We start from the raw sequence: 43,352 nt of genomic DNA on the forward strand, positions 1-43,352 counted from the left end.
CGCTAATTTTTTGAGGTGTCAGCCCCACTTCCTCAAGAATTTCACCGCGCTCAGCGTGCTTGATGAACTCGGCGGGCAGACCCAGCTCGTTCAGTGCTGTGTCGATACCAGCTGCGCGCATTTCCTGGCGAATCCGGGAACCTACGCCACCGGCCCGGACGCCGTCTTCAAGGGAAACCACGATGCGGTGCTCCCCTGCCAGCTCAATAAGGCTGGCAGGTACAGGCATGACCCAGCGGGGATCTACCACCGTTAGGCTCACCCCCTGGCTACCCAGCAGTTCGGCTACATCAAGCGCTAGGCGGGCAAAAGCACCCACGCCAATCAAAAGCACGTCGCGCTGACCGCTTTCAGCGTGAGGCTCCCCTAGCCGCCTGAGAATATCGGCCCCGTCTGCGGTCCGTTCAAGGGCGGGAATATCGGGGCCTACTGAGCCCTTGGGGTAGCGCACAACCGTAGGAGCATCGGAGATAGCCACGGCTTCTCGCAGTTCCTCACGCAGGGTCACTGCGTCACGGGGAGCTGCAAGGTGCAGGCCCGGAATAAACTGCAGAAGAGCCAAATCCCACATGCCGTGGTGGCTGGGGCCATCGGGGCCGGTCACGCCGGAACGGTCCAAGACGAGGGTTACACCAGCCTTATGCAAGGCAACGTCCATGAGGAGCTGATCAAAACCACGGTTGAGGAAGGTGGCGTAGAGGGCAATGACAGGGTGCTGGCCGCCGTAGGCCAGACCCGCGCTCATGGCAAGAGCGTGCTGTTCAGCGATTCCTACGTCAATCACGCGGCCCGGGTGGGCCATAGCCATAGGTTTGAGCCCAACAGGAATGAGCATAGCGCCGGTGATTCCGACAATGTCCTCGCGCTCATCGGCAATATCTTTGATTTCCTGAGCAAAGATACTGGTCCAGGATTTACCAGAGGACTTAGCTAGGGCTTCACCGGTATCAGGGTCAATCACCCCCACAGCGTGGAACATATCGTCTTTATCGCTTACTGCCGGGGCGTAACCGTGGCCTTTCTCGGTCATAGCGTGAACGATAACGGGGCCACCATAGTTTTTAGCTGATTCTAGGGCTTGCTCGATTTCCTGCAGATCATGGCCGTCAATCGGTCCCACGTATTTCATCCCCAGGTCTTCAAAAATGCCACCGGGCACCATGACGTCCTTAATGCCCGCTTTCATGCCGTGCAACCCACGGTAGACCATCTGTCCCAGGGGGCCGCTCTTCTGAAGTTTGGTGCGGGCAATATCGAGGGTGCGCTCGTAGCGCGAGTCCAGGCGAACCTTATCGACCTTATTCTGAAGTTCATGTTTCAGGGCAGCCAGGTGGTTAGCGAACCCACCCACGGTCGGCGCGTAGGAACGACCGTTGTCGTTAACAACAATGACGACCTTGCGGGACCTATCAGCCGCTATATTGTTGATAGCTTCCCAGGCCATGCCACCGGTTAGGGCACCATCGCCGATGAGGGCAACAGTGTAACGGTCCTTTTGGCCGGTGAGTTGGTAGGCGCGGGAAACACCGTCAGCCCATGACAGAGACGACGAAGCGTGTGAGGACTCAACGATATCGTGCTCAGACTCAGCCCGCTCAGGGTAGCCAGCGATACCGCCTTTCTGGCGCAGGGTCGAAAAATCTTGCCGACCGGTAACCAGCTTGTGGACATAAGACTGGTGCCCGGTATCAAAAATGATGGAGTCCTGCGGTGAATCGAAGACCCGGTGAATCCCAAGAGTCAGCTCAACAACACCGAGGTTGGGGCCAAGATGCCCCCCGGTCTGAGAGACATTGGCAACCAGATAATCGCGGATTTCCTGAGCCAGCTCCGTCAGCTGCTGCGAGCTCAAGGAGTTCAGGTGCCCCGGCTCCCGGATAGTTTCTAGTAATCCCACGATGTCTCCCTCACAACCTGACCGGCCGGCTGAGTCTCCTGGTAAGGAGCTACGGAGCGAGCCAGTGGTTACAGTCTCTGGTGTCTTGCAGTTAAGTAACTTTACCCGCTTGGTGGTCGTTTAGCGATTCGCACTATGAGAGCAAAAGCGCCGTTTTCATTTCAGCTAAGTTACAGGCCGCGTCATTTCACCCTAAGAGACCAGGAGGCGTATTAGTATCATTACTCAAGACCCAAATGTGTGACAGCACACATTACTTGCTATATTTGGGGTGAATCATTACGCAGTTAGCTAGCAGCTGACCCCGCACGAACGGATTTGTACACATCATGACCGCATTCATCACCTGGCTGAACGAGATCATTTGGTCTCCAGTGCTGGTATATCTGTGCCTGGCCGTAGGCGTCTACTTCACCATCAGAACCCGGCTCCTCCAGATTCGCCAGATTCCCTCTATGCTTCGAGCTACCTTCAAGGGCGAGTCTTCGCAAGATGGCGTTTCCTCCTTCCAAGCACTAGCCCTGTCGCTGGCAGGGCGTGTGGGTACAGGTAACATCGCAGGCGTGGCAACTGCTATCGCCTTTGGTGGCCCGGGTGCCGTCTTCTGGATGTGGGCGGTTGCCTTCCTGGGCTCTGCAACCTCCTTTATCGAGTCCACCCTAGGGCAGATCTACAAAGAACGCGATAAGGTCACCGGTGAATACCGCGGCGGCCCCGCCTACTACTTCGAAAAGGCCTACCGGCACACCAAGTACTCGGGGCTTTTCAAGGTCTACGCCTCTCTCTTTGCTTGCGCTACCGTGCTAGCCTGCGGCTTCTTCCTGCCCGGAGTTCAGGCTAACGGTATCGCTACCTCCATGCAGGGCGCTTTCCCCCAGGTTCACCCCTGGATGACTGCAACCGGTATCACCATTCTTCTTGCCTTTATCGTGGTGGGTGGCGTCAAGCGTATCGCGGCCTTTGCCTCAGTGGTCGTTCCTATCATGGCCGTTATTTATATCATTCTCGCAGTCATTGTTTGCTTCATTAATATTGGCATGCTGGGGGACGTCGTTAACCTCATCTTTAGCTCAGCATTCGGCCTGCATGCAACCTTCGGTGCCATTGTGGGTACTGCTGTCGAATGGGGCGTCAAACGAGGCATCTACTCCAACGAAGCAGGCCAGGGCACCGGCCCCCACGCTGCAGCTGCCGCCGAGGTTAAGCACCCCGCATCCCAGGGCTTTGTTCAGGCTATGGCCGTCTACATTGACACCCTCTTCGTCTGCTCTGCTACTGCTTTCCTGATTCTTTCAACCGGCATGTACCGGGTCTACCAGGGGGGATCAGCAGATACCCCCGTGCTTGCAGAAGGATCGGGGACGCTAGATCCAGAGGCAACTGTGGGGCCAGCCTTTGCGCAATCCGCCTTTGATACTCTCTTACCTGGAGCCGGCACCATCTTTATCGCTGTATCGCTGGGGTTCTTTGCCTTCACCACCATCATTGCTTACTACTACATGGCTGAAACCAACCTGCGTTACCTGACCAGGAACCTCAAAAATGAAACAGTTTCTAATGGTCTCCTACGCTTGTTACAGCTCCTCATTCTGGTTGCCACAGTAGTAGGTTGCGTCAATAGTGCTGGTGAGGCCTGGGCCCTAGGCGATATCGGTGTAGGGCTCATGGCTTGGCTGAACGTCGTCGGTATTCTGGTCATTCAGAAGCCTGCGCTGCAGGCCCTGCGTGACTACGAACAGCAACGCAAGCAGGGCCAGGATCCCCTGTTTGATCCGCGGGCTCTTGACATTAGAAACGCCGACTTCTGGGAGAACTACTACGATGTGAAAACCGGTGCAATCCCGGTTCAGAAGAAGTAGGCTCCAAGCCGGCTACAACCGTAGAGGCTGTTTTCCTCCCCAGGCGGGAGGAAAACAGCCTCTTTAATTTTTAAAGAGAACCAGTAGGCGGGGCATATAGCGCCTAGGAGGCTTTTATCCTTGCCAAAGCAAAACACACAGCGGCGCTCAAGAAGGCAATAAGACCTAGAAGCAGTGCGGGCATACCAAGCGAAACCAGAAAATCCCCTAGGAGAAAATGTTGCAGGGCATCGTGGTCACCCGTAGCATCACGCGAGGGTTCCCTGGCTAGCATCCCGGGCAAAATATAGGTCAGGCTTATCCAGGCCGACATCCAAGAAGCAATCCCCACTTTAGCCAGATAGCGCCCGGCACCCAGTGCTCCACCGGCTTGAGGCCTGTTGAGAAGCCGAGTACCGCTGACAAGGTACCAGGCAAGGGCCACAAGACACAGCGCAAAGAAGACCCAGCCCAGGGCTACGAATATCAGATAGGCCGATAATCCGCTAGCTACCCCACCGGTGAGCGGTACCAGCAGGAAGGCATCCACAAGCCCCGCTACTATCAAGACAAGCCCCAGCCACAGAACGACAGCCGGCCCTTCTCGTGATGCGGGACCTGCGCTCACTCTGTACTGGGAAGTATTCTGGGTCATACCGATAGGCTACAGTAGCTACCCGCAGTTTGGATATAGAGGAGGGCCTGCCCCACGATAGGTAGAGCAGGCCCTCCAGACTAACTGGCTAGAGCCAGCCTAGGTTGCGCGCTGGTTAGGATCCGCGCACCAGGTTACGCAGAACATACTGCAGAATACCGCCGTTGCGGTAGTAGTCGGCTTCACCGGGGGTATCAATGCGTACTACAGCGTCGAACTCGGTGACGGTGCCATCTTCGGCAGTAGCGGTGACTTTAAGGGTCTTGGGGGTAGTCCCCTCGTTCAGCTCGGTCAGGCCGGTGATATCGAAAGTTTCGGTACCGGTCAGGCCCAGTGAGGCGTGGGATTCACCCGCAGGGAACTGCAGGGGAACAACACCCATACCGATCAGGTTAGAACGGTGGATACGCTCGAAGGACTCAGCAATAACAGCCTTGACGCCCAGCAAGGTGGTGCCCTTAGCTGCCCAGTCGCGTGATGAACCGGTGCCGTATTCCTTACCGCCCAGTACAACCAGCGGGATACCCGCAGCCTGGTAGTTCTGTGCAGCATCGTAAACGGTAGTCTGCTCGCCGCCAGCGGTGAAGTCACGGGTGAAACCGCCCTCAACACCGTCCAGCAGCTGATTCTTGATGCGGATGTTGGCAAAGGTACCGCGAATCATGACCTCATGGTTACCACGGCGTGAGCCGTAGGAGTTGAAGTCCTTACGCTCTACCCCGTTCTCAATCAGGTAACGGCCAGCAGGGGTATCTGCCTTGAAGGAACCTGCAGGTGAGATATGGTCGGTGGTCACAGAGTCGCCCAGCTTCAAAAGAACGCGAGCGCCCTTGATGTCCTCTACGGGGGTGATCTCCATGGTCATGCCCTCAAAGTATGGGGGCTTGCGCACGTAGGTTGACTTTTGGTCCCACTCGAAAGTGGAGCCGGTGGGAGTGTCCAGGGCCTGCCAGCGCTCGTCACCGTCAAAGATGGTGCCGTATTCCTTGGTGTACATGTCGGTATCGACAGAGGCGTCGATAATCTGCTGTACTTCGGCGGGGTCAGGCCAGATGTCCTTGAGGTAGACGGGGTTGCCATCTGCGTCGGTACCCAGGGCATCGTTCTCGAAGTCGAAGTCCATGCTACCGGCCAGGGCGTAGGCGATAACCAGTGGCGGTGAAGCCAGGTAGTTCATCTTGACGTCAGGTGAGATACGACCCTCAAAGTTGCGGTTACCGGAGAGCACCGCGGTGACGGACAGGTCATTTTCCTGAATGGCCTCGGAGATTTCTGGTTCCAGCGGACCGGAGTTACCGATACAGGTAGCGCAACCGTAGCCTACAACGAAGAAGCCCAGCTTCTCCAGGTCAGGCAGGAGGCCAGCCTTCTCGTAGTAGTCAGTGACAACCTTGGAGCCCGGTGCGATAGAGGTCTTGACCCAGGGCTTAGCTGTCAGGCCCTTGGCTGCTGCGTTACGAGCCAGTACACCGGCGGCCATCATGACCGAAGGGTTCGAGGTGTTGGTGCAGGAGGTAATCGACGCAATCGACACTGCACCGTTCTTGAGCTCGAACTCGCGGCCATCGGCCATTGAAACGGCAACGGACTTAGCGTCTTCGCCAGAAGCCGCGTAGTTCTTAATATCGTTTGCGAACTGTTCCTTGGCATCGGTGAGCTGGATACGGTCCTGGGGGCGCTTGGGCCCGGCGATGGAGGGCACCACGGTGGACAGGTCCAGTTCCAGGTACTCGGAGTACTCGACCTCTGCTGAGGGATCGTGCCAGAGACCCTGTTCCTTGGTGTAGGCCTCAACCAGTGCAACCTGCTCTTGGCTGCGGCCGGTCAGGCGCAGGTATTCCAGAGTCTGCTCGTCGATGGGGAACATGGCCGCAGTTGAACCAAACTCGGGGCTCATGTTACCGATGGTGGCGCGGTTAGCCAGAGGTACCTGGCCAACACCGTCACCGTAGAACTCAACGAACTTACCAACAACACCGTGCTGACGCAGCATCTCGGTGATGGTCAGAACAACGTCGGTTGCGGTAGCACCGGCAGGAATAGAGCCGGTGAGCTTGAAGCCAACGACGCGCGGAATCAGCATGGATACGGGCTGGCCCAGCATGGCTGCCTCAGCTTCAATACCGCCAACGCCCCAACCCAGAACGCCCAGGCCGTTGACCATGGTGGTGTGGGAGTCAGTACCGACAACGGTGTCGGGGTAGGCACGCAGGACGCCACCTACTTCGCGGGCCATAATGGTGCGTGCCAGGTACTCGATGTTGACCTGGTGCACGATACCCATGCCCGGGGGAACGACCTTAAAGTCATCAAAAGCGGTCTGGCCCCAGCGCAGGAACTTGTAGCGTTCGCCGTTGCGCTGGTACTCGATATCCATGTTGCGGGTAATGGCATCAGCGGTACCGAAGTTATCGATCTGAACGGAGTGGTCGATGACCAGTTCAGCAGGTGCCAGGGGGTTGATTTTGGAGGGATCTCCGCCCAGTTCCTTGACAGCCTCACGCATGGTAGCTAGGTCAACGACACAGGGTACGCCGGTGAAGTCCTGCATGATAACGCGGGCAGGGGTGAACTGGATTTCGGTGTCCGGTTCGGCGCTGGGATCCCAGTTTGCAAGAGCCTTGATGTGGCCCTCGGTGATGTTGGCGCCGTCTTCGGTGCGCAAAAGGTTTTCTAGGAGAACCTTAAGAGAGTAGGGCAGTTTTTGCGAGCCTTCTACTGCCTTTAGACGGAAAATTTCATAGTCGGTTCCGTTGACGTTCAAAACGCCCTTTGAACCGAAGCTGTCCACAGTGCTCATATGTGGGACTCCTCTCGACACTGTCTTATGATCGGCTCCCCGCTTCCGGTACCACCGCGTCCGTGCAGTGGGTGTGTGATGCTCAGTGTGAGCCGGAAGGCGTAAAGCCACTGCATCTTAGTGTACCCCGTATCACGTTGTTCACATATTTTGAAGACAAAGCGTTAGTAAATGTTTCGTGAGGGGCAAGCCAGTTGCAGATTATATGGGCCATTTACACCCCATGCTGACTGCCCAGCAGACAGGTCACCCCTAAACCTTGCATCTGGGTGAGAAAGAAACTACCCGTGGGGGTCTCTCCCCCAGTAAAATCAGACCTATGCCAGATCTCCACACCCCTTCAACCCGCATTAATACAATTGCCCGCTGGGCAACGATTATCTGCGGAAGCGCGCTAGCTCTGACTGGCGGAGCTGCCTTCGGCGGCTTACCTATACCCACAGAAGCTGCGGATGCTCTGCTGATTTTTTTAGCGCTCTGCATCTTGGCTGAAGCCATATCGTTCATCACATTTGCTGTGACAGAGGCAATCAGACCACAGGACCCTGTGGAGGTTCTAGAGCGTCGGCACAAGGTTAACCCGGTACCCGGCGCAAAACTTCCCTTGCTCTTTATTACTCTTACCCTGGCCCTAGCTGTTTTCTATACAGCCCACGTCTTTATGTGGAACCCGCTGGTGGCTCGGCCCGGCCTAGAACTGGATGAGATATACCGCCAGCTGAAAGAAGCAGGTGAGTTCTCCCAGCGGGTTGTGGTGTTCCAGGGCCTTGTATCGGCCATACCCCTGGCCGTTTTGGTCCCCCTGCACATGCGTCTGCGTAAGAATATTGCGTATTCGCCAGCTCGTGCTGTTGGTCTGTGCTCTGCCGCTGCCACGCTGAGCCTGACCAACCTGTGGTTTGGCTGGGGCTGGTACATGGCAATGGGCATAGCCGACACCTTCGGTATTGGCGGAGGTGACTACGCCCCCACCAGAATCTTTATGCCTCTGGCCCTGATGGTCCTTTTCCTATCCGCACTGTACTTTACATTCAAGCCCATACGGAGCCACCGGCCACAGCAGTGGGAAGAAGAAACAGCCCTATAAAAGCCCCTGACCACAACCTAGGCGGTAAGATAGAGGGCACCCTGCCCAGTCACTGATACCAAGAGGTTTGAATGGCACGCCGCACCGCAACAGTGCATGATGACTACCCCACCGACATCACCGAAAACATTGTCGACATCGATGTCACCAGCGAAATGGAAACCAGCTTCCTGGAGTACTCCTACTCAGTCATCTACTCCCGCGCGCTTCCCGATGCCCGCGACGGCCTCAAGCCCGTCCAGCGCCGGATCCTCTACATGATGCAACAGATGGGCCTGCGCCCCGACAAGGGCCACGTCAAGTCAGCCCGCGTCATTGGCGAAGTCATGGGTAAACTCCACCCCCACGGCGACAGCGCAATCTACGATGCCATGGTGCGCCTGGCCCAACCCTTCGCTATGCGCCTACCCGTAGTCGATGGCCACGGCAACTTCGGCTCCCTGGACGATGGCCCGGCGGCCTCCCGCTACACCGAAGTACGCATGGCCCCCGCCGCACTGGCTATGACCGCCGACCTCGATGAAGACGTCGTAGATTTTGTACCCAACTACGACAACCAGTTCATGCAGCCCTCCGTCCTACCGGCGGCCTACCCCAACCTGCTAGTTAATGGGTCCTCCGGTATTGCCGTGGGTATGGCCACCAACATGGCCCCGCACAACCTCCGCGAAGTCATTGCCGCGGCTCGGCACCTGCTCGAACACCCCGATGCCAGCCTCAAAGACATCATGAAGTTTGTTCCCGGGCCCGATCTGCCCAGCGGTGGCACGATCGTGGGAACCAGCGGTATCAAGGATGCCTATGAAAAAGGGCGGGGTATCTTCAAGACCCGCGCCAAGGTATCCATTGAACGGGTCACCGCCCGCAAACAGGGCATCGTCATTACCGAGCTCCCCTACCTGGTTGGTCCCGAAAAGGTCATCGAAAAAATCAAGGACGGGGTTAACTCTAAAAAGATTCAGGGCATCTCTGACGTTGTTGACCTGACTGACCGCAAAAACGGCCTGCGCATGGTCGTTGAAATCAAGAACGGCTTTAACCCCCAGGCTGTTCTAGCCGCACTCTACAAGCACACCCCGCTTGAAGACTCTTTTGGCATTAACAATGTTGCCCTGGTTGACGGCCAGCCGCAGACTCTGGGGCTCATGGACCTACTTCACGTCTATGTAAATCACCGCATCGATGTGGTCCGCCGCCGCACCGGCCACCGCCTGGGCAAACGCCAGGACCGCCTGCACCTGGTGGAGGGTCTGCTGGTTGCCATTTTGGATATCGACGAAGTCATTCAGATTATTCGCACTTCGGACGAAACCGCTCAGGCTCGTACCCGGTTGATGGATATTTTCGACCTGACAGAGATTCAGGCCAACCACATCCTGGAGCTGCGCCTGCGCCAGCTCACCAAGTACTCCCGTCTTGAGCTTGAAAAAGAGCGTGAAGAGCTACTGGCTGAGATTGCCCAGCTCCAGGAAATCTTGGCCTCCGATACCAAGCTCCGCGCTCTGGTCTCCGACGAACTCCAAGCTGTAGCCGATGAGTACGGTACCGACCGCCGCACCAAGATTGTGAGCAAGGACGAGCTGGCCGATGCTGTTGCGGCTCTTGCCGCCAGCGCTTCTAAGGCCAAGAAAGAGGCCGCGCTGTCCCTGGAAATTGCCGATGACCCCTGCTGGGTTATTCTCTCTACCTCCGGCCAGCTGGGCCGTACTCGAGGTGTCAAAGGCCAGCGCCAAGCGCTTGTTGACCCCGGCAAGCGCCTCAAACACGATGCTTTCCTATCGGTGGTCCCCACCAGCGCCCGGGGTGAAATCGGTGCGGTGACCTCTCGCGGTCGCCTGGTGCGTGTACCGGTCATTGATATCCCGGTTCTGGAAGAAAGTTCTGGCGCTCCCCAGCTTGCCAGCGGTGTTAAGGCCGCCGAGGCTATTTCTCTGGCACGGGGTGAAAAGCTCATCGGCATGGTTCCCCTCAACGCTGTTGTAGCTCTTGCCACCGAACGCGGTGTCATCAAACGGGTCAACCCCGATTACCCGCTTAACGCCACGGAGTTTGAGATTATCAAGCTCAAGCCCAAGGATACGGTTGTGGCAGCCGCTGTATGCGACTCCAACGATAGTGTGCTGACTTTTGTTACCGAACAGGCCAAGCTTCTGACCTTTGATGCGGGCAAGGTCCGCCCCCAGGGCCGTACCGGTGGTGGTATGGCCGGTATGAAGGTTGCAGATGACGATAAGCTCATTGCCTTAGGTGTTACCACCCCCACGGGTACCGCGCACGTTGTCACTATTACCAATGGCAGGGATGAGGGCGCTACGGCCAAGGTTACGGAGCTCACCGAGTTCCCGCAGAAGGGCCGTGCTACAGCGGGTGTACGGGCCCACCGATTCCTCAAGGGTGAAGATGCTCTTGCCCTCGCCTGGGTAGGTCTTGGCCCTGCCAAGGCGGTCTCTAACGCCGGTGTTGCGCGCACCCTGCCCACAGAGTTCGGGCCCCGAGATGGCTCCGGTGTCCTACTGACCCAGGGGATTGATGCGATTGGCCCTGACTACCAGGCTGTCACGGAACAGAAGCTTCCGGCTCAGCCTGCCGTCAGCCAATCGGTTGAGCAAGAGCCAGTGGAGGTAGCTGAGGACCCCGGTAGGCCCACGGCTACCCCCCTTATCGACCCGCTCTTCTAGAAGAAGCAAAACTTAGCATCTGGCCGGGCCTATCTCATACCAGGTAGGCCCAAAGGTATTGAGTGGCTCAGGAGCAGTTGCTAGAATCCGTGGGAGAGAAGCGGGCAGTAGCCTCCTAGACCCACTTCAGCTGGCAGGCCCAATGATTGTGCTCCTTAAACTTCAGTGACTCTAGCGCAAGCTCACCAGGGTGTCACAGGCCTCTATGTCCTCTGCCCTGTGCGAGACCAGCACCACAGCGGGGAGCTTGGTTTTGCCTTCGAGAGCTTGTCCTGGGTTGCGTTTTGTCCCCCTGGCTACCTCATTGATCAGGGCCACGGCAGCGGGGGCATCCAGGTGAGCGGTGGGCTCATCCATCAAGAGCAGAGGAGAGTCCACCAGCAGGGTACGGGCAATAGCGATACGCTGACGCTGTCCACCCGACATGTAGGAGCCACCGGCACCCACCGGGGTGTTCAAACCAGCAGGTAGCAAACGCACGAAGTCGCCTAACCCAACACGGTCCAGCACCTCGTACATTTCTTCTTCGGTGGGGCGTTCATCGGCTGCCCGCGCAATCGCCAGGTTATTAGCAATGGTCGATTCAAAGATATAAGCTGACTGCGGGCACCAGGCCGCATAGCCACGCAGTGACTGCGCATCAAAGATCTTGCCGTTGACACGAATCTGCCCCTGTTCCGCCGGCAGGAAGCCCAGGAGTGTAGCAAGGGCGGTAGTTTTACCTGAGCCCGACGGCCCCGTAATACCCAGCCACTGCCCCGACGATACAGAAGCACTCAGCTGCTTGAATACCGGCTGGTTCATATCGGGCCAACGGGCAGAAAGCGAGTCAAGTTCCAAAGTAATGGAGCTGTGTGCAGACCTGTTCTTTGCACCCACCCCTGGATCACCCAGGATGTCACGGATTTCACCGGACCTAGCGGCTTCAACATCGTCCTTGTGGTGAACTACTTCAAAGTTAGCTCGAGTACGTTCCACAAGAGCCGCGAAGGCAGGCCATGAACGTACCGCTTCAAGGTGACCAGAGGTAGTCTCGAACAGCCCGGTCATCATCAAAACGACAAGGGCGGCAAGAGGAGCGGTGACCTCACCGCTTTCCACAGCAGACCATACCGAAGCCAGCACAGCGAGGGCAGCGCCCCACCAGGTGACAACCATCAGGCCCTGGCCCAAGCCAACAGCTCGTGAACTTCTCAGCTTGGAAGCTGTGCCGGCACCATCTTGGCGAGAGATTGCCAGGGCAACGGTCTGGTCTAGCCCGTTATTGTGCAGGTCGCTGGCAGCATCAAGTGCTGAAACACCCAAGCGGAGCATAGCCGAGGTTTCCCGGCGCGCGACAAAGTCTGCGCGGGCATCGGCCCTGAGAACGAAAGCAGGGATGACCAAGGTTGCACTAAGTGTAGCGAGGACAACGGGAACGACTGCCTGCGGGGTAGCCCAAGCGGTTACTCCCACGACAAGTACCATCACGATAAGGTGTGATGCCACGGGCAGGATAACGCGAGGCATGGCATCACGCAGCTCATCGATGTCTCCCACCAAACGGTCCAGAATCTTGTCACCGCGGAGCAGGGAACGCACTGAAAGGACGGTTCGCCCGGCGGCATCCCAGGCACTGACCCGGAGCCTATTGGCTGCATCGAGGACCAGGTTATGGGTGCGCAGGCGCTCAGCGTAACGGCTCGAAGCTCGGCCCAAACCAAAGAAACGGACACCCGTCACGGCAAGAAGAAGATACATCATAGCTGGCTGTTCAGCAGCACGAACAATCAGCCAGCCCGACAGGGCGGTCAGGCTTACCGCAAAAACAAGGGTAAGAACCGAAAGAAGTACAGGTACTACCGCCCTTGGTAGGCTCAGGCCGGTAATTGAGCCCAATGTTCGCAGGGTTTTGAAGATACCGGGCTTGCGGCGCTTTAGCTGAGGTGAGGCAGACGCAACCGGCACAGTAGAGGGCTCTGAGTCAGCCAGCTGGCCGTTCTCAAGAGCGGTCGCAAGTGATGCCAGAGCAAATTTGCCGAGGCTATGAGCATTCTGCGCTCGGAGTTCCCAATCCACCCCGTGCGGCTTGGGGGTGGCTTCGAGGACATGATTCGTTGCGGCAGCAAGTTCCGTGTCGTGAGTGACAATAATCAGGGTTGCCCCGGTTTCCTGAAGCGCTGCAAGGGCGACGTTCACTTTGGCCGCTGATACTGGATCAAGGTGAGCTGTTGGCTCATCGATCAGGACTGTGACACCTTGCTCTTGTGTCTGGAGCATAGCTACCCGCGCAAGCGCACGCGCAATTGCCAGGCGGCGCATCTGGCCCGAAGAGAGGGACTCGGGCGGAAGTTCGGCCAGGTTACCCAGCCCGACAGCCTCGAGGTACTGCCCAAAGTATTCACGGTCCTCATCGGTAAATTTGATTGACTCATCAAGTAGCCCAGCTGCGTAGTTGATGCCATCGAGGGCACCCTCGCCACGGGTCACAGTTGCGTAGAGGGCTACTTCTGCCAAGGCTGTAGAAGCAATGAAAGTAGGTGATTGGCTAATCCATACGGTGTTACCCAGGCCAGAAACCAAGCCCTGCACCTCAACGGGGCCGGTTGCGCCTGTTGGGACCAGCCCATTGCGCAGGGCACCGCCCAAGACGGACAGTAGCGTGGTTTTACCACACCCTGAGGGGCCGGTAATCGCAGTCGTTGTTCCGTGGACCAGGCTGAAGTTAACACTCGTCAAGGTTTTGGCGCGCCCCGGGTAGGAAACCGATAGCTGACGAACCGAAATCACATCGCCAGCAGGGGCAACCGTGGCGGGTGCTATCGGCTGGTCGATAATGGCCTGTGCTCGGCGGAGGGAAGCAATTCCTTCTTCCGATTGGTGGTAGGCGGTGCCGACATCACGCAGGGGCTGGTAGCACTCGGGGGCTAAGAGTAGCGCGAAGAGAGCGACGTCCAGGCCCAGGTTGCCCTCAATCAGGCGCAGACCAATGAGTACAGCAACAAGAGCTACGGAAATAGTCGTAATAAGTTCCAGCGCAAGGGAGGAAAGGAAGGCACTGCGTAGGGTGTACATGGTTGCTCGCCGGTAGCGCTCCCCCAGTTCACCCAGCGCCTTTGACTGCGCCCGTGATCGGCCCAGGCCAACGAGCACGGGCAAGCCCTTGACCAGCTCAACGATGTGGTCGGAGAGGCGCAGCAAATCGCGCTGAGCGCGGGCGGTGTCCTCCTGAGTAGTGCGACCAATAAGCACCATGAAAAGCGGAATAAGGGGCAAAGTGCACACAATGACCAGGGCTGAAACCCAGTCGTAGATAGCAATGAAGATCAGCAGCAGAGCCGGTATGACCGCGCTAGAAACAAAAGCTGTCAGAGTCTTGGTGTAGTAGTCGTCCAAGGAGTTTAGTCCGCGTGACAGGAGCACTGCTGTTGCGCCGGTACCATCGGGGGTGTCCATACCGCCGGTTGCCAGGACACGTCGAATCATCTTACGGCGGATGACCGTTTTAGCGCCGGTGGCAGCTTTCTGAGCATAAAAGGTCAGTGACCAGTCGGCACCAGCTCGAATCAAGAGAGCCAGCAGACCTGTGAGTGAAAGGGAGAGCAAGCCGGGTTCCATGAAAGGGCTGGCCCAGAGAATACCCGTGAGTTGGGCCTGTCCATTACCTGCAAAAATGGCAAGCTGTTCCTGGTGCGCACTTGAGTAGGTTGCACCCTCGTGAAATACCGAGTAGGTCATGCGAGCCAGCAAGGTCAGTGCTGTACCCAAAACCGCTGCAAAAATAACCAGTGCGAGAGTCTTCACCGCAGTTAAGACCGCGAAGACAGTGAGATTTCGCCTGGCGTGGGGCCCCAGTGGGGGCCGTTTGCTTGAAACGGGAGTCTTCATAGGCTGTGGTGTCCTTGGTGCCGCGAACATTTGTTCATCATTCTAGTGCGTTCTTATGCCGCTACACGGCAAGCTTTTTAGACTACAGCTAGTGGGTATAGGCACACATCAAGACTGATTCCGCCCACAAGGGGGGGGGTGCTGGGGGTAGTCTCCCAGCCCCCCCTCTTGGTCAACACCCAACAGGTGGTAGCAAGGGTGTAGATATGAGTGGATGTTCGAGTTCTTTTTAGAGGCCCCTTGTGTGGGCACTAGTGCGGGTAGGCTGCTGGGCGAGTTCAGTAACATCGTGCGCAGCAGGAATGCTCTCAACCAGCAGACGCTTGCGGAATACCCAGTAGGTCCATCCCTGGTAGACCAGCAGGATAGGAATACCACAGGCCGCTACCACAGACATGATTCTCAGAGTGTACTCGGAGCTCGATGCCTTGGTAATGGTCAGGTCAAAAGCTGAATCCAGGGTTGAGGGTAGGACCTTGGGGTAAAGAGCTAGAAAAACCGCCAGAATAGCGAAACCGATAAAGCTAGCGTACCCGGCAAATGCCCGCCCCTCATAAGCACCAATAGCGCCCAGCCAGCCAGCCCCTAGCGCAATAAGGGCTAAGCCTGTGAGCAGGTAGGACACCATATTGCCTGTGGTTACCTGCATGTACAGGACCCAGAGGATAGCCGGGAGAGCTAGGACGGGTGTCAGCTTGACCAGCGCTGAGCCAGCACGGTAGCGAACATCCCCATCGGTTTTGAGGGCTACAAATGCCAGGCCCATCAGTAGTGACAGCCCGACCATAGAGAATCCGCCCAGAAATACGGCTGGGGTGACCCAGGCAAAGGCGCCGCCTACACGGTCGCCGTTAGCGTCAAGGGGTAAGCCCGTTGAGGTTGTGGCCAGCAGTGCCCCCACTAAGAAGGCGATCACGAAAGATCCCAGAGTAATAGCGGTATTCCAACCGGCAATCCAGCGCTCGCTCTTCTTCTTGCCCCGGTACTCAATAGCCACAGCGCGGAAGATGAGTGCTAAAAGAGCAAGGGTCAGGGGAATATAGAGAGCCGAGAAGAGAGCAGCATACCAGAAGGGGAAGGCCGCGAAGGTGGCGGCACCTGCGGTCACGACCCATACCTCATTGCCGTCCCAGACCGGGCCGATAGTGTTCAGGAGCAGGCGGCGCTCTTTTTCGTCTTTGGCAAAGAAAGGGCTCATGAGCATACCTACACCCAGGTCAAAACCGTCCAGAATGATGTAGCCCACCCAGAAGAAACCAACGACGGCGAACCAGATGGTGGGTAGAAGAGGCTGGTTAGCAAAAAGCTCAAACATGGTGTGCAAGCCCCTTTCCTAATAGGCAAAAGCGAGGACGTCTCGGTCCTGGCTGAGGTCAGTTTCGTGAGGATCTTCTACCAGCTCTGGCATGGCTGCTACAAGGCCAGCCTTGACGTACTTAGCTAGCAGGTAGATTTCAACCACCATCAGCACACCATAGACCAGGCCCAGTGAGATCAGGGAGAAGAGCACTTCAAAGCCGGATACTCCCGGTGAGACGGCGGCGGCGGTGAACATCATGATGGCGGGGTTACCTTCGGGGTTGGGGGCAACGACGAAAGGCTGACGGCCCATTTCGGTGAAGATCCAGCCAGTAGCATTAGCACCAAAAGGGGCGAGGATACCGGCAATAGCCAGGTTTGATATCCAGCGGGCTCCGGGCACGGTACCTTCCCCTTTCTTGCGGGTGACCCACAGGACGTAGAGGAAGGAAAGGGCGCTGATACCACCGAAGGTAATCATGCCGCGGAAGCCGTAGTAGGTAACTTCCATGAGGGGTAGGTAGTTGATTTCGTTGCCTGCACGGTCACCGTAAAGTTCTGGGTTATCGGGCAGGTGAGTGCCGTAGGTTTGCTGGTACTGAGGGAGCAGGGTATTGATACCGGCGACATCGGTAGTGAAGTTGTTGTAGGCCAGGAAGGAGAGCAGGCCGGGAATTTCGATAACGGCTTGTACCTTATCGCAATCCTGGGCGCCGGGCGAGGAGAGGGAGAGCAGGGAGAAGCCTGTCCCGTCGTGGCAGGCAGCTTCTGCGGCGGCCATCTTCATGGGCTGTTGCTCAATCATGAGCTGGGCCTGGTGGTGGCCGGTAAAAGCTGTACCGATAAAGGCCGCGAAACCAACGATTGCACCGATGCGTAGTGACTTGAACCAGACGGAAAAGTCAGCTTTGTCGCGTGCGCCCTCGGTGCTCTCGCCCACAAGAACCCTACCGTTTTCGCCCATGGTGTCGATGCCGTCCTGGCGGCGCTTCCAGAGCTTGTACCAGGCAATACCAACCAGAAAACCACCAGCTACCTGGAGAGAGCCGAAGATAGCGTGGGGGTAGGCAACCAGGGCAGTGTTGTTGGTGAGCACTGCCCATACGTCGGTCATGACGGGGCGGCCCTCAACCAGTTCAACGCCCACGGGGTGCTGCATCCAGGAGTTAGCCACAATGATGAAATAGGCCGAGAGCCAGGAGGCGGCTACTGCCAGGAAGAGGCAGGTGGCGTGTACTTTGGGCTTGAGTTTGTCCCAGCCAAAAATGAAGAGGCCCAAGAAGGTGGATTCGACGAAGAAGGCCAGCAGACCTTCCATGGCCAGAGGCGCACCGAATACGTCGCCTACGAAGCGTGAGTATTCGCTCCAGGCCATGCCGAATTGGAATTCTTGGACCAAGCCGGTGGCCACGCCCATAATGAAGTTAATCAGGTAGAGCTTGCCCCAGAACTTGGTCATTCGCTTGTATTCGTGTTTCTGGGTGCGTACGTAGGCGATGTAGAAGCCGGCGACAACCGCGCCCAGGCCCAGGGTCAGCGGCACCATCATGAAGTGGTAGACGGTGGTGATACCGAATTGCCACCGCGCTATTTCGAGGGGGTCCATGAACAATCCTAAAGGTGATGTGGGTGGAGGGCTGAACTATCCCTGTTTGAAAGACAACCCAGCAGTCTGGGCAGGTAGGCCCTCTTTGAGTAACTTGCTTTAGAATAACTGACCTTGATGAGCGCTAACTTAGGGTGTATTTGACCCGAAATAACAGTGATTTGACGGGCATGAAAAGGTCATTTAAACGCTAAGGCTCCCGCTGGTATGAAATCCACCAGCGGGAGCCTAACCTTCTACTTATCCCTCTTCAAGGGTTTGAGGGTATGGAGCATAGTCACAGGCCTGAGCTTTCTTCTATCGAGGACCCAGCAGCCCCAAGGAGGCCACGGCCTGTTTCTCCTCAACCAGCTCAGCGACAGAAGCCGCTATGCGCTTTTGAGAGAAATCTGAGTGTTCTAGACCGTGAATAATCTCATACACCCCACCGGTGCAACGTACCGGGAATGAGCTAATAATCCCTTCGGCTACCCCATAGGAGCCGTCCGAGGGCACAGCCATAGAGGTCCAGCTCTCCCCCGTTCCCAGCACCCAGTCATGTACATGCATGAGGGCAGCATGGGCCGCAGAAGCTACAGAAGAGCCCCCTCGTACCGAGATAACCTCAGCCCCACGGTTGGCGACCTTGGAGATAAAGGTGTTCTCTAGCCAGTCCTGGCCCAGTCCCTGCTGGGTCAGCAGGTCCACAGCAGACCGTCCGGCAACAGTCGCGTGGAAGAGGTCCGGGTACTGGCTAGCTGAGTGGTTGCCCCAGATAGCAACTCCCTCAATCTGATCTACAGGGCTGCCAGTAGCCAAAGCCAGCTGAGCAACGGCGCGGTGGTGATCCAGACGGGTCAGAGCGGTAAATCGCTCCAGAGGCACATCGGGAGCGTGGCTGGCGGCAATGAGCGCATTGGTATTAGCAGGGTTGCCCACGACTGCGACCTTGATGTCATCGGCCGCACGATCGTTTATTGCCCGGCCCTGCACGGAGAAGATACCGCCGTTAGCCTCCAGCAGGTCGGCCCGTTCCATTCCCTTGGTGCGGGGGCGGGAACCAATCAGTAAAGCAAGGTTTGCGCCCTCAAAACCGGTATTGGGGTCATCGGTGACGTCAATTGATTCCACCAGGGGGAAGGCGCAATCGGCAAGTTCCATCGCGGTACCTTCTGCCGCTTTGAGACCGGCAGGTATTTCAAGTAGCCGCAGGCGGACGGGGGTGTCAGCGCCCAGCATCTCCCCCGCCGCAATACGGAAGAGGCTGGCGTAGCCGATCTGACCGGCTGCGCCGGTAACGGTGACAGTAACGGGGTGCTTCATTGTATGTGTCATGCATAACACTTTACCCTGCACCGGGCATCAAGAGGCTTAGGCGTCGATTGCTGTATGGTCCAGCTTATGGGCGCCGCTGATAATAAAGTCCTTACGGGGCGCAACCTCTGATCCCATCAGCAGGGTAAAAGCCCGTTCGGCGGCTTCAGCATCTTCCACCCGTACGCGCCGTAGCATACGCTGGCGGGGGTCCATGGTGGTTTCTGCAAGCTGGTCAGCGTCCATCTCGCCCAGCCCCTTATAGCGCTGGATAGGTTCCTTATAGCTTTTACCCTCAGATTCTAGGCGGGCAAGGAGTTCGTGCAGTTCCTTCTCGCTGTATGTGTAAATCATCTCGTTGGCGGTCCCGCGCTTAATCACCTCTACCCGGTGCAGGGGCGGCACAGCCGCATAGACATGCCCTTGTTCCACCAGAGGCCGCATATAGCGGTAGAAGAGTGTCAGGAGCAAGGTGCGGATGTGGGCACCGTCCACGTCCGCATCGGTCATCATAATGATTTTGTTATAGCGTTTCTGCTCCAGGTCAAAGGTACGCCCCGACCCGGCACCAATTACCTGAATGATGGCCGCGCACTCGGCGTTGGCCAGCATATCTGTCAGGGAAGCCTTCTGGACATTCAGGATCTTGCCTCGAATAGGGAGCAGGGCCTGGTAGTTGGAGGAACGGGCCAGGCGGGCCGTCCCCAAAGCCGAGTCGCCCTCAACGATAAAGAGCTCGGACTTTTCAACGTCGGTGGAGCGGCAGTCCACCAGCTTGGTGGGCATAGATGAAGTTTCCAGGGCATTTTTGCGGCGCTGGGTTTCCTTATGAACTCGCGCGGAGATACGCGATTTCATTTCGGCAACGACTTTCTCGCTGACGGCGGCCGCCTGAGTTTTTTCGCCGCGAGCGGTTGAGTTGAGTTTGCTAGCCAATTCCTTGGCAACAACCTTAGAAACAATCTGGCGCACAGCGGGGGTGCCCAGAATCTCCTTGGTCTGGCCCTCAAACTGGGGCTCCGCCAGGCGCACAGTCAGCACGGCGGTCAGGCCTGCAAGAACGTCGTCCTTCTCAATCTTGTCGTTACCAGCCTTAAACTTGCGGGCATTATCGGCAATGTGCTTGCGGAAAGTTTTCAGTAGACCCTGTTCGAAGCCGGTCTGATGTGTACCGCCCTTGGGGGTAGCAATAATATTGACGAAGGTCCTGAGTTTGGTCTCGTAGCCGGTGCCCCAGCGCAGAGCAAGATCGACCTCGCATTCCCGTTCAACCTCAGTGAGCTGAGAGTGCCCCTCTGCATCGAGGACGGGGACCGTTTCGGTAAAAGTCTCGCTACCGCTAAAGCGCCAGATATCGGTAACCGCCTGGTCCTGGGCCAGGTAGTCCACAAACTCCGCGATACCACCGTCATGTTGAAATACTTCTTCGTGGGTTTCGTGCTCACCGGGGGTACCGGGCAGGCGGCGTTCATCACGCACGGCAATACGCAGGCCTGGAATCAGGAAAGCAGTCTGGCGGGCCCGGGCGGCCAGTTCGCTGTAGCTAAAACGGGCGTCCGGAGTAAAAATCATGGGGTCAGCCCAGTAACGCACACGGGTACCGGTCACACCGCGTTTGGCCTTACCGATAATCTCAAGAGCCTGACCAGAGGGCTTGAAAGGAGCCTGCGGTTTGGGGGTCCGTCCGTCCTCGAAGATACCGGGTACCCCGTGTCTAAAGCTCATTTGGTAGGTTTTACCGCCACGGTCCACCTGCACATCTAGACGGGAGGACAGCGCGTTGACCACCGATGCACCAACACCGTGCAAGCCCCCCGATGCAGTATAGGAACCACCACCGAACTTACCGCCAGCGTGGAGCTTGGTATAGACCACCTCAAGGCCAGATAGGCCCGTGCGGGGTTCTATATCGGTGGGTACACCACGCCCATCGTCCTGCACTTCAACGGAACCGTCCTTGTAGAGAACAACCTGAATTGACTGGCCATACCCGGCTAGTGCCTCGTCTACAGAGTTATCGATAATCTCCCAGAGACAGTGCATCAGGCCACGGGAATCGGTAGAGCCAATATACATGCCGGGGCGCTTACGAACAGCTTCAAGGCCTTCGAGCACAGATAGGTTGCGCGCGGTATAGGTGTTTGCGGCCACGGAACTCTCCTGGGATTACGGGTGGGGCGTGCCTATTTAGTTTAGTACACGCCCAGGTAGGGGCGGGCTGGCTTCGGGGCGGGTGTCGTTTAAGTGCTGTGGGCGAAAGGACAAGCTTTAAGGCACCGAAAGTGGTTGTATGGGAAGTAAACCAACTTATATTGAAAAGGAGCTATCGATGGCTACTACTCTTGAAGCCCGTGAACTCACCACTGCCGACCGTTGCGATGCTTGCGGTGCCCAGGCTTATCTGCGAGTAGTACTGGCATCGGGCAACGACCTTCTCTTCTGCGGCCATCATGCCCGTCAGAAAGAAGATGCTCTGCGCGAGGTAGCTAGAGAGTGGGACGACCAGACCGAGCGCCTCAGGTAAGGTTCCACAAGCAGAATCAGATAAGTGCCCATGAAGCTGCTTATTTTGCTGGCCTGAAAGTGGATCAATCCCTTGAGAACCAGTATCGCACCCCAGCCAAGTACCTATGGCGGGTATGTATCTTCTTATCTTCAAAAGGTGAGATACATACCCGCCATAAGTTTACTTGCGAGTAAAGACAGCAAGAGCTTCCACATGGTGGGTGTTGGGGTACATATCGAACCCTTGCACAGAGGCCAGCTGCCACCCAGCCTGGCCTAGGTAGCCGGTGTCTCGCCCCAAAGCAGCAGGATCACAGGCCACATAAACAATGGTGGCGGGGTTGAGCTCGTTCACCTGCTCCATGACCTTTTTACCTGCGCCCTCGCGGGAGGGGTCGCAGATGACAAGATCGGGTGTGGGAAAACGTCCGGCCAGCGCCTGAGGGCCGAGCTTGCCCAAGACGGCTGAGACGTCACCGCGTTCAAGTCGCACACTGGTACGTTCTGATCGGTGGGTTCGGGAGGGACCTTGGGCAGCAAAGTTGGTGCGGGCGTTACGGTGAGTGGTAGCTGACCCTTCTACTGAAAGAACCGTGCCCTTATCCCCTACCGCATCAGCCGCTAGGGCGGTGAAGAGGCCAGCACCTGCGTAGAGGTCGTAGACTGTCATGCCCTTTTTCAGCTTGGTAGCTTCAAGTACCGCATTCCCCAGTACCTCCGGGGCAGAACGGTGAATCTGCCAGAAGCCGGTGGCATCAACCAGCCAGTAGAAATCTTGGGCATAGACAGTTGCCGTTTCAAGCAGCTCGGTGTTCCCAGCACCCAGAACTACCTCCTGGGGCTTGGTGCCGCGTTTGCGTCCACCCTGCTTTTCGGGGCGGAAGATGAGAGTAATTTGGCGGTCTTCCAGCGAGCCCCACAGCTTGCGACACTGGTCTTCGATTGCAGGGGCAACGTCGGTAGGTCTTGTCTGAGCAGATACCCAGAAAACCAGGGTCACCATGTTGCTGGCGGAAACTGCTGCATCAAGCCGCGCAAGGCCCTCCAGGGTAAGCTTGTGAAGCTCAAGCTCTTGCAGACGCATATCGGCCAGGGGGAAACTCTCAAGGGGGACAGGTTCGGAGGACGAGTGCCTAAACATGGCGATTTTCCCGCTCTCCCGTTCAACGGTGTAGTGAACGCGGGTCCGCCAACCGAGGTCTGCTGGGCCCTCACCCTCAAGGGGTAACTCCTGCACCTGAAGCTGGGTGATGAGTGGATGCTCAGCCGAAAGACCGCCCAATCGTACCAGCTGTTCAGCCAGTACCTGGCGCTTGTAGTCTCGCTGGGTAGCGGGTAGCAGGTGCCCGTATTCCATTCCTCCCAGAGGGTTCTCCTGGGCGAGCGCATCGGCTGGTTCCCAGGGGTGGGGGCGGCGGTGGGGTGAAGGCTGGTCAACAGCGATAACATCAGCGAAGAAGTACCGCCCCTTGGGACCGCGCCCGGTAATCCGCGCCAGCGCGGTCTCGCCTACAACCGCGTGGCGCACAAAGACAACACGCTCACCAACTCTAGCCACCATGGCACCGCCGTGTGCCGGCCGCTCGGGTGTTACCTGCACGAGGCTACCTATGTCGAAGCTGGCGGTGTCTGTGGTGGGATTTTGCGTGTTCATATGTTCTCGTATCAGGAATAGGGCTCATGGCAGGTGGCCAGTAAGCCAGAAAAGGGGAAGGCAGGCTCAGTCATTTATTGTTCGAGTTGCCATGGGACTGACGCTACCACTACTCCGGGCTCATGGCGTAGCCGACCCCTGAGTTTGTGAGCTGTTCGGCGGTGCAGGAACCTTTGCCAGCGGTGTGCCACCACATATTCAGGCAGGTAAATCACCACAACATCGCGGGGTGATTTTTGCCTCCGATGATGGATGTAGTCGAGCACACTTGCTACGGGATCGCGGTAGGGCGAATCAAGAACGGTCAGGTTCACCGGTAGTTGCAGAGCGTTCCAGGTATCGATGTTTTCGCGGGTTCGGGCCTCATCAACATTGACGAGCAGGGCTTCAACAGAGGACGGGCGCGAGGCCCGTGCATAGGCCAGAGCCCGCAAAACGGGCTTGCGTACCCGCTCAACATACACCAGGGCGTGGACGCGGGATGGTAGGGCGCAGTCACGCGCTAGTTCTTGCAGGTTACCGTCCAGGTCTAGCTGCTGGTCGATACGCGTGTAGTGTTTGTTGATTTTGCTCATAGTCCAAGTCAAGAAAAGTATGAGAAGGGTGGTAACCCAGGCTCCGTGCGTGAATTTAGTCAGGATAATGACGGTAAGAACGATGACAGATGCGCTAGCGCCAATTGCTGTGATAGCTATATCCCGCCAGATATGCTGTCGTTTTTTACGGTCCAGGGTGATACGTTGGGCTTTCCACCTGTTCCGTAGCACAGCGTACTGGGTCAGTGTCATGGCAGTAAAGACACCTACGATGTACATCTGTACAAGCGTGTGGACATCGGGCCCGACCACCGCTACCAGGAACATAGCGCTAAGGCCTAGGGCAAGCACACCGTTGGCGTAAAGCGAGCTGGAACTGCGAGCTGAAAGTTGCACCGGTAGGTACTGTTTGGCTGCGATAGTTGTTGCCAGCATGGGGAAGCCGGTAAAGGCTGTCATAGCGGCCACAATCAAGACCCCTACCGTTGCAATACCCATCAGGACGCTTGCCAGCTGGTGGGCAAAAATTGCTTGGGTAATCTGGAGCAGAACAGGGACCTGGTGGAAATCGTCCCCTGCTGGTTGACCGTCAATTATCAGGAGGTTGGGGTCAATCGCAAAAACTACACCTGTTTTTTGGGCTAGATAGAGCACCCCCAGCAGAGAGACCGCTGAAAGCCCACCGACAATCATCAAGCTGGTTGCGGCATTCCGCTGGCGTGGCGGTGCAAAAGCGTTCACCGCGTTGCTGATGGTGTTAACACCGGTAAGAGCCACAGAGCCGGAGGCAAAAGCCCGGAGCAGCAGTAGCCCCATACCGGTTTGGGTCGTAAGAGTGTTCATTGCGTCCTTATCGCTAACTAGCCGGTAGGAGGCTGAGGAAGCTAGGCCTAAGTCACCTGAGCTATCGGCAATGATGCCGCAAGCAATAAGGCCGGTCAGAAGAATCAAGAAGAAATAGGAGGGGAGGTGCGAGATTCCCAGCATAAATTTAAGCCCGCGCAAGCACAGAAGGGTTACTAGCGCAATGAGTGAGCAGGCAATGAGCCTTTGGTGCCCCAGAATTGCGGGGGTGATGGACTCGAGGTATTGGGCTGCCGATGAGAGAGATACCGCGACCGTGAGGATAAAGTCCACCATGAGGGCCGCGCCCAGAAGCATTGCCGCACCAGTTCCCAAATTCTGGTGAACCAGGGCAAAGTCGCCTTTCTCCCCTACCCTATTGATGTTGTACCGGTAGGTTCCCACCACGATCAGGAGGATCAGAGCAATTCCCAGTCCCACAAAGGGTGAGTAGACGAGGGCACCGTGACCGGCAATGAGCAGAGTGAGCATGATTTCATCGGGTGCGTAAGCAACAGACGACAGCCCATCTGCACCAAAGAGCGGCAGGGCACGGCGCTTAGGCAGATTGCCTTTTTTTGCGTGTCTACTGGTGACGGGCGCACCAAGCACTAGGTGGCTGAACACACTCCGAATATTCTTCACAGGTAGTAACCGTAGTCGTTTGGCGCCTCAAAGAACAGCCGTACACACCACATTTTCTGTGCACACAGTAGCTCGATTGCCCGCGAACAGCCCTTAGCCCATGGGTTCGGTGCTCTGAGGGGCGTAGACTAGGGTGAGGCTTCGGCATGTGGCGGAGCCAGTTTGTGTTCCCTATACGATGTGATGAGGTGCGGTGTGCCCCATTTTGTAATTATGGGCGCGGGGCGTGTTGGAGTCATGCTAGCCCATACTTTGGAAGACGCCGGTCACTCGGTGGCTGTTATCGACCAAGACGACCGCTCTTTCCGCCGCCTGCGCAAAGATTTTGCGGGCAAGAAAGTTACCGGTGTCGGCTTTGATCGAGAAACCCTCAAGCGAGCTGGAATTGAACATGCCTACGCTTTTGCGGCTGTGTCCTCTGGAGATAACTCCAATATCATTGCCTCGCGTGTGGCTCGTGAGACCTTCGGCGTTCGGCACGTTGTTGCCCGCATCTATGACCCCAACCGTGCAGAGTTTTATCAGCGTCTAGGTGTTCCCACGGTGGCAGCTGTTCGGTGGTCCACTGATCAGGTGCTCCGCCGTATCTTGCCGGAGCAGGCTATGGCTGGTGACTTCCGTGAGGCCTCAGGCCGCCTCATGCTGGGTGAGCTCCAGCTCCACGAGGCCTGGGCTGGTCATGCCATTACCGAGATTGAACAAGCAGCTGGCGTGCGAATGGCCTACATTACCCGCTTTGGGGAGGGTATGCTTCCCACCCCAGAAAGCTCCTACCAGCAGGGTGACACTCTGCACGCTATGATGCGCACCGAAGACATCAACGATATCGTGAGGATCTTAAGCGAGCCCCCTGCCCAAGACAGCGAAGGTGATCTGCAGTGGAAGTAATAGTTATTGGTGCAGGTTCCGTAGGTTCATCGAGCGCCCGAGAACTTCTTTCGCATGGGCACTCGGTTACTGTTATCGATATTAAGCCCGAGGCCATTAGCCGGAGCGATATTCAGCACGCCCACTGGGTTATCGGTGATGCCTGTGAGCTATCGGTTCTGCGTCAGGCCAAGCCAGAGAACGCCGACGTAGTGGTCGCGGCTTCTGGCGACGATAAAACTAACCTGGTAGTTTCTCTACTTGTTCGCAGTGAATTCGGGGTTCCCCGTACCGTAGCCCGCGTCAATAACCCCAAGAATGAGTGGCTTTTTGACGATTCCTGGGGTGTGGATGTTGCGGTATCCACCCCGCGTCTGATGACCGCCCTAGTAGAAGAGGCCGTAGAGGTTGGTGACGTGATCCGCCTGCTGACCCTCAAATCAGGCAGTGCCACCCTGGTCGAATACACCGTACCTGCCAATCATCCCATTATCGGGCACACCGTTAACAACGTACAGTGGCCCTACGAAGCCACCCTGACCGCTATTCTCCGCGATGGTTCCCCCATAGCGCCCAGCGGCGATGATGTCCTAGAAGCAGGTGACGAGCTCTTCTTTGTGACCACCCCTGCCGGTGAGGACGACATCCGCGCCCTCTTCAGCTAGAGGCAGTTTCTCTTACCAGTAAGGCCCCCGCTCTCTGACAGAACGGGGGCCTTTGGCTTGGGGACTTGCCCTACATGTTGGGCACAATCTCGTAGCGAGGGTTATACATGGTGGGTGTATCTTCTCTGGTGCTAAGCATGCCGGAGACCCGCAGATAGCCGCCCGCTTCGATACCCGGGACCTGGTGCTGGCCCAGCCAAATCAGGGTCAGCCTCACCCCCGGTTTCAGCGGCGGAAAATCAGGAAAAAGGACACGTGAAACAGCCTTAGTCACACTAAAACGACTAGTAAAGCCTGTTTCGGCATCCAGCACCGAAATCTCACCGGTTGGGGTATCCTCTGTGGTGCTGACATCGGCAGTGTCATCCAGGTCTTCACCGGTTTCTGCAATGGGCATACCCGTCATAGGGTGTGTTTTTGCCGGAGGAAGCGGCCTAGAACGTTCAACGCCTAGCGTCACCTCAAACCGGGGGCTCATCCCGGCATGGGATATGCGAACAAGTTCTACCCGGCCAGCAACGCGTGCTCTGAACCGCTCCGGGTAGTCTTCAAGACGGGTCACCGTGCCCTGGTGTTCAGTCTCGCCCACAGTGCTTAACCGATCTCGGTGATTTCAGGGCCGCGGCGGGGAACTTCCAATGAAGGCTTAGATGAGTCCCCTTCATGGGCAGCCGCCTGCTGTTGGGCTGCGGCTTCCTGAATATTCTGGGGAACGCGCATGGGGAGCAGGTCGCGGGGAGCCATGGGTTTGGAGCCACGGTTAACAACAATATTCCGGAGCACTTCTTCAAGCGCGCTAGCGTCCTGCCCAGGAAGTACAGCCTTGCCTGAGAAAACACCGCGAACAAACCAGCGGGGGCCATCGATGCCTACAAAGCGGGCAATTCTAAAGCCCTTGCGACCGTCGGGCAGTTCGGCAGGTACACGTGTGATGAGCTGACGCCCAAAAGCACCGTCGGAAAATTCTACCTGGCCGCCCTGTTGCCGAACACTCTCGGAGAGCTCATGACGGATATCCTCCCAAATACCGCGACTCTTGGGGGCAGCGAATGCCTGGACCTGGAGTGAGCCTTCGCCCATCTGCAGGGTCACCGCGATCACCTGCTGAGATTTTGTATCTGCTTCAAGTCGCAGGTTCAAACCGGGGTTGCTCTTGATGAACAGGCCACCTAAGTCAATGTACTGATGGCCAGTAGACTTTTCGGAGATATCCCAGGGGCCGTCCTCACGGCTAAAAACAACAGGGGTATCGTCACTCGTCGGGCCGGTAGCCTTGTCAGCTGACTCGTCGAGTGCAGCCTCCTGCTCGGGTGAAGGGTTCTCAGGCTCTTCTACCTTCTCGGCATCTGCCCTCGCGACCTCTTCCTGCTTTTTCTTGCCAAAACCAAACATTGACTCTCCTGGGTAAAAGTTTTACTGATAACTACTGTACGCCGGTTGAGCCAAAGCCCGAAGAACCGCGTTCAGTTTCATCAAGCTCATCAACCAGGCTGAAGATGGCTGTCTCAAAACGCTGGATGACCAGCTGGGCAATACGGTCACCACGCTTGACCGCAAAGCTCTTCTCACGGTCGGTGTTGAGCAGGCTTACCATCAGCTCACCCCGGTACCCTGAATCGACTGTGCCGGGCGCATTCACAATGGTGATTCCGTGCTTAGCAGCCAGCCCTGAGCGGGGGTGCACTAGCCCTACATATCCCTCGGGCAGGGCGATAGCCACACCGGTAGGGACCAGGGCGCGTTCCCCAGGGGCAAGGGTCAGGTCAATGCGCGAACGCAGGTCTGCTCCGGCATCTCCCGGCTGCGCATAGGCTGGTGGCTCAAGCCCTTCATCGAGCATCTTGATTTCAACATGTATCTGATTCATCACCCCTATACTGTACCCGGCATAGAGCTAAAAGTGATTCTCCCCAGAGATCAAGGACTTAACTGACCAAGAAATTGGTTTCACCGGTTTCAGGTTGAAAACAGCACATCAGCCCAAGTTCCTCTTCTATCTCGTAGACTTGTGAACGGCACTTATTCATCAGGATAGGTGACTTCCCACCGAATATTTAGCAAAGGAAACCATGTCTGCTAGCCCCGCTACCGTGCTTTATAAAGAACGTCTTGCTCCCGGGGTAGGTCTCTGGCTGGGATGCCTAGGAGCTGGCCTTGCTTCCTTCCTGGTGGGCGCTCCCATCAATATCGCCGCCGGTATTGTAGCGGGTATCATTGTTGCCCTGTCGGTAGGTGCCCTACTCTATGGGACCTCGCCAACTCTAGAAATTACTGAGTCGACTGTTCGCTTTGGCCGTGCCCGTATTGAACGCGAATTTATAGGACGCGCTGAGGCTTTCAGAGGTGAAGACGCGCGAGTTGCCACTGGCCCTGCGCTTGATGGCCGCGCCTACATGTGCTTCAGGGGCTGGATTACTTCCGTCATCCGGGTGGAAATTACCGATCCTGCTGACCCCACCCCCTACTGGATCGCTTCAAGCCGTCACCCCGAAAAAATTGCAGAAATCCTGAACCAGGGCCTAGCCGCTGACCAAGACGCCTCATAAGTGCTCAGCTGCGCGTGTCTGGGGTTATGCAAGGCACTAACCTTTCTAGGTCAATAGATACAGAAAGAGCCGGATGCAATCAGCGCATTCGGCTCTTTAGTTACTCGTTCTTAGGCTAAGGGTTAGCTCTCGCATTCGATGCAGAACTTGAAATCGCCCTCTTCGCGGGCAATCTGCGAACGGTGACGCACCAGGAAGCAGGAGCCGCAGGTGAACTCGTCCTCCTGCGCGGGCAGAACTACAACGTTCAGTTCCTCGTTAGAGAGGTCAGCGCCGGGGAGCTCAAAACTTTCGGCTGCTGCGTTCTCATCCTCATCAACAGCGCCTGACTGCATTTCTGAGGGGCGTGATCGCAATTCCTCAAAAGACTGGTCTTTGCTGTCTTCATCCTGCTTGCGAGGTGCATCGTAATCGGTTGCCATATTTTCTCCGTAAACTGTGCGAAGGGTAGATACCCCAGGGTCGGTGAGGTACCTGCACCTCGTTGGGTCACTCCGTTAGCGCCGGTCTAGGCAAATCCCATAGGCCCTCAGAGTTGATGAGGTGACGGGTAGAATTGTTCACCATTAGTTCTCAGATTGCAAGTAGAACGTTCATGTTCTGGCCCAGCGAGTCACAAACTGGCTCGAAGCGCCAGGCGCATCATTCAGGGCATCTCAAGTTGTGCTTGAGATTAAGAGAATAATCCTGAGATATGGCTGTTTTTTCAATCTTCCGCCCCATGAAAGGCCACTTTCTGCCTCAAGCACAGCTTGAGACGGTAATCTTTCAAGTAAGTGTAAAGATTGAAGAAGCGCGTTACCCATCTGGTAACGCCAGTTGCCCATAAAGGAGACCGTGTAGTGCCCGAACTGCGCCTAACTGGCATCCACGACGATGGAGAAAATCTGGTCCTCGAATCAGCAGATGGCACAACCTATCTGTTGCCTATTGATCAGAACCTACGCCAGAGCATTGCCCGCGCCCGCCGTATTAATCCCCTCCGAGGGGGCAGCAAGGGCACCTTCGGACCCCGAGAGATTCAGACCCGTTTCCGCCAGGGTGCAACGGTCGAAGAAATCGCCGCAGAATCAGGATGGGAACCTAACAGGGTTCGTCGTTACGAGTGGCCTATTGTGGCTGAACGTGCCAATATCATTCATACAGCCCGCTCTGTCATGATTTCGCCGGCTCCGGGCCAGGGCAAGAACGCTCAGAGCCTTAACCAGCACATTGAAGAAGTCTCGGCACGCTTTGGCTTTGAAGAAGCACCCATGGATTGGTCCACCTGGCAGCAGGAATCAGGTCAGTGGACTGTCTCCCTCGATATTTCACTCAGCGATGATATTTTGCCTGAGCTTCCGAGGGCCGTTATGTTCCCGGCACGCTGGAACTTTAACCCTGCTAACCAGAGTATCTATGCCTCCAACGAGGCCGCTTACTTCCTCATGGGCCGTGACCACTCGCACGACTCCCCCATTCCCGGACTCACCCCTTCTTCACCTCAGGCACCGGACGCTACTACAGCTCAGGAAGACGAGAAGAAGGCTCCCGGTTTGGGTGTTCAGGTAGCACCTCCTAAGGTCACCCCTGTTCGTGTGCCCCAGAACAAGGAGCAGAACGAGCTCCTTGACGAGCTATCGTCGCGCCGTGGTGTCCGTTCCTTTGACCCAGCCAGTGAGCGCAAGCTGGCAGACTTGTTGGAGCGAGCCCGACGCGGTTCTCAGTCGGTAGGTGAGCTCCATGACCTGCCTGCCCCCGATACCCAGGAAGCCGCTGAAACTAAGGTACCTAAAGACCACACTGCAGTTTCTATAGCAGATGAGTCTGTGGCTGAGCCTCAAAACGGTGCCCCAGAAGAAAACGGGCAGGAGAATCTTGAAGCTTTGGAGCAGGATACAGCTGCTGAAGAACAATCGGCTGAGGCGAATCTGAGCGCTACCTCCGAGCACCAATCTAATGCTGATTCAGAAGATACCGACCATGCTTCTCAGGCAGTAAGCGATGACCCTCAGGCGCTCCCTGAAGGTTCGGAGCAATCAAGCGATGAAAGCGATGCAGATTCTGGCCCTAAGGCTAAGCCTGCACGCGGTAAGAGGACCAGCGTTCCAAGCTGGGATGACATTATCTTCGGTAACCAGCGCCGCTAGCCCAGGTCACCCTTATCTTGCACGGTCCTTGTGCCCTAAATATCAGGGCACAAGGACTTTTTGTGCTGACTTATAGTTTCCCACCCCGGCATGGCTCGTGAAGGGTTACAAGCGCCACTGCCCCAAAAACCCGTAAGACAACGTAGACTTATACAGACACCCGTACCCAGAGTTCGCCCGACGCCACCCATACCCCAACTTAGGCGCTCGGTGGGGCATAAATATTTGATGAGGAAAATTTGCCTAACTCATATCCTAAAGATTCCAGCACTGCCGGTGAGCCCGATAGCATCACCGAACCTCTGCCCAAGGTTGAAAACCCTGGTGAGACTACCCCGAGTCTTGATCCTGAGCCGCCAGCTGCATCGGGTGACGCTACTGATGTCTTGACCCTAGCCAATGGCTACGAATACGTCACGGCCGACAGCGGCTCACAGCGTACAGAAATTGATATTGAAGACGACTCACTGGCCCTCGGCCTCATGAAGAACGGTGATGAGTTCGAGAAGCTAACCCGGCGCGAGCGCCGTGCTGACCGCTCTGCTGAGCGCGCAGCGGCCCTTGAGCAGGCTGAGAAGGAACAGCAGAAGCTTGCCATTGCCGCCGAGCGGGACCGTTTAGCCCCGGTGGGTCCTCTGATTCAGGAGCCCGCTCAGCGAAAGCTCGGTTCCAAGGTTTTCTTTGTAGGTTCTGCGGTTCTCACCGCTGCCGCCGCGGTCCTTGCTTTTGCTTTGCTGTTGCCAGGCCAGGGTAGCAGCTCGCAGCCGGCTTCAGGCACCTCGGTTGCTCCCAGCGGTGACAGCCCCACGACCTCGGCACCCGCAACTCCTACCAGTACTTACCCGGCACCGACCCCCAGTTTTAATACTCAGGAACCAACCGTCACTGAGCAGCAAGCTCAGGAAAACGCTGTCCCTCCCGGTACCGTCCAGTACGCAACCACCGATCCTGTAGCCGAGGCTACAGTGCAGGAGACCGCGCCTGAACCCCCTGTTACGCTTGAGCCAGCTCCCACCGAGGCGGAAGAGGCTACCTTAGAGCCTACTGAGTCCCCCAGTGATCCAGCGGAGATTACTCCTCCGGCCGACGCTTCGCCTATCGATGAGCCCAAACGCCCCATCGAGACCACGGTGCCGGGCCCAGACGCTGGCAAGGTCATTGATGAGACACCGCTACCGCCTCCCTCCACCGCACCTATTGAAGCCCCCACTGCAGCGGCGTCTTTGGAAGAACCTACTGTGATTGCTAGTCCTTAGTGTGTAAAGCCAAAAGAATTAAGCCCCGTCCTCTCGCTAGGGGTGGACGGGGCTTTACTGTGCTCTGGTAGGAGCTTTAGCCGGTGGGGAGCATAAGCAGAGGCACCTGTGTTTCCTCTGCTGTAAGTGACCCGTGTTGCCCTACCATCTGCAGGGCGTGTGGCTTATAGTGCCGCATATCGTAGAGAGCAATGGGCTCCCGGGCTGCTACCACAATATCCCCAATACGTGCCCGCGCGGTGTCGCTGATAGTCTCACCAAAGTAACCGGCTTGGAACATCTCTTCTGTCTCAACCACCCAGGCTTTTTCTCCCCAAGATTCCCCCCAACGCCCGAGTGTATCTTGGATTGCAGCTGGGCTCTTATCTTTGAGATAGAGCTGAACCATACGAGGCTCCCCCGCCGTCAGTTCAATATTCTCAAGGAGCTGGTTGTCCCCCGAGTAATCGATGCGCGCTTCTGGTGCTATATCAACCATGCCGTGATCTGCTGTGAGTAAGAGCAGGACGTGGGGTGGCAGGCGGCGGGCTAAGGATTTGAGTGCTAGATTCAGCTCTTCAAGCTGTTCAAGCCATTGGGTAGAGTCTGTACCGTATTTGTGGCCTGCCTGGTCAATTTCTCCCCAGTAGAGGTAGACCAAGGACGGCTTGCGAGAGTTCAGCAGGCTTGCCGCTAGGGTGGTGCGGGCCGCGTAACCGGCGGCATGCACAAAGCGCCCACCGCGTAGCCCCGCCTCACTCAGGCCCGATCCGGCGTATTTGCTGAGTGATACCGTAGCAACGTCAAGGTGGTTCTGGTAGCGCTCAAAAACTGTGGGATAGGGTTGCCAGTCGCGGGGTGAAACAGCTTTATCCCAGCCAGAAAGCTGGTTCATCACCCTTCCGCTTGCGGGGTTCTTGACCTCATAGCCTGCCATACCGTGGTAGCCAGGTGGGCATGCGGTGCCTAAGCTGGTCAGCGAAGCCACCGTTGTTGAGGGAACCGCCGAGTGAAGAGGCCCAAGTTGCCTAGCACTTTTAAGGAAGGGGGCGTAGGAAGCGTAGCGGTTCAGCAGGGATTGACCCAACCCATCAACCATAACCAGGCAGACGCTCCGGTAACGGTTTGGGTCTGCCCCTGCAGCTTTGAGGCGGTCAGCAAGGCCCAATAAGTCATGACGTCCCGGACCGTAGAGGGGGTGGTCATCAGGTTGGAAGGAGCCCTGGCCTGTGAGGCTGCCGCATGATTCGAAGAGGTCGCCCACGTTGTGGCTTTTGTAGCCCGGTGTGGGGGGTAACTCATAGCCGCAAAAATCTTTCACCTTAGCGCCTCCTTCCCAGGTTCAGGTGGGCTGAACGCAGGGTACGCGCGAAGCGCCGAGCCTTTTCGGTGGCTTCTGCCCCATCTGCTGAAGTGCTGATGCGGATGAGCATATCTTCTCGAGGCACTAAACCTGTGTAGCCGTGGTTAGCGTCGCAGCTCGGCTCGGCGCATTCGGCGGGTTGGATATCCAGCCTGTGCGACCCCGTCCATGCAATTAAGAGTGATACCTCCGAGACAGGGTGCCCAGGTGCATAGTCTTGGGGCTGGGGGTAGCTGTAGCTGACCGTCAAGGTGGTCAGTTTGCTGATGTGAAGGGTCTCAACCGAAACGTGGGCGAGTACCTGTTGCCCCTCATCATCGAGGTTTTGATCATCAAGATGCGCAACAAGTAGGTGCTCCCCCGCAACCACTAAGACCGTAATATGCCGGTGGACTTCGTTCTGATTGAAGTGGGTTTCCACCTGCACCAGGTGGGCGGTAGGTTCTAGTCCGTCAAGTGCTTCAGAAACAGTATCGAGTACGAGCTCGGGGTAAAACCCTGCCTTCTGAATATCTTGGGTGAGCCCGGTTGCACCCCTCATATCATTCACGGTGGTCCTTATTCCAGTGAGCCTAGTTCCTGCTCCCCCTATTCTAGGGTATGCCAGCTATACAGTCGTCGGAGGGCTGACCGTTTTTAGCTACTCATGGCACGCCGTACTGAGTCGGTACGCTGGGCAGACTGGGCAAGCTGTATGCTGGCACCCACTACCGTCATCGTATCGGGTGACAGCAGAATTGGGTTGAGTTCCAGGTGCGCAATTTCTGGGTGGTTGTCTTTGAGTAGCGCTACCCGTGCGCATAGGTCCTCTAGCAAGTCGGTTCTCGCGGTGTGCCTGTTCTCGGGGTCAAATAGCTTACTGGCGGCTTTGGGCGATCGAACCATCTTGTAGACGTCCCGCTCGGTCAAAGGCGGGATACGGTGGGCCCAGTCATCGAGAAGGGCGGTGGCATCACCAGCCATACCAAAAGAAACAACCGGGCCAATCAGCGGGTCTTCCACAGCTTTGAGGACGGCAGTTTGGCCTGCGGGTACCTGCTTTTGGAGGGCTAGGTCAAAATGTCCGTAGGGTTCAAGTGTTCTGTGCATCTGGGCGATTTCGCTTACCAGGTCTTCGTCGCTTTCTATGCCGAGTCTTACCCCTCCCAGGTCAATCCGGTGGCGCAGGAAGCTATCGGTTGTTTTGAGGACTACGGGGTAGCCGCCGGCTTGGGCCGCAGCAGCAATTGCTTGCTCTGGGGTATCAAAGCGGTATTCCGGAAGAACGCTAATCCCGTAGTGCCCGAGTAAACGGGTAGCAGCAAGGTCATCAAGTGTTACCGGTCCGGAGCTGCCTGCCCCAGCTTCAGCTTGTAGGTGGGTGGCAATATCTGCGGCGGCGGCTTTGGGGCTGATACCTTCGGGCACCGCCAGAGCACCGGTTTCTTTATCTCGCCATTCCACATAATCCATAACCGCACCGAGCGCCAGAATTGATTCACCCGGTGATTCAAAGCAGGCTAGCCCTTCCTGCAGGCAGGCGGTACCCTCCCCTTCGGACTCTTGCTCTTGGCTGTGGGCTGTTTCACTCCAAATGCCGCGTAGCGTCGATTGATCGCTCAGTGCTCCAGGGAAAGAAGCCAGGATAGGTTTACCGCTCTGCTGACCTGCCCGATGAAGTACTCTCGCCACGTCCTGCGGGTCAATTGATTCACCCGTAATAAACACGCCGATGACAGCATCAACCTCAGCAGATTCAAGGGCGCTGGTTGCCACGGCCTCCAAAATCTCAAGGCCATCCTCTGCCTCATCGGTTAGCCTGAGCATAGTTTCGGTGAGAGTAACCTCGATACGCAGCTCTTCGGCCCGGTCAGCGACAATCTGCCCCAGGGCTGAGGCATTCGAAAGAATAGCTAGCCGCCTGCCAGCAGGTAAAGGCTGAGAGACCAGAATCTGGGTGACATCGAGCGCCCGCTCAATGGTTTCAGCGCGGATAACACCGGCCTGCTTGAACATAGAGTCCAAGGCGGAGGGTGGTGTTATGGCGGTGCGTCCGGAGTGACCGGGCGGCAGTTGCTGGCCGGTTACCGCATTTTTGGCGAGCACAACCGGCTTGGCCCGTGAGAGCCTTCGGGCAATACGCGAGAACTTTCGGGGGTTGCCAATGGATTCAAGGTAGAGCGCACATACGCCGGTGGCATCGTCATCTTCCCAGTACTGCATAATGTCATTGCCAGAAACATCTGCCCGGTTGCCTGCAGAAATCAGTGACGAGACACCGATGTTACGCCGCACTGCGGAGTTAGAAAGAACGGCACCGATAGCTGAGGACTGGCTAAAGAGCCCCAGGCTCCCCGGGCCAGGGTCTTGTGAACTGATAGTGGCATCTAGCTGAACAGCGGGGTTATTGTTGAGCAGGCCAAATGAAGCAGGCCCAATAACCCGCATCCCGTGGCTCCTAGCCAGTTTGACCAGGGCTTTTTGGCGGGCACGGCCACGCACGCCATCATCTGCATAGCCGGTAGTGTAGATGAGTACGCCCCTGGCTCCTGCTTGGCCACAGGCCTCAACTACGGCCGGAACATCTTTGATGGGCACAGCAATAATGGCTAGGTCCACGTGCTCAGGTACCTGGGTGATGCTCTCCAGAACAGGGATATCTCCGGCGGGGTGTGCGGCTTCGTTGACCCCGTAAATTTTGCCCTTGAAGCCCCCTTTGACCAGCGTCTTAAGAACTTTGTGCCCGGTTCTTTCCCAGTTATCGGCAGAACCCACAACAGCAAGAACTTGGGGTGCTAAAAGCTCAGCAATGGATTTGGCTTCTGCACGGTGTTCACGGGCTTCCATGACACCTCGTGAACGGTCTGTGGGGTCAATATTGAAGTGAACCATGACCAGGCCATCTTCAAACTCGCGAGTAATCTCGTAACCAGCATCCGTAAAGACGTTAAGCATCTTACGGTTTTGTGGCAAGACCTCCGCGCTGAACCTATCGATCCCGCGTTCGTGGGCCGCAGCGGCCAGGTGTTCCAAGAGGATTGACCCGATCCCCCGGCCTTGGTGAGCATCGGAAATCATAAAGGCAACTTCAGCCTCAGCTGGGTCGTTGGTGCGGTCGTACCGCCCGATACCTATCATCTCCTCGCCCAGCATCATCACAAAAGCGACCCGGTTATTGTGATCTACCGTGGTGAAGCGGGTAAGTTCTTTGTCGCTGAGTTTGGGCTTATGGGTAAAGAAGCGAAGGTAGATGGTACGCTCAGACTGCCCTGCGTACATCTTCTCAAGGGCAGCACGGTCTGTGGGTAGCACGGGCCGGAGGTTAGCTGTGGCACCGTCCCGCAACACCACATCCGCTTCCCAGTGTGCCGGGTAGATGAAGGGGATCTCATCGGTGGTAGGGTGCTCAGGGTCAAGAGGGGTAAAGCCACTGCTGGTAGTCATGGGGCGCTCCTGGTGGGTACATGTCAGCTTCTAGCCCCGCTGTCATAGGGCCAGCTTATCTCCTATACTAACCCGAATGAGTTCTATCACACAGGCTCAAATCTTTTCCCTAGCGCCCCTGGGGCAATGGACCGCGCAGGCCCTTGTCAAGATGGCTTAACCTCTAATAGGTGTTAGCTTCTATACAACGCTGGATAGCTGCTTCGTCGCCTCGGTAGACGTATTCACAGTTAGCGGCCTCAGCTGAGCTCAGGAACCAGGAATTAAGCAGGAACATGCCCACGGTAAGTGGCAGGCAAAGAGCACCCAGGGCGATACCGCCCCATGCAAAACCGGAGGTCTGGCCCGCTAACTGCGTCTGGGGTGAGCGGGATTTAGACCGCAGGGCCTGGATCCCCAGGACGATAGCGCCCACAGCCGGAATCAGGGCAGCAAGAGCCAGGATCCCGGCAAGGAAAACAACCAGATAGCTGGTAACGGCAGCAGAAAAAGACATCACCGCAAGGTAGTAGCCTTTGCCTCTCTTGTCCCGGACGAGAGCACCGTAGGGCTTACGGAATTGGGGTGGTACCAAAAACTCTTGGGGTTCGCCGGGGGTCACAATATCGAAAGCGGGCACAAGCGGTACCTGTGGAGGAAGGTTCCCTACTGCTCCCGGCTGAGGGGGCAAGTTCGGTGCAGGGTTCTGAGTAGTCACAGCTTGCTTCTCGCTTTCGCGGGTTGGTTATACCGGCATACTTAGCTTATCAGCTCTGCAGTTTATGACAGCGGTCTTTTGTAGCGGCCAGCTAGGCTGAGACCCTGGCTATCATGACAGTTTAGAAATGAAGGTAAAAATCTAGCACCGGGGCGCTAGCACAGGTCAGAAAAGCCCTCAAGCTAGGCAAATGCTTGTCAGTATAAAACCTAGCTCAAGGGCTTCAGCTGTACCCAAACTTTTTTGCTTGTAGTACAAATGGTGGAGATGCGGGGAATCGAACCCCGGTCCGATGTGGCGTCAACGGGTCTTCTCCGTGCGCAGTTTGTGAAATCGGTGTTTTCGGCTACCTTGCTTGCGCAAACACTTACAAGGCCTAACCTATTCGTATAAAAGTCCCGGCAACCCCTACGAAGAGAGTTACCAGCAGTGGCCTTTTAAACTGATGGTAGGGGCTGAGCTAAAGGCAGGCTCAGGCTACCAGACTGCATCGCTGGGTTAATTAGGCAGCGAGTGCGAAGTCAGTGCGCTTAGATTCTGCACTTATTTTTTTGCAGAGGGCGTTTACGAGATAACCCTGCATCCTCGGCACGCTTCATCCATCTCAACTCACATCGTCGAAACCGATCATCCCCATATTCTTTTATCAAAGAACCCCAAGTTTGATGTTCCCGCTCCTCGCTCGGGCCGCAGCCCATATGAGCGATGACAGGCCACCAATCTCAGGGTCCTCATACTATCACTGGTATTACCTGGCTGTAAAGGTTCGATAGATGCTAGGAGTTCTGATATTCACCGCTAGAATAGTCGAATTCAAGACCCAGCTGTTCATTGAGGCATTGCTCTAGCTGGGTCTCATTATCTGTGTACTGCGAGCAATTCTCCATAGCTGGTCCGATGGCAGCGAACATCCACCCAAAAAGAATAAGCATGAGAATAGAGATGAGAAGACCTAGGGCTCCGGTAACAATACCGGTAATTGCAAACCCTTTTCCTCCACCCCCGGTCTTGGTTTTGACCAAGGCCACAATACCCAAGACAATAGCCACCAAAGCAAAAATGCCACCGATTACTGCCCACCCTGAGATAAAGCCTATGATACCCAGCACCATAGAGGCGATAGCTAGCCCTTTTGGCTTATTGGTCTCAGCAGCAGCGTACGTAGGATAGCCACCGGCAGGGTACTGTGAATAGCCATATCCCGGAGCAGAATAATTGGGCTGCTGCTGGTTGGCTGCCGAGGTATTACCGTACTGGGGCTGGGATGATCCGTAGCCGGTATCCCCCTGTGCATTGGCCTGAGCTTGGCCATAACTATCTGAGGAGGTTTGCCCCCCGCTGGCTTGCTGACCATAGTCAGTTTCAGGCTGGCTGGTAGCTTGCTGATTGAGTTCAGCGTCAGCTCCGTTGGTGCCTTGGCTGTTGCCGTACTGGCCGTAGGGATTGTAATTGTTGTTGTTTCCGGTTGTCATGGTGTTCTCTCCAATATGTTTTCTTTAGCCGAGGTTTTTATAGCGCATAGCCCGCTGGGCTTCCAGGTTATCCTGGCGTTCCTTGAGAGCCTGGCGCTTGTCGTAGTCGCGCTTACCGGTGGCTAGAGCTATTTCTACTTTAGCCCGCCCCTTGCTGAAATAGAGTTTGAGGGGCACCACAGTGTAGCCGCTCTCACGCAATTTTTGGGCAATCTTGTTAATCTCGCTGCGGTGAAGCAGGAGCTTGCGGCGACGGCGGGCTGCGTGATTGGTCCAAGAGCCCCGCCCGTACTCGGCAATATGGATGCCTTCAAGCCACAGCTCATCACCGTACATCTGGCAAAAGCCGTCGGTGATTGATGCGCCGCCATCGCGTAGAGATTTAACCTCGGTGCCCATGAGCACTAGGCCAGCTTCCCAAGTTTCTACGATGTTGTAGTTATGGCGGGCCCGGCGGTTGGAGGCAACGGTATGGTTATTGGGGTCTTCTTTGGTTACTTTTTTCTTTTTTGCCACGTCTTACTCTTCGTTCTTTCGTGTCTGTCGTTGCCCGGCGCGCCAGCGCACTCCGGCATCGATAAAACCGTCTAAGGCACCATCAAAAACAGCGCCGGGGTTGCCTTCTTCGTAGCTGGTGCGGAGGTCTTTGACCATCTGGTAGGGGTTGAGCACATAGGAGCGCATCTGATCGCCCCAGCTTGCTTTCACATCCCCTGCCATTTCTTTTTTCTGGGCGTCTTCTTGCTCTTTGCGGAGCAGGAGCAAGCGGGACTGCAGCACCCGTAGAGCCGCGGCTCTGTTTTGGAGCTGTGATTTTTCATTCTGCATGGAGACCACGATTCCGGTGGGAATGTGTGTCAGGCGCACAGCCGAGTCTGTGGTGTTCACCGATTGGCCGCCTGGGCCCGATGACCGGAACACATCAACCTTGATTTCAGAGTCAGGGATGTCGATGTGGTCGGTCTGGGCAATCAGCGGGATAACCTCAACAGCGGCAAAGGAAGTCATACGCTTACCCTGGCTATTAAAGGGCGAGATACGAACCAGTCGGTGGGTTCCTGCCTCAACCGATAGCCGCCCAAAAGCGTAGGGAGCTTTGACCTCAAAGGTCGCTGATTTCAGGCCGGCTTCTTCAGCGTAGGAGGTATCCATGATTGCTGTTTCAAAGCCGTTCTTCTCCGCCCAGCGCAGGTACATGCGCATGAGCATTTCAGCGAAGTCTGCGGCGTCAACGCCGCCAGCTCCTGCGCGGATTGTAATAACGGCTTCGCGCTGGTCGTACTCCCCCGATAGCAGGGTGATAACTTCGAGCTCTTTGAGCTTCTTTTCAATGGCGCGCAGCTCTGTTTCGGCTTCGGCCAGGACTTCAGCGTCTTCTTCGTCTTGGCCTAGGCCGACCATGATTTCTAGGTCGTCAATGGCTTGTTTGAGGTTGATGAGTTTATCGAGTTCGGCCTGTTTGTGGGATAGGGCTGAGGTGATTTTTTGGGCGCTTTCTGGGTTATCCCAGAGTTCGGGTGCGCCGGCGGCTTGGGAGAGTTCTGCGATGCTTGCACGCAAGTGCTCAACATCGCTGACCTCTTCGATGGAGGCGTATGTTGAGCGCAAGGTTTTGATCTGGGCAGAGAAGTCTAAAGTAGCCATGGCTATTAACAATATCGGAAACCCTGAACGGGCGCTTGGTTTGGTGCTAGTTTGTAGCAAAAGGCTAGCTTTCGCAGAGCCTAAAACCTATCAGCTGCTACCTCTTATCAGCTACTCTGAACCTTCCGGCTCCATTTCCATTGCCTTAACCAGTCTGGGTGTTCACCTAGGCTTTTGGTTCTTTGCCCTTGCTTTGGCTCAGTAGTACGAGGCTTATACCAAAAGTCACAACCCCAGCTGACTGTCATACCGCCCCCGAACTTGATCACTGTTCCTAGAATTTATCTGCTGTTAGGTAGGGTGAGCCAAAGCTTATTCAACGCCCATTTGAACTTGTGTTTTTGCCAGAAAATCTCCCAGATGCCGTTTATCTTTTCTGAACAGGACCATATAAATCTGCTGGCGGGGTCAGATGGTATTTATCTCCCGGTCTACTACTTATTGGTGCTTATTCATCAGGGTAGGTCAGACAGTCACACAGCCAAGTTGCTGGCTTAGGACTAGTGTGCCTTGTGAGCACCAGCGTACCAGAGGAGAGGGTCAAGAAAGAGCATAAGCCCGGTATACCTTGTGAGTAGTCCTCATAGATTATTGCCCTTGGGTAGCTCTTGCCCGCGCTTTACCAGTTACCGTTATATTCACTCCGTCGGGTACAACAATGGAGAGCAAGGGTGGGTGGGCACTTGCGGAGAGAACCACCACAGCTGTGTTGTTACCCGATACACCGGTACCGGGGCTCAGCGCCAGATTAGAAAAATCACCGGCCGCTCCGCTCTCGGTGAGGAAGGTCTGAGTAGTGCTGGTGACAGTAGCGCTGTTAAGGTGGATAAGCGCCTCGGATTCCGAGGCCGCAGAGATCCCTTCAACCCTCTGAGCCGCCGACGTTGCAGCCTGATCTGCCAAAGACTGAAGTCTATGCCGCTCCAAATAGACAGAACTTACCCCCACCACAGTCGAGGCCACCAGGAGCAGAACCAAGCATAAACCCACGATAAAGATGAGAACACTCCCCCGCTCAGATTCCGATTTGGTGCTTCTGACAAATGGAAAATACTGAGCTAGTGCCCTAGGCCCCTCTTCTAAGCCCCCGGTCTTACCTGAGCAGAAAGCTGCCCTGGTCAAGACTTTGACAGTGCGCAGAGCGATCATGAGTAGTTTCCTCCCCAGCTAATGGCCCGAGAGGTCATATTAGCCATAGTCGGTGCCCCTGCCCAAGGAATCAAGGGCAGGTCAACTTGAACCGTAACATCAACCGTGACTCGTTCGCCCTGCGCACAGGTGTTTTCGCAGCCCAGCCTAGTAGTGATGTGGTTACCGTCCAGCCCAAAGTCACTTGCTGCCATGACGGCAACTGAGCTAGCGGTGCCCTGACTTCTTTGGTCAGGAGGCAGTTGCTGAATGACCTGAAGTGCTTGGGCGCTGGCATTAGAGGCCGCAAAAGCTGCTGACTGCATGGCAAAAACGGACAGTAGAAAATACACGGTAGGAACCATGAGCAGGGCACCGAGCATGATGAACTCGATCAGTGCATTGCCGGCTTCATGGGAGCGCTCAGTTCCAGAAGCACAGCAGCCCTCTCTTAGCAGGCCTAACCTTTGCTCCACACGGCGCCTACATTCAGTCACCTTGAAGAACAGCATGTCCGGTCACCTCCCATGTCCCGCCCAAACCGAAAGGTCCAATCACAGGAATTGGCGCAGCAACTCTGATTTCTACAGCCTCTGCCCCCTGCCACTGGGTCACAGAGCTAGTCACGCTTGTGGAATAGCTCTCCGGTAAAACGCTATAGAGAAGCTCGCGAGTTCTTTCTTCGCCATCACCTGGGGTGCGGTCTAGCATGGCACCATACCGTGCGCCCTGAGAGGCGGCGTCCTGCACCACGTTTTTGGTAAACATTGCAAAAGCTATTTGCAGAACACCCAAAAAGAGCATGAGCACCATAGCTGAAACCATCACGAATTCAGCAGGGGCGTTCCCTCTTTCCTTCTCTCGAGCTAGTGATGGCATGGTAGGCGCGGCCTTAGCGATTCATCATGGCCATAGCATTATTAAACATGCTGATCAAGGCATCCTGAGCGACGACCAGGATAGCTGCAACTAAAATTGCG

General features: G+C 56.3%; 33 protein-coding genes and 1 other RNA gene (1 of these 34 only partly in view). 9 read left to right on the plus strand and 25 right to left on the minus strand.

The window, feature by feature from the left end; genetic code table 11:
* Positions 1-1,897, minus strand: the 5' portion of a protein-coding gene (gene dxs / locus ACN082_RS08835) for a 1-deoxy-D-xylulose-5-phosphate synthase (RefSeq protein ID WP_419100491.1). The gene continues 80 nt to the left of window position 1, outside the view; the window shows 1,897 of its 1,977 coding nt (coding positions 1-1,897); it begins with the start codon at positions 1,895-1,897; the stop codon falls past the left edge of the window.
* Positions 1,898-2,226: 329 nt separating this feature from the next.
* On the opposite strand from dxs, the gene ACN082_RS08840 reads away from it, so the two are divergent.
* Positions 2,227-3,756, plus strand: coding sequence for an alanine/glycine:cation symporter family protein (locus ACN082_RS08840; RefSeq protein ID WP_419100492.1), 1,530 nt, complete (start codon positions 2,227-2,229; stop codon positions 3,754-3,756).
* Positions 3,757-3,859: 103 nt separating this feature from the next.
* Here ACN082_RS08840 and ACN082_RS08845 read toward each other — a convergent pair whose 3' ends face one another.
* Complete coding sequence (locus ACN082_RS08845; protein WP_419100493.1) at positions 3,860-4,390, minus strand: hypothetical protein; 531 nt, start codon at positions 4,388-4,390, stop codon at positions 3,860-3,862.
* 115 nt (positions 4,391-4,505) lie between these two features.
* Positions 4,506-7,190 carry an aconitate hydratase AcnA gene (gene acnA / locus ACN082_RS08850; protein WP_419100494.1) on the minus strand — a complete coding sequence of 895 codons (2,685 nt, stop codon included), beginning with the start codon at positions 7,188-7,190 and terminating at the stop codon, positions 4,506-4,508.
* Between the two features lie 319 nt (positions 7,191-7,509).
* On the opposite strand from acnA, the gene ACN082_RS08855 reads away from it, so the two are divergent.
* Complete coding sequence (locus ACN082_RS08855; protein WP_419100495.1) at positions 7,510-8,277, plus strand: hypothetical protein; 768 nt, start codon at positions 7,510-7,512, stop codon at positions 8,275-8,277.
* Between the two features lie 71 nt (positions 8,278-8,348).
* Complete coding sequence (locus ACN082_RS08860) at positions 8,349-10,955, plus strand: DNA gyrase/topoisomerase IV subunit A (RefSeq protein ID WP_419100496.1); 2,607 nt, start codon at positions 8,349-8,351, stop codon at positions 10,953-10,955.
* Positions 10,956-11,126: 171 nt separating this feature from the next.
* Here ACN082_RS08860 and cydC read toward each other — a convergent pair whose 3' ends face one another.
* From cydC to ACN082_RS08885, 5 genes are all read right to left on the minus strand, one after another.
* Entirely contained in the window at positions 11,127-14,822 is a 3,696-nt protein-coding gene (gene cydC, locus ACN082_RS08865) for a thiol reductant ABC exporter subunit CydC (protein ID WP_419100497.1), read from the minus strand.
* 229 nt (positions 14,823-15,051) lie between these two features.
* Complete coding sequence (gene cydB / locus ACN082_RS08870) at positions 15,052-16,137, minus strand: cytochrome d ubiquinol oxidase subunit II (RefSeq protein WP_419100498.1); 1,086 nt, start codon at positions 16,135-16,137, stop codon at positions 15,052-15,054.
* A gap of 18 nt (positions 16,138-16,155) precedes the next feature.
* Entirely contained in the window at positions 16,156-17,727 is a 1,572-nt protein-coding gene (locus ACN082_RS08875; RefSeq protein WP_419100499.1) for a cytochrome ubiquinol oxidase subunit I, read from the minus strand.
* A gap of 297 nt (positions 17,728-18,024) precedes the next feature.
* Complete coding sequence (locus ACN082_RS08880; RefSeq protein WP_419100500.1) at positions 18,025-19,041, minus strand: malate dehydrogenase; 1,017 nt, start codon at positions 19,039-19,041, stop codon at positions 18,025-18,027.
* Positions 19,042-19,077: 36 nt separating this feature from the next.
* Complete coding sequence (locus ACN082_RS08885) at positions 19,078-21,171, minus strand: DNA gyrase/topoisomerase IV subunit B (protein WP_419100501.1); 2,094 nt, start codon at positions 21,169-21,171, stop codon at positions 19,078-19,080.
* A gap of 178 nt (positions 21,172-21,349) precedes the next feature.
* On the opposite strand from ACN082_RS08885, the gene ACN082_RS08890 reads away from it, so the two are divergent.
* Entirely contained in the window at positions 21,350-21,544 is a 195-nt protein-coding gene (locus ACN082_RS08890; protein ID WP_419100502.1) for a DUF7455 domain-containing protein, read from the plus strand.
* 162 nt (positions 21,545-21,706) lie between these two features.
* Here ACN082_RS08890 and ACN082_RS08895 read toward each other — a convergent pair whose 3' ends face one another.
* On the minus strand, positions 21,707-23,179 hold the full coding sequence (locus tag ACN082_RS08895; RefSeq protein ID WP_419100503.1) for a class I SAM-dependent RNA methyltransferase: 1,473 nt from the start codon (positions 23,177-23,179) through the stop codon (positions 21,707-21,709).
* 74 nt (positions 23,180-23,253) lie between these two features.
* Positions 23,254-25,185 carry an APC family permease gene (locus ACN082_RS08900; RefSeq protein ID WP_419100504.1) on the minus strand — a complete coding sequence of 644 codons (1,932 nt, stop codon included), beginning with the start codon at positions 25,183-25,185 and terminating at the stop codon, positions 23,254-23,256.
* Positions 25,186-25,398: 213 nt separating this feature from the next.
* Here ACN082_RS08900 and ACN082_RS08905 point away from each other — a divergent pair, with 213 nt between their 5' ends.
* Positions 25,399-26,091: a potassium channel family protein gene (locus tag ACN082_RS08905; RefSeq protein ID WP_419100505.1), complete on the plus strand. Its 693-nt coding sequence runs from the start codon at positions 25,399-25,401 to the stop codon at positions 26,089-26,091.
* Positions 26,082-26,735 carry a potassium channel family protein gene (locus ACN082_RS08910; protein WP_419100506.1) on the plus strand — a complete coding sequence of 218 codons (654 nt, stop codon included), beginning with the start codon at positions 26,082-26,084 and terminating at the stop codon, positions 26,733-26,735. The genes ACN082_RS08905 and ACN082_RS08910 overlap by 10 nt, the downstream gene beginning before the upstream one ends.
* Positions 26,736-26,805: 70 nt before the next feature.
* Here ACN082_RS08910 and ACN082_RS08915 read toward each other — a convergent pair whose 3' ends face one another.
* Genes ACN082_RS08915 through dut form a run of 3 tightly spaced genes read right to left on the minus strand, consistent with a single transcriptional unit; the run spans position 26,806 to position 28,602 of the window.
* Positions 26,806-27,324, minus strand: a complete 519-nt coding sequence (locus ACN082_RS08915) for an asparaginase (protein WP_419100507.1) — start codon at positions 27,322-27,324, stop codon at positions 26,806-26,808.
* A 5-nt stretch (positions 27,325-27,329) separates the two neighbouring features.
* Positions 27,330-28,127 (minus strand): DUF3710 domain-containing protein, encoded by a 798-nt coding sequence (locus ACN082_RS08920; protein WP_419100508.1) that lies wholly within the window; start codon positions 28,125-28,127, stop codon positions 27,330-27,332.
* Positions 28,128-28,158: 31 nt separating this feature from the next.
* Positions 28,159-28,602 carry a dUTP diphosphatase gene (gene dut, locus ACN082_RS08925; RefSeq protein ID WP_419100509.1) on the minus strand — a complete coding sequence of 148 codons (444 nt, stop codon included), beginning with the start codon at positions 28,600-28,602 and terminating at the stop codon, positions 28,159-28,161.
* Positions 28,603-28,804: 202 nt separating this feature from the next.
* Between dut and ACN082_RS08930 the strand changes: the two genes are divergently transcribed.
* Entirely contained in the window at positions 28,805-29,281 is a 477-nt protein-coding gene (locus ACN082_RS08930) for a DUF3093 domain-containing protein (RefSeq protein WP_419100510.1), read from the plus strand.
* A gap of 122 nt (positions 29,282-29,403) precedes the next feature.
* Here ACN082_RS08930 and ACN082_RS08935 read toward each other — a convergent pair whose 3' ends face one another.
* Positions 29,404-29,703, minus strand: a complete 300-nt coding sequence (locus ACN082_RS08935) for a DUF4193 domain-containing protein (RefSeq protein WP_419100511.1) — start codon at positions 29,701-29,703, stop codon at positions 29,404-29,406.
* A gap of 420 nt (positions 29,704-30,123) precedes the next feature.
* Between ACN082_RS08935 and sepH the strand changes: the two genes are divergently transcribed.
* Together sepH and ACN082_RS08945 are read left to right on the plus strand one after the other, a co-directional pair.
* The gene (gene sepH / locus ACN082_RS08940) at positions 30,124-31,410 is read left to right on the plus strand and encodes a septation protein SepH (RefSeq protein WP_419100512.1); all 1,287 of its coding nucleotides are present in this window, start codon (positions 30,124-30,126) and stop codon (positions 31,408-31,410) included.
* Between the two features lie 239 nt (positions 31,411-31,649).
* On the plus strand, positions 31,650-32,666 hold the full coding sequence (locus tag ACN082_RS08945) for a hypothetical protein (protein ID WP_419100513.1): 1,017 nt from the start codon (positions 31,650-31,652) through the stop codon (positions 32,664-32,666).
* A 76-nt stretch (positions 32,667-32,742) separates the two neighbouring features.
* Here the strand turns inward: ACN082_RS08945 and ACN082_RS08950 are convergent, their stop codons facing one another.
* The 11 genes from ACN082_RS08950 to ACN082_RS09000 all read right to left on the minus strand — a co-directional run bounded on the left by ACN082_RS08950 (position 32,743) and on the right by ACN082_RS09000 (position 43,251).
* Positions 32,743-33,966, minus strand: a complete 1,224-nt coding sequence (locus tag ACN082_RS08950; RefSeq protein WP_419100514.1) for an alkaline phosphatase family protein — start codon at positions 33,964-33,966, stop codon at positions 32,743-32,745.
* A 1-nt stretch (position 33,967) separates the two neighbouring features.
* Positions 33,968-34,549, minus strand: coding sequence for a DUF5998 family protein (locus tag ACN082_RS08955; protein WP_419100524.1), 582 nt, complete (start codon positions 34,547-34,549; stop codon positions 33,968-33,970).
* A 95-nt stretch (positions 34,550-34,644) separates the two neighbouring features.
* Positions 34,645-37,431, minus strand: a complete 2,787-nt coding sequence (locus ACN082_RS08960) for a GNAT family N-acetyltransferase (protein ID WP_419100515.1) — start codon at positions 37,429-37,431, stop codon at positions 34,645-34,647.
* Between the two features lie 163 nt (positions 37,432-37,594).
* Positions 37,595-38,128, minus strand: a complete 534-nt coding sequence (locus tag ACN082_RS08965; protein ID WP_419100516.1) for a hypothetical protein — start codon at positions 38,126-38,128, stop codon at positions 37,595-37,597.
* Positions 38,129-38,387: 259 nt separating this feature from the next.
* Positions 38,388-38,763: a transfer-messenger RNA gene (ssrA, locus tag ACN082_RS08970) on the minus strand.
* Between the two features lie 141 nt (positions 38,764-38,904).
* Complete coding sequence (locus ACN082_RS08975; protein ID WP_419100517.1) at positions 38,905-39,600, minus strand: DUF4190 domain-containing protein; 696 nt, start codon at positions 39,598-39,600, stop codon at positions 38,905-38,907.
* Positions 39,601-39,624: 24 nt separating this feature from the next.
* Positions 39,625-40,116, minus strand: a complete 492-nt coding sequence (gene smpB / locus ACN082_RS08980) for an SsrA-binding protein SmpB (RefSeq protein WP_419100518.1) — start codon at positions 40,114-40,116, stop codon at positions 39,625-39,627.
* Positions 40,117-40,119: 3 nt separating this feature from the next.
* Positions 40,120-41,244, minus strand: a complete 1,125-nt coding sequence (gene prfB / locus ACN082_RS08985) for a peptide chain release factor 2 (RefSeq protein ID WP_419100519.1) — start codon at positions 41,242-41,244, stop codon at positions 40,120-40,122.
* Positions 41,245-41,832: 588 nt separating this feature from the next.
* The gene (locus ACN082_RS08990) at positions 41,833-42,393 is read right to left on the minus strand and encodes a pilus assembly protein TadG-related protein (RefSeq protein WP_419100520.1); all 561 of its coding nucleotides are present in this window, start codon (positions 42,391-42,393) and stop codon (positions 41,833-41,835) included.
* Positions 42,390-42,884 (minus strand): hypothetical protein, encoded by a 495-nt coding sequence (locus ACN082_RS08995; RefSeq protein WP_419100521.1) that lies wholly within the window; start codon positions 42,882-42,884, stop codon positions 42,390-42,392. The genes ACN082_RS08990 and ACN082_RS08995 overlap by 4 nt, the downstream gene beginning before the upstream one ends.
* Positions 42,862-43,251: a TadE/TadG family type IV pilus assembly protein gene (locus ACN082_RS09000; protein WP_419100522.1), complete on the minus strand. Its 390-nt coding sequence runs from the start codon at positions 43,249-43,251 to the stop codon at positions 42,862-42,864. Before ACN082_RS09000 ends, ACN082_RS08995 begins: the two co-directional genes overlap by 23 nt.
* Between the last annotated feature and the right edge of the window lie 101 nt (positions 43,252-43,352).

This window comes from Rothia sp. CCM 9417 (assembly GCF_048513575.1).
GTDB lineage: Bacteria > Actinomycetota > Actinomycetes > Actinomycetales > Micrococcaceae > Rothia.

Excerpts from the sequence above, each read along its gene's own strand:
- ACN082_RS08840 (WP_419100492.1), top strand. The coding sequence starts at position 2,227 with ATGACCGCATTCATCACCTGGCTGAACGAGATCATTTGGTCTCCAGTG.
- ACN082_RS08845 (WP_419100493.1), bottom strand. The coding sequence starts at position 4,390 with ATGACCCAGAATACTTCCCAGTACAGAGTGAGCGCAGGTCCCGCATCA.
- acnA (WP_419100494.1), bottom strand. The coding sequence starts at position 7,190 with ATGAGCACTGTGGACAGCTTCGGTTCAAAGGGCGTTTTGAACGTCAAC.
- ACN082_RS08855 (WP_419100495.1), top strand. The coding sequence starts at position 7,510 with ATGCCAGATCTCCACACCCCTTCAACCCGCATTAATACAATTGCCCGC.
- ACN082_RS08860 (WP_419100496.1), top strand. The coding sequence starts at position 8,349 with ATGGCACGCCGCACCGCAACAGTGCATGATGACTACCCCACCGACATC.
- cydC (WP_419100497.1), bottom strand. The coding sequence starts at position 14,822 with ATGAAGACTCCCGTTTCAAGCAAACGGCCCCCACTGGGGCCCCACGCC.
- cydB (WP_419100498.1), bottom strand. The coding sequence starts at position 16,137 with ATGTTTGAGCTTTTTGCTAACCAGCCTCTTCTACCCACCATCTGGTTC.
- ACN082_RS08875 (WP_419100499.1), bottom strand. The coding sequence starts at position 17,727 with ATGGACCCCCTCGAAATAGCGCGGTGGCAATTCGGTATCACCACCGTC.
- ACN082_RS08880 (WP_419100500.1), bottom strand. The coding sequence starts at position 19,041 with ATGACACATACAATGAAGCACCCCGTTACTGTCACCGTTACCGGCGCA.
- ACN082_RS08890 (WP_419100502.1), top strand. The coding sequence starts at position 21,350 with ATGGCTACTACTCTTGAAGCCCGTGAACTCACCACTGCCGACCGTTGC.
- ACN082_RS08895 (WP_419100503.1), bottom strand. The coding sequence starts at position 23,179 with ATGAACACGCAAAATCCCACCACAGACACCGCCAGCTTCGACATAGGT.
- ACN082_RS08920 (WP_419100508.1), bottom strand. The coding sequence starts at position 28,127 with ATGTTTGGTTTTGGCAAGAAAAAGCAGGAAGAGGTCGCGAGGGCAGAT.
- dut (WP_419100509.1), bottom strand. The coding sequence starts at position 28,602 with ATGAATCAGATACATGTTGAAATCAAGATGCTCGATGAAGGGCTTGAG.
- ACN082_RS08930 (WP_419100510.1), top strand. The coding sequence starts at position 28,805 with ATGTCTGCTAGCCCCGCTACCGTGCTTTATAAAGAACGTCTTGCTCCC.
- ACN082_RS08935 (WP_419100511.1), bottom strand. The coding sequence starts at position 29,703 with ATGGCAACCGATTACGATGCACCTCGCAAGCAGGATGAAGACAGCAAA.
- ACN082_RS08955 (WP_419100524.1), bottom strand. The coding sequence starts at position 34,549 with ATGAGGGGTGCAACCGGGCTCACCCAAGATATTCAGAAGGCAGGGTTT.
- ACN082_RS08960 (WP_419100515.1), bottom strand. The coding sequence starts at position 37,431 with ATGACTACCAGCAGTGGCTTTACCCCTCTTGACCCTGAGCACCCTACC.
- ACN082_RS08975 (WP_419100517.1), bottom strand. The coding sequence starts at position 39,600 with ATGACAACCGGAAACAACAACAATTACAATCCCTACGGCCAGTACGGC.
- prfB (WP_419100519.1), bottom strand. The coding sequence starts at position 41,244 with ATGGCTACTTTAGACTTCTCTGCCCAGATCAAAACCTTGCGCTCAACA.
- ACN082_RS08990 (WP_419100520.1), bottom strand. The coding sequence starts at position 42,393 with ATGATCGCTCTGCGCACTGTCAAAGTCTTGACCAGGGCAGCTTTCTGC.
- ACN082_RS08995 (WP_419100521.1), bottom strand. The coding sequence starts at position 42,884 with ATGCTGTTCTTCAAGGTGACTGAATGTAGGCGCCGTGTGGAGCAAAGG.
- ACN082_RS09000 (WP_419100522.1), bottom strand. The coding sequence starts at position 43,251 with ATGCCATCACTAGCTCGAGAGAAGGAAAGAGGGAACGCCCCTGCTGAA.